Consider the following 55983-nt stretch of genomic DNA (forward strand, 5'->3'; position numbering starts at 1 on the left):
GGGAGCCGTGTCCAGAGTACGGGCGGAAACATAACGGACAGCAAGTGTCATCGCGGACTCAGGGTCCCTTCAGCGCGAACACCAATGGTCAGCAGCAGGTTGGCGTAGGTACGGGTGTCGGCGGTGACGATCGCCAGCGCCAGGTCGGGCGAGCGGGCGGCGTCGTAGAACTCGAAGCGGCCGAGCGTGTCGACCGGGACGGGTGCCAGCTTCGAGCGGTACTCGGCGATGGCCGGCGGCTCCGGTTCACCCTCGGGCGGCACCATCACGTGGGCTGCCTCGACGGGCAGGGCGCGCAGCAGGACGTCGAGCACGGTGGTGACGTCGAGCAGGCCGGGGGCCAGGTTGAGGTGCACGGTCCTGGCGCGCTCGCCGGTGGCGGTGCTCGCGGGGTAGTGGCCGTCGGCGAGCAGGACGCGGGCGCCGTGGCCGGCGCCGGCCAGGGCTTCGAGGATCCCGGGGTGCAGTAGTTCCGTCAGGAGCACAGTGTCCCCTCCTCCGTCGGGGCAGGGGTCAGGTGGTAGAAGGCGGTCGCGGTGCCGGCGAGGACCGCGTGGATCTCGGGGCCGGAGCAGTCGTCCAGGAGTTCCTCGACGGTGGCGGCCCAGCGGTTCCAGCCGCCCGCGAGGTTCGCGACCGGCCAGTCGGAGCCGAACATCAGCCGGTCGGGGCCGAAAGCGGAGAGCAGCACGTCCCAGGCCGGGCGGATGTCGTCGACAGTCCACCTCTCGTGGTCGGCCTCCGTGACCAGGCCCGACACCTTGCAGCGGACCTGGGCATGCCTGGCCAGGGCCCGCACCTGCCGTGCCCAGTCGGTCAGTTCTCGCCGTGCGAGGGGCGGCTTGCCCGCATGGTCCAGGACGAGCGGCAGCTCCGGGAGACGCTCCGCGAGACGAATCGCCTGCGGGAGCTGGTGGCTGCGGATCAGCACGTCGTATCCGAGCCCGCGCCCTCCGACCGCTCGCAACCCGCGCTCGACGTCCGGTCGTTGGAGCCAGTGCGGGTCCGACTCGCCCTGCACGATGTGGCGTACGGCCCTCAGGTACCGGCCGGCGGCCCCTGTCCGCAGATCGTCGAGGACGTCGCCGATCGCGGGGGATGTCAGGTCCGCCCAGCCGACGACCGCGCCGATCAGCGGGTCGCTGTCGGCCAGGGCGAGGAGTTCGCGGGTCTCGGGCACGGACGTGACGCACTGGACGACCACCGTGCTCGTCAGCCGCCGTCCGGCGATCGGCCGGGTCGCGGCCGAGCGCAGGGCGAGCGAGCTGAAGCTGCGGCGGATCGGCTCATGGCCGGGTTCGTCCAGCCAGGGCTGCGGCCGCAGGTCCAGGTCCCAGACGTGGTGGTGGGCGTCGACGAGGGCCTGGCCGTCAGACACGGGCGGTCCAGACGGGGCCGTCGGGGTACGTGTACTCCTTGAGGGATTCGGGGCGCATCTGCGCGCTCAGCCCCGGCAGCGTCGGCGCCAGGTAGTGGCCGTCGACGATGCGCACCGGGTCGACGAAGTGCTCGTGCAGGTGGTCGACGTACTCGATGACGCGGTCCTCGGTTGTACCGGAGACGGCGACGTAGTCGAACATCGACAGGTGCTGGACCATCTCGCACAGGCCGACGCCGCCGGCGTGCGGGCAGACGGGGACACCGAACTTGGCGGCGAGCAGCAGGATCGCGATGTTCTCATTGACGCCGCCGACCCGTGCGGAGTCGATCTGCACGATGTCCACCGCACCGGCCTGGAGGAGCTGCTTGAAGACGACCCGGTTGGCGATGTGCTCGCCGGTGGCGACCTTGATGGGCTCGACGGCCTTGCGCACGGTGGCGTGGCCGAGGATGTCGTCGGGTGAGGTGGGCTCCTCGATCCAGTACGGCTGGTAGGGGGCCAGGGCGCGCATCCAGTCGATGGCGGGCTGCACGTCCCATCTCTGGTTGGCGTCGACGGCGATGCGGATGTCGTCGCCGACCGTCTCGCGGGCGGTGCGCATGCGGCGTACGTCGTCCTCCAGGTCTGCGCCGACCTTCAGCTTGATCTGCGTGAAGCCGTCGGCGACCGCCTCGCGGGCCAGGCGGGACAGCTTCTCGTCGGAGTAGCCGAGCCAGCCGGGGGTGGTCGTGTAGGCGGGGTAGCCCTGGTCGAGCAGCTGGCCGATGCGGTGCTCGCGGCCGGGCGCGGCGCGGCGCAGGATGTCCAGCGCATCCTCGGGGGTGAGGGCATCGCTGAGCCAGCGGAAGTCGACCTGGGCGACCAGCTCCTCCGGCGACATCTCGCCGAGGAACCGCCACACCGGCTTGCCCGCGCGCTTGGCGGCCAGGTCCCAGGCGGCGTTGACGACCGCGCCGGTCGCCATGTGGATGGCGCCCTTCTCCGGCCCCAGCCAGCGCAGTTGGGGGTCGTGGACCAAGGAGCGGGAGAAGGCGCCGAGGTCGGAGCAGACCTCCTCGACGGACAGGCCGACCACGTACGGGGCGAGGGCCGCGATGGCGGCGGCCTGGACGTCGTTGCCGCGTCCGGTGGTGAAGGCGAGGGCGTGGCCCTCCAGTCCGTCGCCGGCGTCGGTGCGCAGGACGACATAGGCGGCGGAGTAGTCGGGTTCGGGGTTCATCGCGTCCGACCCGTCCAGGTGCTCGGACGTCGGGAAACGTACGTCGAGGACGTCCAGGGCGGCGATGCGGGCGGATGCGGGCACGGCGGAGGACATTGCGGCAACTCCTGAGGAGCCGGCGGGGCACAGGGCCCCGCTGCGACGGAAGGGTGAGGCGGCTGTGGGAGGTCCGGCGGCGACGGCCGCGCGGGTCACTCCTGGACCTTGCCGCCCGTGATGCGCGAGATGGCGAGGGCGACCAGGATGATCAGGCCGTTGAGGGCGCCGATCCACTGGGCGGGGACGCCACCCAGGGTGAGCACGTTCTGGATCATGAAGAGCAGCAGGATGCCGCAGAACGCCCCGAACATGGTGCCCTTGCCGCCGTTGAGGCTGATCCCGCCGATGACAGCGGCGGCGAACACGGTGAAGATGTAGCCGTTGCCCTGCGCGGAGGCGACGGAGGCCAGGCGTCCGGAGAGCAGCAGTCCGGCGAGGGCGGCGAGCACGCTGCCGGTGACGATGACGATCCACAGCACCCGGTCGGTGCGGATGCCGGCCGCCTTCGCGGCGTCGACGTTGCCGCCGATGGCGTACAGCGAGCGGCCGAAGCTGGTCCAGCCGAGCACCACGATCGCGACAGCGAAAAGCACCAGGCAGATCCAGATGGACGCGGGCATCCCGAACCATTCGGCGGTGCCCAGGTAGAGCATCGACTCGGGCAGCTGGAAGAAGGTCTGGCCACCGGAGATGCCCGTGAGGACACCGCGCAGCACGATCAGCATGCCGAGGGTGACGATGAAGCCGTTGAGGCCGAAGCGGATGATCAGCAGGGAGTTGATCACGCCGACCAGCGCGCCCACGGCGAGCGTGACGGGAATCGACCAGGCGCCGGGCAGCAGCCCCAGGCCGTGTCCCGCGCCGGTCGGCACCACCAGCCAGGCGGCGACACCGGGCGCGAGGCCCATGGTGGACTCAAGGGACAGGTCCATCTTCTTGACGATCAGAATCATCGCCTGGGCGAGGACCAGCAGAGCCATCTCGGACATGGTCTGCAGGACGTTGATGAGGTTGTCGGTCTGCAGGAAGACCGGGTTGACGATCTGGCCGACGATCGCGATGACCACGATCGCCGGGACGAGCGCGAGGTCGCGCAGCCGGGCCAGGGGTATCCGGCCGCCGAGCAACGCGATCCGCTTCAGCGCCGGTTCCGTTTCCGTGGGGGCGGCGGTGTCCGCGAGGACGGTTTCAGGCATTGAGGGCCACTCCTTCCATCGCGGCCACGAGGTCGTGGTCGTGCCAGCCGCGGGCGATCTCTGAGGTCACACGGCCCTGGAACATCACCAGGACCCGGTCGCACATGCGCAGATCGTCGAGTTCGTCGGAGGCGATGAGCACTCCGGTGCCGGTCTGCGCGGTCTCCTCGACCTTGCCGAGGAGGAACTCCTTGGAGCGCACGTCCACGCCCGCGGTCGGGTTGATCAGGACCAGCAGTCGGGGGTCGTCGGCCAGGGCGCGGGCCATGACGACCTTCTGCTGGTTGCCTCCGGACAGGGCGGAGACGGGCAGGTCGGGCCCGGGAGTCTTGATCGCCAGGTTCTCGATCATGCGCTCGGCGAGCCGGTCCCGGCGGCTGCGGCTCAGGAACCCGTTCGAGCCAAGGCGCTTCGGCACGGACAGTGTGGTGTTGTCCGCGATCGACATGTCGGGAACGAAGCCCTGGTGGTGCCGGTCCTGTGGGACGAACCCGGCGCCGGCCGCGAGCGCTGCGGGCACGCTGCCCGGCCGGGGCCGGTTCCCGGCGATCTCCACCTCGCCCGCCGCTGCCGCGCGCAGCCCTACGACGGTCTCGGCGACCTCGGTGCGCCCGCTGCCGGCGGCGCCCGCGAGGCCGACGATCTCGCCGGCCCCGACCTGGAAGCTGACGTCGTCGTACGCGTTGCCTCGCAGAGCACGGACGCTCAGTGCGGCCGTGGCGTCAGGAGTGAGGGTGCTCGCCCGTTCCCCTTGCCGATCGGCCGCCGCCTCACCGGTCATGGCGGCGACCAGGTCGGCGCGAGGAAGTTCCGCCACTGGCGCCGTGATGATGTGCCGGGCGTCGCGGAAGACCGTCACCATGTCGCAGATCTCGTAGACCTCCTGGAGATGGTGACTGATGAACAGGAACGTCACGCCCTGGCGTTGCAGGTCACGGATGCGGTCGAAGAGGCGGTTGATGGCGGCCCCGTCGAGCTGGGCCGTCGGCTCGTCGAGGATGATGAACCGGGCGCCGAAGGACAGCGCACGGGCGATCTCGACGAACTGCCGCTGCTCGACGCTCAGTTCGCTGGCCGGGGCCTGCGGGTCGACGTCCACCGACCAGGTCGACAGCAGGTCCTGTGCGCGGCGACGGGTGGCCTGCCAGCTGATGAGCCGACTGCGTCCGTGGTCGTGCCGGTGCAGGAAGAGGTTCTCGGCGACGGTCAGCGTGGGGATGATCGTGGACTTCTGGTAGACGCAGGCCACGCGTTGCCGCCAGGCGTCCCGGTCGGCGGGGCGGGGGGCAGGCTCGCCACCGAAGGTGACCGTTCCCTCGTCGGGGGCCTGAAGGCCGGTGAGGACCGACACCAGGGTCGACTTGCCGGCTCCGTTGCGGCCGACGAGCGCGTGGGTCTCGCCGGGCCTGATGGTGATCCGGGCACCGTTCAGGGCAACCGTCGGACCGAATCGTTTGACTATGCCCGTCGCCTCGACGACGGGCGGGTCGGAGGAGACCCGTCCGTCGTCCGCCGGGGCGGGCGCGGGGGTGACTGCTCGCTCCCCGTCGCTCATCTCAACCGCCTTGTTCTCGTGAGCCGTCGCGTTCCGGAGGAGGGATCAGCCGAGGTTGTTGCCCCACAGCGCCTTGTCGTCGCTCTTGACGCTGGTGACGCCGCCGTAGGTGCCGCCGTCGGCGGTGACGAGCGGGGCGGAGAGCTGGTCCTCGAGGACACCGTCGCGGACCTGGATGATGGTGCTGTCGTGGTCGGTCTTGCCGGGCTTGAACGTCTTCCCGTCGATCGCGGCCTTGAGGTAGTACAGGGCGTACTTGGCATAGAGGTCGGCCGGCTGGGAGACCGTGGCGTCGATCTTCCCGGCGGCGATGGACTTCAGTTCTTCGGGGATGCCGTCGTTGGAGACGACGAAGACGTGCTTCTTGTCCTTCGGATCGACCAACAGGCCCTTCTGCTTGAGGACTTGAAGTGTGCCGGCCAGGGCGAAGCTGGACTCCATGTAGATGCCCTTGATGTCCGGGTTGGCGGTCAGGTCCGTCTGCAGCTTCTGCGCGGCGACCGCCCCGTCCCAGTTGGTGGCCTCGCCGAACACCTTGATGCCGGGGTAGTTCTTCTTCATGCAGTCGTTGAACGCTTCCGTGCGGTCACGGCCGTTGATGGAGTCGAGACCGCCCTCCAGCATCACGACCTTGCCCTTGCCGCCGAGCTTGGTGCCGAGGTACTGGCAGGCCTTCTCGCCGTAGGCGCGGTTGTCGGCGCGCACGACCATGAACACCTTGCCGGTGTCGGGGCGGGTGTCCACGGTGACGACCGGGATCTTCTTCGCATCCAACTGCGCCAGGGTGGGCGCGATGGCGGCGGTGTCCTGCGGGGCCATCGCGATGCCCTTGACGCCCTGGCTGATGAACGTCTGTGCGTTGGCGGTGAGTTTGGCGACGTCGTTCTGCGAGTTGGTGGTCTTGAGCGAGAGGCCGAGCTCCTTGCCGTACTCCGGCGTGTACTTGATGTAGGAGTTCCAGAAGTCGGTGTCGGAGCGCGGGTAGTCGACGCCGACCAGCGGCGTGTCACCCGACGACGCCGACGTGGAGCCGCTGTCGCACGCACTGAGCAGCGCCAGTGCGGACAGGGCGGAGACGCCGGAACAGAGGGCGGTTCTGAGTCTCATCGATGCTTCCTCGCGCCGGTCCCGTAGCGGGAGATGTTTCGCCTCGACGGCATCCGTGTGTCGCCGCGCAGTAGAGATGGGATGTTTATAGAGCGGCTTCCGGCGAGCTGTCCAGCCCTCTGTACAAAATCGCAGCGAAAGAGACCGGTTCACAGGTGTCCACACGGAGAGGTGACAGCTCCCCAGGGAACATCCATCCCATCAATCGGCGTCCACAGGTGATCGCTCGCGTCGCCATGAAAGCACTGCAAGACATGCCATGTTTACGGGATCGAGCTCGATCAACGGACGCCACTTCCTGGCCGGCGCCACCTGCGTGGCCACGGCGGCCGTTGCCGGAGGTGTGTGCAGTGCCGGCATCGCCGAGGCGGCGCCCAGCACCGGGCCGCGCCCGGCGGTGCCGTACTGAGCAAACCGGCCGCCCGCAGTCGCCAGATCGAGTTCGTCGGCGACTCCCTCACGGTGGGCTACGGCAACCTCTCGACCTTCCACGACCGTGCCCTGGCTGAACGTGTCCGGCGACGTCCGGCAGAACCCGGGCACCTGGTGCCGGCTGCACCACCAGCAGGCAAAGAATCTGCTGGCAGTGGAATCGCTCGCCGCCTCCACCTGCATGTTCAGCCAATGCGACCGCCACACCTCAACCATGGGAAGCCCGGGGGGAGGGATCCCGCAGCTTCCGGACCTCCAGCCGCCAGCGCTCTTGTTCCCGCAGGTCAGCGCATCCTTCCCCGCGGCTTCAGCGGCATCGGCGGAAGCTCGGGGGCAGGCAGCGCATCCCCGTCGTACCCCTTCACCTCCCCGAACCGGGTCCCTGTCATCCAGTCCTGACGCGCCTGCACGATCTCCTCCTGGGACCGCCCGATCCAGTTCCAGAACATGATCAGCTCCTCCTCGAAGGGTTCGCCGCCCAGGAGCATCAGCGTCGCGTCCGACTCGGCGCGCAGCGGCAGTTCGTCGCGGCCGCAGCCGAGGTAGAGCATCGAGCCGGGCAGCACCGGTACGCCGTCCACGCGGGCCTCGCCGGACATGGACAGCACCGCGTACTCGAAGTCCGGCTCCAGCGGCAGGCGTACGTCCGTGTCGGCTACGAGGGTCAGATCGGCGCCGACGATCGGGGTGTAGGTCGTTCCGGGCGACGTCGCGCCGTCGAGGCTGCCGAGGATCATCGTGGCCTTCAGGCCCCGAGCCGTGACGACCGGCAGCTCGGCATGGTGTTCGAAGTGCGGGTCGGTGTGGCGGTGACTGTCGGGCAGGGCGACCCACAACTGCGCCCCGTGCAGGAAGCGGGCGTGCGACCTGGGGCTCTCCTCGGAGTGGCTGATGGCGCGGCCGGAGGTCATCAGGCCCAGTTCGCGGGGGCGGATCGTCTGGAGGCTTCCGGTGGAGTCGCGGTGCAGCACCTCGCCCTCGTGCAGCCAACTCACCGTCTGCAGGCCCATGTGCGGGTGCGGGGGTACCTGCATGCCGGGCTCGTCGGCGATGTCGTCGGGGCCGTAGTGGTCGACGAAGCACCACGCGCCGACCATGCGTCGCCCCAGGTTGGGCAGGAGCCGACGGACCTCGGTGGACTCGCCGAGCTTGACGCGGCGAGGGCTGAGGAGTTCGCGTACCGGCTCCGCCACGACGAAACCACGGCCACCGCAGACGGCGGGAACCGGCTCGCGATCAAGATTGCTCATGACGCCCAACCTAGCCCCGCCGGGCCCACTCCGTCAGTCCGTCAATTGGGCTGTTGTTCCACCGGCCCCCGAATGCACCGCGGCCGGGCCTGACCGGGCACGGTCGAGCGGGGTAGGGAGCGGCCCGGTCTTTTCGTGCGCGGCCGCACCTGACCAGGTAGTGGAATATTGAACGACCCCGTTCCGTTGTCGGCGTCGAAGGAGGTCAGGAGTGGACACGACGTACTACGACCACGGAACGACGGCGGAGCGCTGGGAGCGCGCGCTGATGTTCTTCGAGGCCAAGGACTATGCGGCCGCGGCGCGCGTCCTGGGCGGGCTGGTCGAGGAGGTGCCGGAGCAGACCGCACCGCGGCTGCTGCTGGCGCGCGCCTACTACCACTCGGCCCAACTGCGCCGCGCGGAGGCCGAGTTGCGCGTCATCGTGGAGCGCGACCCGGTGGAGCACTACGCCCGGCTGATGCTGGGACGCACCCTGGAGCGCCAGGGCCGGCACGAGGAGGCGTCCTCGCACCTGCGGATCGCCTCGGCGCTGGCGGGCGACTTCGAGCAGGCCTGAGGGCAGACGTCACCTATCCGGGCTCGCGGTGGTCTGCCGCTCCCGCCGATGCGCGATCTCGCCGAGAACGACGTCGACGACGACGAAACAGACCAGCGGAATGCCGAGCAGCGGCACGAAGTAGCCGAGGACGGCGATCGCCGCGAGCCCCGGGACGAGGACGTAGGGCGGCACCTGCTGCCAGGCGCCGCGCGGGATCGGCCGGCCGAAGGCGGAACCGCGGCCGCGCTGCCACCACATGCGGTAGCCCCAGACGATCAGCAGGATGAGGCAGAGCGCGAGCAGCATCAGCGCGATCTGGTTGACCAGGCCGAACAGGACACCGGTGTGCAGGTCGATGCCCCAGCGGGTCAGCTTGGCGAGCACCGGATGGTCCGCGAACCGCAGGACGTCCGTGACCTCGCCGGTGGCCGGGTCGATGGCGACCGAGTCCTGCTTCTCGGGCCAGCTGCGCTGCACCTGCTTCACGACGTACGCGGAGGACGCGTCCGCGGGCGGGACGATCTCCACCGGGTCGCTCAGCCCCTCGGCACGCGCGGCCGCCAGGACCTTGTCGAGGCCGACGCCGTGTTCCGCGTCCCCGCCGGCGGCGGAGGCCGAGTCGTGGCCGGCGTGCTCGCCGGCGTCGGCCGCCGCCGAGACGGACGGGGTGGCCTGACCGAGGGAGGTGCGCAGCTCGTCGATGTTCGCGCCGGCGTACGTCGACCAGGTCAGACCGGTCGCCGACAGGAAGAGGAACCCCGCCGCGGCCCACACCCCCACGCTGCCGTGCAGGCCCAGCGTGCGGCGCCGCCCGCCGGTGCCGCGCACCTTGCGCAGCGCGCGGCGGCGTGAGAACCACAGCACCAGGCCGCCGAGCGCGATGACCCACAGCCAGCTCGCGGCGAGTTCGCTGTAGAGGCGGCCGCTCTCGCCCAGGTGCAGGTCACGGTGGAGTTCGTCGATCCAGATGCGCAGCGGGAGCGCCCCGGACGCGCCGTACTGCTCGAGGGCGCCGCGCACCTTGCCGGTGTACGGGTCGACGAACACGGCGACGGTGTGGTCGGCGTCGACGCCCTCGACGCCGGAGAGCAGCACCCTGGTGGTCGCGTCCGGCTGCGGGGAGGGCCGTACGGCCGCGACGGTGCCCTCGGGGTGGGCCTTGCGGGCGGCGGTGACCTGCTCGGAGATCGGCAGCTTGCTGTCGCCGACGGGCACGGTCATCTCGTGGGCGTAGACGAGCTTCTCGGCCTGGAAGGAGCCGGCGTACAGGAAGCCGGTGACCGCGGCGACGAGCAGGAAGGGCGCGACGAGCACGCCGGCGTAGAAGTGCAGCCGCAGGACGAGGGGGCGCAGGGAGGCCCACCGGCGGGGGGACGGCGCGGGTGCGGCGGGTTTCGGGGCCTCGTCCGTGGTGGTCGAGGGAGCGGTGGACATCGGCGGCTTCTCCGGCGGTCGGGGACGTGGGATGCCACGGCGGTGATCGTGGCGGTCCAGTAGTCGGAGTGGGGAGCGGCCGAGTTCCCGGGGCGTCGAGTGGCGTGCGTCACACGAGGGTGCCGGGGATCGCGGGGCGCCGTGGCATGCTGGCGTGATGGCATCTCCGAGCGATCGCACGCCCCTTGCCGAGCTGGTCGAGGAACTCCTCGCCACCGAGGGCCCGTTGCCCATCGTCGCGGCCGGCGACCCGGTGCTGCGGCGCGGCACCGAGCGCTACGACGGACAGCTGGACCCCACGCTGCTGGCCCGTTTCATCGAGGCGCTGCGCGTCACGATGCGCGCGGCGCCGGGCGTCGGCCTCGCGGCACCGCAGGTGGGCGTGGGGCTGCGGATCGCGGTCATCGAAGACCCGGCGCCGGTGCCCGAGGAGGTGCGGCTGGCCCGCGGTCGGGTGCCGCAGCCGTTCCGGGTGCTGGTCAATCCGTCGTACGAGCCCGTCGGTGCCGCCCGTGCCGCGTTCTTCGAGGGCTGTCTGAGCGTGCCCGGCTGGCAGGCGGTGGTGGCGCGGGCCGCCGAGGTGCGGCTGACCGGCGAGGACGAGCACGGCCGGGCGCTGGACGAGGTGTTCACCGGGTGGCCCGCGCGGATCGTGCAGCACGAGACGGACCACCTGGACGGGCTGCTCTATCTCGACCGGGCGGAGCTGCGCTCGCTGTCCTCGAACCAGGCGATGCTGGAGCGTTGGGCGGCGGCGGCGCCCGAGGAGGCGGCGAAGGCCCTGGGGTTCGAGCTGCCGGACTGAGAAACCGGAGGCGCCCGGCCACCTGGCCGGGCGCCCGGCCAGGTGGCCCACGGGCCACCGGGGGCCGGAGCCGCCCCGCACCTGCCGGGCGGTGAAATCGGCTCCGTGCCGGCCTCGTTCCCGTCCGCCGGGGACGGGAGCGACCCCGCAGTGCCCCTGGAGTGGGATCAGCCCCGGTACGCCTCCAGCAGCCGCAGCCACACCTCGCTGATCGTCGGATACGACGGAACCGCGTGCCAGAGCCTGCCGATCGGCACCTCGCCGGCGACGGCGACGGTGGCCGAATGGATGAGCTCGCCCACGCCCGGCCCGACGAGGGTGACGCCGAGGAGGATCTCGCGGTCCAGGTCGACGACCATGCGGGCGCGGCCGCGGTAGCCGTCGGCGTACAGACCCGCGCCGGCGACGGAGGACATCTCCACGTCGACGCCGCGCACGCGGTGGCCGGCCTGTTCGGCTTCCGCCAGGGACAGACCGACCGCCGCCGCCTCCGGGTCGGTGAAGACGACCTGGGGGACGGCGGCGTGGTCGGCCGTCGCGGAGTGGGCGCCCCAGGGGTCCGTCTCGAGGACGGGGACTCCGGCGGCGCGGGCTGCGATCGCGGCGCCCGCGATGCGGGCCTGGTACTTGCCCTGGTGGGTGAGCAGGGCACGGTGGTTGACGTCGCCGACGGCGTACAGCCAGTCGCTGCCGGTCACGCGCAGGCTGTCGTCGACCGGCAGCCAGGAGCCGGGCTCCAGGCCGATCGTGTCGAGGCCGAGGTCGTCGGTGCGCGGGGCGCGGCCGGTGGCGAAGAGGATCTCGTCGGCCTCGATCCGGTCGCCCTTGTCGGTGACGACCACGACCGTGCCGTTCTCACGGGTCACCGACTCGACGGACGTGCCGGTACGGACGTCGGCGCCCGCCTCCGTGAGCCCCTCGGCGACCAGTTCGCCGGCGAACGGCTCCATGCGGGACAGCAGGCCCTTGCCGCGGACGAGGACGGTGACCTGCGAGCCGAGGGCCTGCCAGGCGGTGGCCATCTCGGTGGCGACCACGCCGCCGCCCACCACCACGAGACGGCCGGGGACCGTCTTCGCGCTGGTGGCCTCCCGGCTGGTCCAGGGCCCGACGTCGGCGAGGCCCGGCAGGCCAGGCAGCAGGGCGCGGGTGCCGGTGCACACGGCGACGGCGTGCCGGGCGGTGAGGACGTGGTGCTCGCCCTGGGGGCCGGTCACCGTCACCGTGCGGGATCCGGCGAGCCGGCCGTGGCCGCGGTAGAGGACGGCGCCGATGCCGTCCAGCCACCGGATCTGTCCGTCGTCGTGCCAGTGGGAGGTGTAGTCGTCGCGGCGGGCGAGGACAGCGGCCGCGTCCAGGGGCCCCTGCACCGCCTGGCGCAGGCCCGGCAGGCGGCGGGCGTCGGCGCGGGCGATGACCGGGCGCAGCAGGGCCTTGCTGGGCATACAGGCCCAGTAGGAACACTCTCCGCCGACCAGTTCGCTCTCCACGACCGCGGTGGACAGGCCGGCCGCGCGGGTGCGGTCGGCGACGTTCTCCCCCACTGGGCCGGCCCCGAGCACCACGACGTCGTACGCGATGGATTCCGTTTCCGTCATGGGGACAGTCTGGTGGGTGGTGTGCGGGGTGGCCACATGGGTACGTGCTCCGGACCCGCATGGATCACCCACCGGAATACCTTCCCGTCCGGCCGTGTTGTGCCGACGGCTTCGCCCCCGGATCAGAAAGAGGGATACACGCATGAGCAGCACCGTGGAGCTCACCAAGGAGAACTTCGACCAGACCGTCACGGAGAACGAGTTCGTTCTCATCGACTTCTGGGCTGCCTGGTGCGGGCCGTGCCGTCAGTTCGCACCGGTCTACGAGAAGGCCGCCGCGGAGAACCCCGACCTGGTCTTCGGCAAGATCGACACCGAGGCGCAGCCGGAGCTGGCCGCGGCCTTCGGTATCCAGTCCATTCCGACGCTGATGATCGTCCGCGACCAGGTCGCCGTGTTCGCCCAGCCCGGCGCGCTGCCCGAGCCCGCCCTCGCGGACATCATCGGGCAGGCCCGGAAGCTGGACATGGACGAGGTGCGCAAGAGCATCGCCGAGCAGCAGGAGCAGGCCCAGGGCGAGTAGTCCCTGGAGGCGAGTGGTCCCTAGAAGGGATAGGGCGCCACGTCCCCGCGCACCGTCGTCCAGCGCACGTCGGTGAAGGCCTCCAGGTTGGCCTCGCCGCCGAAACGGGCGCCGGTGCCGGACGCGGCGACACCGCCGAAGGGTGCCACGGCCTCGTCGTTCACCGTCTGGTCGTTGATGTGGACGATGCCGGTCGGGATGCGCTCGGCGAGGTCCAGGCCGCGGGCGGTGTCGCGGGTGACGATGCCCAGGGAGAGGCCGTAAGGGCTGTGGGCGGCCAGCGCCACCGCTTCGTCGGGGGTGGCGAAGGGCCGTACGGGCGCGACCGGGCCGAAGACCTCCTCCGCGTAGGCGGGGGTGTGGTCGTCGACGCCCGCCAGCACGGTCGGCCGGTAGAAGAGTTCCTCGTGTGTGCCGCCCGCGGCGAGCTTGGCGCCCTGGGCGGTGCTCGCCTCGACCAGGCCGTGCACCTTGGCGAGCTGGCTGTCGTCGATGAGCGGGCCGAGGTGCACCTGCGCGCGGTGCGGGTCGCCGACGGCCAGGGAGTCGGCCTTGGCGGCGAGCCGCTCGACGTACTCCTCGTACAGGGAGCGGTGCACCAGGTGGCGGCCGGTCGTCATGCAGATCTGGCCCTGGTGGAAGAACGAGCCCCAGGCCGCCGTGGAGATCACCGCGTCCAGGTCGGCGTCCTCCAGCACGATCAGGGCGGAGTTGCCGCCCAGTTCCAGATGCGCCCGCTTCAGGTACCGTCCGGCCGCCTCGCCGACGGCGCGCCCCGCCCCGGTGGAGCCGGTGAAGGAGATGACGGGGACGTGCGGGTCGGCGACCAGCGCCTGGCCCGCCTCGGGACCGCCGGGCAGGACGTGCAGCAGGCCCTCGGGCAGGCCCGCCGCCGCGAAGACCGCGGCCAGGGCCAGTCCGCCGCAGACCGCCGTGCGCGGGTCGGGCTTCAGTAGGACCGCGTTGCCGAGGGCGAGGGCCGGGGCGACGGAGCGGATGGAGAGGATCAGCGGGGCGTTGAACGGGGAGATCACGCCCACCACGCCGACCGGGACGCGCCGCGTGTACGACAGCCGGGGCGCCTCGCTGGGCAGCACCTGGCCGGCCGGGCGGGATGCCAGCGCGGCGGCCTCGTAGCACTCCTGGGCGGCGACATGCAGCTCGAAGTCCGCCTTGCCCGCGATGGACCCTGACTCGCGGACGATCCACTCCCGCAGCTCGTCGGCGTGCGCCGCGAACAGGTCGCCGGCCTTGCGCAGCACCCCGGCGCGGACGAAGTGCGGCAGGCGCGCCCACTCCGCCTGGGCGGTGCGGGCGTCGGCGGCGGCCGTGCGGACGTCCTCGGCGCCGGCCAGGGTGACCGTGCCGAGCATTTCGCCGGTGGCGGGCTCGGTGACGGCGTACTCCGGTCCCGTCAGTGTCCGGGACTGCCAGGTCTTGGGGTCGAGCAACAGCATGGCGGCTCTCCGTTCGTCACCGGGGGACTCGCTGCGGGAGTCCCGTGTGGTTCGCGGCCGGTTCGGCGGCCGCGGGGCGGGACGCGCTGATCCGGCAAGCCGCGCGAGCCGCATCCGGTGGTCGAACGCATCCCCATCTGGTTGAGCGCGCAACATCCTAGTCATGCCGTTCGAAAAGCGCGTCGCCCGCTGCTCGCGCGTCGGACACAACACGGAACAGGAGTCCAGCAGTTGGCCGGACCCCGTGCGGCCGTCGTGCGCATGCCGCGTCCCCGCCCGCGTCAGCTGGAGTCGCGGTGCACCACCGAGGCTCCCAGGACCTTGTGCGTCTCGGGCGCGGCGCCGGGGTCGCGCACCGCGCGGTCGACCAGTTCGGCGAGGTCAAGGCCGGACGGCAGCTCGATATGGACCGTGCTCAGCCGGGGCCGCAGCAGCCGGCCGAGCATGAGGTCGTCGGCGCCGATGACGGCCGTTTCCCCGGGAATCCGGATGCCCTCGTCCTGCAGGGCGCGCATCAGCAGCATCGCGTACTCGTCGTTGTAGGCGAACACGGCGTCGAGGTCGAGGTCCCGCCAGCTCGCGGCGAGGCGGGCGGCGGACTCCTCCTCGTAGGCGAGCGGCAGTTCGGCGACCGTGGCGCCGGTACCGGCCAGGGCGCCGCGCACCCCGGCGAGGCGGGGCCGGGAGAAGAACTCCAGGCCGGGCTCCTCGGGGACGACGACGCCGATACGGCGGCGGCCGCGAGCGTACAGGTGGGTTCCGGCCGCGTGGCCGACGCCCTCGTGGTCCATGAGCAGGGCGTGGGCACCCTCGACGGCCTCGGGGCCGAACGTGACCACGGCCCGGGCGCCGGAGCGCTTGAGCACCGCCACGCCTCGCGGACCGAGCCCGGCTCCGGGAACCAGGACGGCGACCGGCCGGAGTTCGGCCCAGGCGCGGGCGGCCTCCTCGCCGGGCAGGCCGACGGTGCCGTACTGCACGACCGTGTAGTCGAGGCGGCCGAGCGCCCACTGGAGTTCGCTGAGGAACTGACTGTAGAGCGGGCCGGCCGGGATGGCCGGCGCGGGCATGAGCACCATCCGGCTGTGCCCGGCGCGCAGACTGCGGGCCGCCGCGTGCGGGACGTACCCCAGTTCCTTCGCGGCCTGGTGGACGCGGCGGCGCGTGGGTTCGCTGATCCGTACGGCGCTGGTGTTGTTGAGGACGTAGGAGACGGTCGCACGCGAGACGCCGGCCAGTCGGGCCACGTCGGCACTCGTGGGTACGGAGCGCGGTGCGGGCGACGAGGGTGTGGGCGATTTCGGTATCTGCACCATGACGTACCGCATCTTGGCAGAAGCGCGGGCGAGGGTCCCGGGCGGGGGAAGGCCGTTCACGATGCAACCAACGTGAGCGAGCGCGACGGGGGCACGAAGGTCCGTGCCGGACGTGTTCGTCAGCGGTTCGCCGCCCACGGCCGAGACCGGCTCAGCGGGGCGGCTCGCTACAGGTGACGCGTGCGACCAGGTCCGCCCAGTTCGCCTCGAGACGCTGCAGGGGCATGCCGCACTGCTTGGTCAGATGGTGGATGAGCGCGGGGTTGAGCTGGGCCATCAGCGTGTGGGCGAGCAGCTCGCAGTCCGCGTCCGGGACGGCCGTCCGCAGCAGCAGTACGACATGGCCGTGCAGCACGCGGAGGGGCGGCGCGGAGAACCGGCGGTCCGGACTCGGCTCGGCGGCCAGTTGCAGGTCCAGTTCGTCGACCGCGCGGCGCAGCATCGCGCACCCGAACGCCCGCAGCCGCTCCACCGGCGGCGCCCCGGGCCCCAGCGGCGGCGGCCCGGCGAGAAACGCGGCCTGGAACTTCCTCTCGGAGTGGTCGAGCAGCGCCATGAGCAGCCCGGTGCGGTCGCCGAAGCGGCGGAAGACCGTCCCCTTGCCCACCGCGGCCTCCGCGGCCACGGCCTCCATGGTGACGCCCGCAGCGCCGTGCTCCGCGATCAGACGAGCGGCCGCGTCGAGCAGACGGGCCCGGTTGCGCGCGGCGTCGGCGCGCAGGCACGGCTCGTCCTCTGCGGAGCCGAGTTGCAGCAACTCGGGCTCTTCGACCGGCTGTTCCGGCTTCGGGAAGGGCGGCAGGACTGCGGACATGAACACAGCGTAAAGCATCGGGAATCAAACTGGACCGCGGTCCGTTTAGGGTGATAGAAACTTAAACGGACCTTGGTCCGGATCCTGACAGCCATGTTTCAGCACCCTGGGAGTTCCCATGTCCGTTCGTATCCTCGCGCTCGTCGGTAGCCTCCGCGCCGGTTCGCACAACCGCCAGCTCGCCGAGGCGGCCGTCAAGCTCGCTCCCGCGGGCGCCGAGGTCGAGCTGTTCGAGGGCCTGGCCGACGTCCCCTTCTACAACGAGGACATCGACGTCGAGGGCAGCGTCCCGGCCGCCGCCGCCAAGCTGCGCGCCGCCGCCCAGGCGTCCGACGCCTTCCTGCTCTTCTCGCCGGAGTACAACGGCACCATCCCGGCCGTCCTGAAGAACGCCATCGACTGGCTGTCCCGCCCGTACGGCGCCGGCGCCTTCACCGGCAAGCCCGTCGCCGTGGTCGGCACCGCCTTCGGCCAGTACGGCGGCGTGTGGGCGCAGGACGACACCCGCAAGGCCGTGGGCATCGCCGGCGGCAAGGTGCTCGAGGACGTCAAGCTGTCCATCCCGGGTTCCGTCGTCCGCTTCGCCGAGACCCACCCGGTCGACGACGCCGAGGTCGCCGCCCAGCTGGCCGAGGTCGTCGCCCGTCTGCACGGCCACGCCGACGACGCCGCTGCCGCCTGACGTTCGCCGCAGCTCCCACGGGGGCCGCAGCCTTCGGGCTGCGGCCCCCGTGTGCGTCAGTCGAGCTCGGCCAGGCGCCGCACGGCCGGCGCCACGAAACTCTCGATCCAGGCGGCGGGCTCGCCCAGGGCCGGGGCGAGGATCACGGTGTCGATGCCGAGCTCTGTGTAGCCGCCGATGTCCCGCAGGAAGGCGTCGAGGTCGCCCGTGGTGGCCGGTTCGCCGGTGTAGGCGATCGTCTTGCGGATCGTCTCGTAGTCGCGCCCCTCGGTGTCGCAGTGCCCGCGCAGCACGTCGAGCTTGTGCCGGGTCTCCTCGGGCGAGGCCGCCATCAGGTTGCAGGCGTCCGCGTACCGCGCGACCAGCCGCAGCGTCTTCTTCTCCCCACCACCGCCGATCATGATCTCCGGGTGCGGCGCGCTGACCGGCGCCGGAACACACAGCGTCTCGGCGAGCCGGTAGTACGTGCCCTCGAACGGGCCGTCGTCCTTCGGGTCCCACATCCGCAGACAGATCCGCAGTGTCTCCTCCAGCCGCTCGAAACGCTCCGCGAGCGGCGGGAACGGCACCCCGAGCCCCTCGTGCTCACGGTCGTACCAGGCCGCACCGATACCCAGCGTGGCCCGGCCGCCGGACAGGACGTCCAGCGTGGTGGCGATCTTGGCGAGCAGCCCCGGATGCCGGTAGGTCACGCCCGTCACCAGTGCGCCGAGCCGCACGGTGGAGGTATGCCCGGCGAGGTACGCGAGCGTCGTGTACGCCTCCAGCATGGGGGCTTCGGCACCGCCGTTGAACTCCATCTGGAAGTAGTGGTCCATGACCGACAGCCAGCTGACGCCTGCCGCCTCGGCCGCGGCGCCCGCAGCGGCGAGTTCGGCACCGAGCGCGGGGGCGCCCCCGGAGTGGTCGAACCGGTTGATGTGCACACCCACACGCATGTCCGTCTCCGCTCTCACAGACCTTCTCCGTCCCCGGTGACGCTAGAACTTCGAGCACTCTCGAAGTCAAGCGAGGCAGGGCGAGCCGGGCCCGGGCCGAAGAACGTCATTCACTGGGACGACAAATATGATTCATAGGGGCGACGGTCGGCCGCCTCGTCTGCAAGGGTGAAGCGATGCAGACCGCTTACCGAAGACTGCTCAAGCTGATGCCCCGACTGGGCCTGCAGGTGACCGATCTCGGCCCCGGTACCGCTGTGGTCTCGCGGCGCGGCCGACGGGTCCGGATCCCGTTGGGACCGGGTGCCGACGTGCTGGCCAGGGACAACGGCCGGTACACAGTGGCCGGCGCCGGCGACGACACCTGGGTCGTCCGCCGCCGCAAGACCCGTGCGCAGCGGGAGGAGGGCGGCAGAGAGTCGACCACCGTCCGCCTCGGCGACAGCGGGGCACGGCTGCTCCTCGATCCGGCGGCCGGGGACGACGAGCGCAAGCTGCAACTCGCGGCGGCCGAGTACCTCTGTACCCAGCACGTGGCCGGGATGCTTGAGCTCTACGGCGTGAACTGCGTGTTCGACGTCGGAGCCAACAAGGGGCAGTACGCCCGGCGGCTGCGCCGGTTCGGCTACACCGGCCGCATCGTGTCCTTCGAGCCCACCTCCGAGCACTTCGCCAAGCTGGAGAAGGCCGCCGCGGACGACCCGGACTGGTGGGTGTACCAGTACGGCCTCGGCCGCGAGGACACCACCAGCGCCATCCACACGGGCTGGAACACCATGAACTCCCTGCTCCCGCCCAGCGAATACGGCAAGGACCGCTACCTCCGGTTCGCGAAGAGCGACACCGAGGAGATCCAGATCCGGCGACTGGACTCGATGATGGAGAAGGCGCTCGACGGCATCGACGAGCCCCGCCCGTTCCTCAAGATGGACACCCAGGGCTACGACCTGGAGGTGTTCGCCGGTGGCGGCGACCGCGTCGCGGAATTCGTGGGCCTGCAGTCGGAGGTCGCCGTGCTGCGGCTGTACGAGGGCAGCCCGCCGATGACCGAGGCGATCGGCGTGTACGAGGCCGGCGGCTTCGGGATCACGGGCATGTACCCGGTGACCCGCGAGGCGAACACCGGACGGGTGATCGAGTTCGACTGCGTGATGATGCGCGCGGACGCGGCCCCCGAGAAGGGCTGACCCGGCTGCACCGCCTCGCTCTCCGCCGCCTTGCGGGCAGCAGGCTGAGGAACGTCGTGACCGCCAGGACGAGCACGACGAAGCCGAGCGAGAAGGGGATGCCGGTCTCCGGGACGTGGTCCCCGGACTCGTGCAGCAGCGGTTCGACGCTGATGAAGCCTGCCTGAGGCCCATCAGGGCGAAGGTGTCGGTCGTGAAGGCGATGCACGGGGTCCGGGGCAGCCCGTAGCAGGCGGGGGACGGAGCCGAGGGCGTCCTCCCCGGGCGACCCGGGAGTGTCACGGCGGGACCACCCGCCGGATGGCGGGCAGGTTCCGCCGGACGGCGGCGCCGGTCTGCCGGGCGGTGCGCACATCATGTCCGCACAAGCCACACGAACCGCACGCCGTCCCGCACACCAGGAGAAGCCATGGCCTCGGTCCCGCCGCCGTTCGACCCCGAACTCGCCGCAGCCCTGGAGCTGATCAAGGACACGATCTCGCCGGGATTCACCCTGGACGAGATCGACCGCGTACGCCAAGGGCCGGGAATCCAGCTGCTGGCCGATCTGGACCTCACCCTGGACGGTTTCTTCGACGTGGAGGACCGCACGGTGCCGGGCCCCGAGGACGCCCCCGACATCTCCCTGCTGATCTGCCGCCCCTCCGCCGCCCCGGCAGACGCGGCCCCGGTCGCGCGCCCGCTCATCTACCACATCCACGGCGGCGGCATGGTCGTCGGCAACAACAGGGTCGGCGTGGACGGCCCGCTGGCCTGGGCGAAGGAGTTGGACGCCGTGGTGGTGTCCGTCGAGTACCGTCTGGCCCCCGAGCATCCGCACCCGGCGCCGGTCGAGGACGTGTACACCGGTCTGCTGTGGACGGCGGAGCACGCGGAGCAGCTCGGCGCCGACCCGGAACGGATCGTCGTCGCCGGTGCCAGCGCGGGTGGCGGCCTGACCGCGGCCCTCGCCCTCCTCCTGCGCGACCGCAAGGGCCCGCGTCCCCTCGGCCAGATGCTGATGTGCCCGATGCTCGACGACCGCAACGACACCCCCTCCGCCCACCAGATGGCGGGCCTCGGCGTCTGGGACCGTACCGCCAACGAGAGCGGCTGGACCGCCCTCCTGGGCGACCGCCGCGGCGGCCCCGACGTCTCCCCCTACGCCGCCCCCGCCCGCGCCGAGGACCTCTCCGGCCTCCCCCCGGCCTTCCTCGACGTCGGTTCCGCGGAGACCTTCCGGGACGAGGTCGTCACCTACGCCTCCCGCCTCTGGCAGGCCGGCGGCGCCGCCGAACTCCACGTATGGCCCGGCGGCTTCCACGGCTTCGACGGCTTCGCCCCACAGGCGGCACTGTCCCAGGCGGCTCGGAACGCTCAGCTGGAGTGGGTGCGGAGGGTGATCGGGGGCTGAGGCCGCGTGTGAAGTGTGCATGGGGGTCGCGGTCGCCGGGAACCTCTCCGCCCGGGCACCGGGCGCCACCGGACCATGGCAGAGCTCGACGGGTCGATCAGTGCGCGGCTCGCCGAGCGCCAGGGCCCGGAGCAGCGCGAGCTTCTCCCGGAACGGCGCCCCGTGCGAGCTCCTCACCAGCGCGCGTGTGCCGCATCATGACCGTATGAAAGAGCTGGCCGGGCGACTGACCGCGCTTGATCCGGATGCCGGGGTCGCCGTGCAGGTCATCGCCTACTTCGACCGGCTGGCCGAGTCGCGGGCCGGTGTGGAGGCACTGGTGCGTGGGGCGGCCGTGCTGGCGGGGGTGCCCGCGCGGCTGGTCGACGCCGACCGGCGGGTGCGGGTCCGGGTCGACACCGACGGCACGCGCCGGGACACGGACCTGCCACCGGACCCGGCCTGGCCCTGCGCGCCACTGGTGCCCGGCGGCGCTCCGGCCCTGTGGCTGGAGCGCACGGAGGCGGCGGCGCCCAGCGTCGTCGACGCGGTGATCCTGGAGCGGGCCGCCGGCGCCGTACGGCTCGTCCTCGACCGGACGCGGGGCCGGGCGCCCCTCGACGACCCCGCGCTGGTCGAGACCGTTCTCGACGCGACCGCTCCGGAGGCCGCCCGGCTGCACGCGGCTCGCGGGCTCGGCCTGGACCTCGGCGGCCGGGCGCGAGCCGTAGCCGCGCTCGACGGCCGGCCCCTGATCGTCACCGACGCGCACCCCGTTACGGGCCGTCGCACCACCGACCGGCTCGGCGTCGGCCCAGCCGTCCCCGTGCTCGACCTGCCCCGTTCCTGGGCCGCCGCCCGCACGGCCCTGCGCTTCACCGCGAACGGCACCGAGCAGGACCCTGGGCAGCCGGTCGTGTACGCCGATGAGCTCGGCGGCATCGCACTGCTCGCCGGGCTCGTCCAGCCGGGTGACGAACCGCCGCCCGACGTCCACGCCGTGGAGGCGGCCGCCGCTGCGGCGCCCTGGATGCTCGCCACGCTGCACGCCGTCGCTGTGACGGCGAGCCTGCGGGCGGCCGCCGCCGAGGTCAACGTGCACCACTCCACACTCCAGGACCGGCTGACCCACGCGGAGCACCTGCTGGGCTGGCCGGTACGCACCCCACAGGGCCGGTTCAGACTGCAACTCGCCCTGACGATGCGGCACTTGGCACGACCGTAGCTCCCGGTTCCGGAACAGGCGCGGCATGTTCCGGCGCTCGCCGCGGAATGCGCACAGCGCCCTGACACCGCTCGGGGGTCAGCCGCGGGCCGGCGCACCGGCCACGGCGGCGCGCCGTTCGAGCAGCTTGACGGCCCGCTCGCCCCACTGGACGCTGCTCCGCTCAAAAGCCAGGCCGGCCTGGAGGGTGAGGTAGGGGCCGACGCGCTCGACGGTGGCGCAGTACTCCTCCTCGGTACGTCCGGCCAGCAGACGTTCCTGAGCGCGCTCGTACCGGGCCAGTTTGGCGGCGGACCGCTCCATGCGCTGAACGATCTCGGCACGCACGATGTCGATGTCACCGAGGTCGACGCACTGGACCTTGACCAGTAGCTCGTCGCGGATGGCCAGCGGCTTCGCGGGGCCTTCGGCGAGGAAGGCGCGTACGGCGTCGAGACCCGCCTCGGTGAGCGAGAAGAGCCGCTTGTCGGGCCGGCGCTCCTGCTGCACGACGCGCGCGGCTACGAGCCCCTCGCCCGCCATGCGTTCCAGTTCCCGGTAGATCTGCTGCGGGGTGGCCATCCAGAAGTTGGCGACCGAGGCCTCGAATCCCTTCGCGAGGTCGTATCCGGACGCCTCACCCTCCAGAAGGGCGGCCATCACCGCATTGCGCAGAGCCATGCACCCAACGTAACACTCATTGATCAATCAACGGCTTGACCGATTCTCCCCTCCACCGTCGGAACCTCGTCACGGCGTGACGACGCACGGCCTGTTCCTCAGGGACGGTCCGTCAAGACCCTGTGGAACAGGCCGCAGACAGCTCCCGCGGTCTCCTCAGACGACCGGCTGGCCGATGCCCAGCAGGTTCCCCTCGCTGTCACGGAACCAGGCGCCGCGCTCACCCCGGGCGCCCTTGCTCGGGTAGTTGCCTTCGATCTCGGCGATCCCGTCCCGCGTTCGGAACCCGGGTGCGTCGACCTCTTCGAACGCCACGCCACGCCGCCTGAGTTCCGCCACGACCGGTTCGAGGTCGTCGACCGTCCACGCCATCTGCGTGAACGTGCCGGGAGAGGCACCCGTCGAACGGAAGAGTACGAACTCCGTGTCGCCGCACCGGTACAACAGCCCGCCGGGCCGCTCGTCGACGGGTTCCAGACCGAGCCGCTCGGAGTAGAAACGCCTGGCCCGGTCCAGATCCTGGGCCGGCAGCCTCGTCGCCACGTGTGCTGCCCCGGCCAGGCCGTTCCTGTCATCTGCGTGCATGTCCACCACTGTGCCGTGAGCGCCGACCGGGAGTGGGGAGGTGGAGACGACCGCGCGTCGGTCACGCCGCGAGGCGCTCCACGACCTCCTTGGCCTTGACGGTCGCGTCCTGGTGGGCGCGCTCGCGGGAGGCCTCGAAGAGCGGGACCAGCTCGGACATCGCCGGGTTGTGCGGGGCCATGGTGAGCTCGGGGACGATGAAGTCGACATCCAGGCCCAGCATGTCGCGCAGGATGGCCTCCAGGAAGTTCTGCACGTACTCGTAGCCCTCACGCGGGGTGCCGGGGGCGTAGGAGCCGCCACGGCTGGCGACCACGGTGACCGGGGTGCCCTTGATCTTCGACTCCTCGGTCATGGCGGTGCGGCCCACGAGGGTCACGTTGTCCAGCCACGCCTTGAGGGTCGACGGGATCGTGAAGTTGTACATCGGGGCGCCGATCACCACCGCGTCCGCCTGCTCCAGCTCCGCTATGAGCTGCACGCGCTCGGCGAAGGCGGCGGCCTGCTCGGGCGTGTGCGTGGCGGGGTCGGCGAAGCCGGCGGTGTGGGCGTCGGCGGTGATGTGCGGGACGGGGTTCGCGGCGAGGTCGCGGTAGATCACCGTGCCCTCGGGGTGCTGCTCCTCCCAGGTCTTGCGGAAGGCGTCCGTGACGGAACGGGACGCGGACTCCCCCAGGGGGAACACGGACGAGTCGATCAGCAGCAGCGTGGCCATGAGTATCTCCAGAAGAGGGGGTGCCCGGCCGGAAAGGCGGGCTGAGGTTTCGTACCTAGCTATGGATAACACAGGTACTTACTATTTTTCATCCCCGCACATGAAGGCAGTACCCTGGGGGCATGGCGATCGACGGGGTCGAGAACGAAGTGGCCCACAGCACCGCGGCCTGCTCGCGCGTGGACGAGGGCATCACGCGCGTCTTCGGACTGCTGGGGAAGAGGTGGACCGGACCGATCGTGTCCGTCCTGCTCGGAGGGCCCGGCTACTTCACCGACCTGCGCCGGGCCATCCCCGGCATCAGCGAGCGCATGCTGTCGGACCGGCTGACGGAGCTCGGCGCATCCGGGCTCGTCGTGCGCGAGGTCGACGAGGGGCCTCCGCTGCGGGTCTCCTATCGGCTCACCGCGACGGGGGCTGCTCTGGCACCGGCCCTTGAGGAACTGCGGCAGTGGGCGGATGCGCACCTGCCGGGCGACGAGCCATGCGGGGGCACGCCGACGAACTGCTGACGGAGGTCACGACCCCGATCCGCAGGGTGGACGCTCCATCGGCGTGCCCGGTGAGCCGAACCGTGTCCGGCGCCTTGGGCAACTGTGGACCCCCGCCCGGCCGGGGCGGTCCGCGCCCGATGTGGGGCCCGGCCCACGCCGGCCGGGCTCGCGGTGGTCAGCGAGGGTGCGACTCAGGCCCAGGAGGTCACCGGCACGAAGGAACTGTCCTGCCGGAACAGGTCTGTCGCGTTCGCCGGCTCGACCCGTAGTTGGTAGTTGTAGTGGCGCAGGTAGTAGCCGGGGTAGTTGTACGACTCGAAGCGGACCGCGCCGCTCGTCGTGCCGGTTCTGGCGATGAACGTCGCGTCCCTGGCGAATGTCGCCGTGCCGTCGTTCGCGTCGAAGCGGCCCCGGAAGGCGTAGTGGCGCAGGTAGTTGCCGGAGGAGTCGCGGAAGGAGTAACCGTTGGCGTCGGCGAGGCCCGGGACGACGGTGAAGGCGGAGGCCTGCTTCTCGGCGGTGGTGCTGGAGCTGGCCACGACGGGGAGGTTGAGGAGTGCGGACTGCTCCTGCCAGTACCGTGTCGTGTAGTTGGCCGACCGGAGGGAACGGGAGACGTTCTTCGCGAGGCTCACGCCGCCGGAGACCGTCTCCTTGATCACGGTGAAGTGGCGTGCGGTGCCCGAGATGCCCGCCAGTGCCTGCGGGGCGCTCCAGGTGGCGAAGGTGTCGTAGCTGTCGCTGTAGTAGTAGTTCCCGTCGCCGTAGCCGTCGAAGAAGATGCGCCAGCCGCCGTTGTCGAGCTGCACGAGGGCCGGCCCCTCGCGGTAGCTGCCCCAGCCCGCCCAGTCGCCGGTTCTGGAGATGGTGTAGGGGCCGGCGAGGCTCGAGGCCGTGGCGTACTCGATGTACTTGGTCGTCTCGTTCTTGGTGAACGCGTGGTACGTGGAGCCGACCTTCACGATGAACGTGTCGATGTGGTTGCTGCCGATGCCGGACAGGGCGAGCGGTGAACCCCAGGACGTGAGGCCCGAGTTGGTGGCCTTCAGCAGGTACGGGGTGAAGATCCACTCGTCGTCGGTGGTCGAGCAGGACACGATGACGTTCACACTGCCGTCGCTGTCGACGTACCACTCGGGCGCCCAGGCACGGGAGAGGTTGGTGATCGGAACCGTGTAGTCGTACAGGAAAGTCCAGTTGACCCGGTCGGAGCTGCGGGCGAAGCCGATGGTGGTACTGACGTCCTGCCAGGTGTGAGTGGTGTAGGTGATGTAGTAGTAGCCGTTGGTGTGCTTGAAGACGCTGGCGTCGCGGATGCGGTTGCTCGGCGGGGTGTAGGCGGAGGCCTGCACGAGCCGGAAGTCGGTGGCGTCGTCGGACTGGTAGACGTTGACCGTGCCGTCGTTGCTGTTGAGGAACGGAACGATGGTGTAACGGGTGGCGGAGCCGGAGGCCGGTGCGGCCGCGGCGGCCGTTCCGGTCAGTTCCGGCAGGCCGCCCAGGAGGACGGCCGAGGCGGGCAGTGCGGCCATCGCGCGCAGCAGGACGCGGCGGGACGGGGTGGGGGGACGTGTGGTCACGTACGACTCTCCCTCGGCTCGCATGTTCGAGATTCCGGACATGGTTCGGAAATGCGATCAGAAAGTAGGGGTGGGACCCAGGCGCGTCAATGCTTTGCACACGACCTGGTGAGCCTTGTGGGAATCCTGTGGCGGGCAGCTCTGTCCAGCCGACTTCCCTCTCCCGCGTGGGACGTTCCATCGCTGTGCCGCCAGACGTTACCGTTCGGTAGACATCGGAGTCCCGGAGCAGTCCCGCAGCCGCCCTGGAGGAGTCCCGTATGACGCTCGACCGTTCCGCCGGCCTGGCGGAGACCGCCCGTGCGCTGGCCGCCGGGGAGGTGTCGTCCCGTGCGCTCGTCGAGGACGCCCTGGCCCGGATCGGGGCCACGCAGAACACCCTCAACGCCTTCCGGATCGTACGGACCGAGGCCGCGCTCGCCGAGGCCGCGGCGGCGGACACGGAGCTGGCCGCCGGGGTGCGCCGCCCGCTGCTCGGAGTGCCCGTGGCCGTGAAGGACGACATGGACGTGGCGGGTGAGCCGACCGCGTTCGGCTGTCCGGGTGAGTTCCCGCCGGTCGCCGAGGACGGGGAAGCGGTACGGCGGCTGCGCGCGGCCGGGGCCGTCGTCGTCGGCAAGACCAACACGTGCGAGCTCGGGCAGTGGCCCTTCACCGAGGGGCCCGCCTTCGGCGCGACCCGCAACCCCTGGAACACGGAGCACACGCCGGGCGGGTCGTCCGGTGGTTCCGCCGCCGCGGTCGCCGCCGGTCTCGTACCGGCCGCGCTCGGCTCGGACGGCGCCGGCTCGGTGCGGATCCCGGCCTCCTGGACCCATCTCGTCGGCATCAAGCCGCAGCGCGGGCGTATCTCGACCTGGCCGCTCGGCGAGTCCTTCCAGGGCATCACGGTCAACGGCACCCTGGCCCGTACGGTCGCGGACGCCGCCCTGCTGCTGGACGCGGCGAGTGGCAACCACGCCCTCGACCCGCACCAACCGCCCACGCTCGACATCTCGGCGGCGGTGGGCCGCGATCCCGGGCGGCTGCGCATCGCGCTCGCCCTGAAGCCGCCGTTCACCGCGGCGCCTGCGCGGCTGCTGCCTGAGGTGCGCGCCCGCGTCGTCGAACTCGCCGAGCAGCTCGCCGCGTCGGGACACACGGTCGAGGAGGCCGATCCGCCGTACGGGCAGATCGGGCTGACGTTCGTACCGCGTGCCACGGCCGGGATCGCCGAGCGGGTCGCGCAGGTGCCCTTCCCCGCGCTGCTCGACCCGCGCACCCACGGCGCCGCGCGGCTCGGCCGGCTGCTCGGCGGGGCACCGCTGCGGGCGGCCCGGCGTGCCGAAGCGGTCCTGCACCGCCGTATCGGCGGATTCTTCGAGTCGTACGACGTGGTCCTGGCGCCGACGACCGCCGCTCCGCCGCCCCGCATCGGCGCCATGCTCGGCCTGGGCGGCCTGGCCACCGACCGCGCCATGATCGCCGCCTGCCCCTATGCCTGGCCGTGGAACGTCCTGGGCTGGCCCGGCGTCAACGTCCCCGCCGGCTTCGTCGACGGGGGCCTGCCGGTGGGAGCGCAACTGCTCGGCCCGGCGAACAGCGAACCCCTGCTCGTCTCGCTCGCCGCCCAACTGGAGGCGGACCTGCGCTGGCACGAGCGGTGGCCGGAGCTCGCCGCGCTGGATTCCCCGGCGACGTAAGGACATTCCGCACGTAGGCTGTGACCATGGACGACGCGTCGATGGTGGGTCTGATGGGGCGGGTCACCGGAACGGTCGGGCCCGGCCTGGTCGGCGAGGTGATCGTCCGGGTGCGCGGCGGGGCCGAGCACTTCCTGGCGTACCCCGCCACCGGGACGGACCGGATCGAGCGGGGCACGGTGGTGATGGTGGTGGAACACCTGCCGCCGCGCACGGTCTACGTCACTGCCGCGTACGACAGTTGAGCCTGCCCCTCCGCAGGTGAGAGCCGTCTGCGTCAAGGTTGCGACAAGGATCCGTCAGCGTCTTCTCCCCGGGCTCGCACAGGAGCACACTCCCTTCGTTCGGTGCCGAAAGGGCACCATGCAAAGGGGGCGTATGCCGATGGTCGTCGGCGTCGTTGCGGGGGTGGCGGTAGGGGCCGTCCTCGTTCTGATCGGTGTGTTCAAGATGATGTGGCGGGTCGCGGAACCCAACGAGGCGCTCATCATCTCCGGGTCCAAGCACCGGACCGAGGGGCTCGAGGAGGGCATGGGATTCCGCATCGTCACCGGGCGCGGCACGCTGGTGCTGCCCGGTGTGCAGGCGGTGCGCAAGCTCTCGCTCGACCTGAACGAGACCGAGTTGCACGTGGACTGCGTGACCCACCAGGGCATTCCGCTCAAGGTGCGGGGCGTGGTCATCTTCAAGGTGGGCGACGACTTCGTGTCGATCGCCAACGCGGGCCGCCGCTTCCTGGACCAGCAGAAACTGATGTCGGAGCGGGTGCACAACGTCTTCGCCGGTCATCTGCGGTCCATCGTGGGCGGGTTGACGGTCGAGGACATGATCCGCGACCGGGAGAAGCTCACCGGGCAGACCCGGGCCGCCTGCGGCACGGAGATGGAGAAGCTGGGCCTGATCGTCGACTCGCTGCAGATCCACGAGATCGAGGATCCGACCGGGTACATCCAGAACCTGGCGATGCCGCACGCCGCGGCCGTCCAGCGGGACGCGCGCATCGCACAGGCGGAGGCGAATCGTCTCGCCACCGAGGCCGAGCAGCAGTCGTTCGCGCGGATGGCGGAGGCCACCCGGGACAGTGAGATTCTCCAGGCCGGCTACCAGGCGGAACGCGACCATGCGGCGGCCAAGGCACGGCAGTCCGGCCCGCTCGCCGACGCCGCCGCCCGGCAGGAGGTCGTCGTCCAGGAGACCCGGGTCGCCGAGCTGGAGGCCAACCGCCGGGAACAGCAGCTCCAGGCGGACGTCCGCAAGCCGGCGGACGCCAAGGCCTACGAGAAGCGCACGCTGGCCGAGGCCGAGCGCGACGCGCGCATCTCGGCGGCGCAGGCCAAGGCGAAGGAGACGGAGCTCGCGGCGGCGGCGGAGGCGACCCGCGTCAAGACGGCCGCGAGTGCCGAGGCCGAGGCCACGAAGGCACGGGGTGCCGCGGCCGCCACGGCGACCCGGGCCACCGGTGAGGCCGAGGCAGCAGCGGCCCAGGCCAAGGGTCTGGCGGAGGCCGAGGCGACCAAGGCCCAGGGTCTCGCCGAGGCGGAGGCCATCAAGGCCCGCGCCGCCGCCCTCGCCGAGAACCAGGAGGCGGTCGTCGCCCAGCAACTCGCCGAGAACTGGCCGGAGATCGTCAGGGCCGGCGCGTCCGCCTTCGGCAATGTCGACAACATGGTGCTGCTCAACGGCGCGGACGGCATGGCGGAGTTGTTCGCCAAGGCGCTCACGATGGGTGGGACCGGGCTGGGTCTGGCCCGCCAGCTGCTGGCGTCCATGAACAAGGACGGGCAGAGCACGAAGGGGACTTCGTCCCTGAACGGGATCGCGAACCCTCCGTCGCAGAAGGTGCCGGTGGAAGGCGGCTGACGCCTTGGGCGTACGGCGGTCGGCCGCCGTACGCCCAAGTCCCGTACGGTACGCCTCGTGACTGTGTTTACCGATGAGAACGTCCCCGGCCGCCACGGCCCCACCGCGACCACCGAGGCCGACCCCCGCGAGGTCGGCAAGGTGCACACCGAGTACGCGCCCGCGCACGACGGCGACCCCGATCCCGGGGAGATCGTGTGGACGTGGGTGCCCTTCGAGGAGAACGACGGCCGGGGCAAGGACCGCCCGGTGCTCGTCGTCGCCCGCGAGGCCGCCGGGACACTGCTCGCCGTCCAGCTCTCCAGCAAGCGGCACGACGGCGCAGCAGGGGGCGCGGCAAAGCCGCTCCAGTGGAGCCGGGGCTTGCCCCGGTGGGTGGCGATCGGCAGCGGCCCGTGGGACCGGTCGGGGCGCGACTCGTGGGTGGACGTGGACCGGGTGCTGCGGCTGCACGAGGAGGGCATGCGCCGGGAGGCGTGCGCGCTGGACCGGATGCGCTTCAACCTGGTCCGGCAACGGCTGCGGGAGCGCTACGGCTGGAGCTGACGGGTCGGGAACGCCTGGGCGAAGGCCGCCCGGATCGTCGCTCCCGGCGTGCGGTCCAGCACGCCGAACACCACGTGCCCGAAGGTTCCGGCGAACCGGCCGCCGGGGCCGAGCAGCGCCCGGAAGGCGGCCGCCACCTGCGCCGGGTCGTTGCGGAACACCCCGCATCCCCAGGCGCCGAGCACGAGCCTGTGGTAGCGGTGCGCCGCGGCCGTCTCCAGAACCCGCTCGGCCCGTACGGACAGGGCGTGCGGCAGCTCGGAGGCGTGCTCGGGGGCCGTGCGCCGTACGACTCCGGCGTTCGGCGCGGCCGCGGTCAGGAATCCGGCGGTGAACGGCTCGTCCAGGAGCCGTCCCCGGTCGTCGCGGAAGACGGGAACGGCCGGGGCGTGGATGACCCGGTCCGTGTAGAACGGGTCCCGGTGGGTGCGGTGGTGGTCGTAGAACTCCCGGGCCTGGAGCAGGCACGTGTACAGCGCGGAGGCGCGGCACAGGGCCTCCTCCTGGGCCTGGGCGCCGTTGAGGTAGCCGCCGCCGGGATTGCGGGCGGAGGAGAAGTTCAGGACGGCGACCGGCCCGGCCAGACGACGCGCGGCCTCCAGGCTGCTCTCGCCGGTGACCTCGAAGAACGTGTCCGCGAGCGGAGTCGGTGACACCCGCACCGGTTCCGGCCCGTACATCCGCGTACCGCTGCGCGCGGCCTCGACCGCCGCGGCGACGGACACCTCGTGCCCGCCGGGCGCTCGGTACGCCCCCGCGGCCACGATCTGTTCCGTCTCACGGGCGATGCCGCGCAGACGCGCGCTCACGGCGCGACCCCCGTACGCGCCGTGAACGCGACCTGCGCGATCTCCCTCGCGATCTCCCCCGTCGTGCTCATGAACGCATCGTGAGCGATGCTGGTCTAGCTGTGCAACAGAGTTTCCCGGCCTCGGAAACACTCCGGGACAGGAGGTTATGTGTCCTGAAACTGATGATGTGCACCCTTGTGCGATTCGACGCGACGGTCTTGGGTGGGACGAGCGCCGACGCCGCCCCGTCGACCCGGGGGCCGGCGGACCGGTGGAATCTCAGGAGGATCCTGACATGTCCGATTCGATGAGTGACTGTACGGAAGGCGACTGTACGGAGCCCCGCACCGCCGTCACCGAAGCCGAGGTGGAAGCCCTGGTCCGGGGCATCTGCTTCAAGACCGGCCCGCCCCGCACCCTCGGGGTGGAAGTGGAATGGCTCATCCATGAGCTGCATCTGCCGCAGCTCCCCGTCTCACCCGAACGACTCGACGCGGCCTACGCCGCACTGCGGACCGTGCCCCTGAGGTCGGCGCTCACCGTTGAGCCCGGCGGCCAGCTGGAGCTGAGCTCGCCGCCCGCCGCCTCCCTGACGGAGTGCATCGGTACCGTCTCCGCCGACCTCGACGCCGTCCGCGCGGCGCTCCGCGAGGACGACCTCGGTCTCCTCGGCATCGGCACGGATCCCTGGCACACACCCCGCCGGTTCCTGCACGAGCCGCGCTACGACGCCATGGAGACCTGCCTGGACCGCACGGGTCCGGCCGGCCGCGCCATGATGTGCGCCTCGGCCTCCGTCCAGGTGTGCCTGGACGCCGGGTACGAGGAGCCGGGCACCCTCGGGCACGGGCGGCGCTGGTGGCTGGCGCACACACTGGGCCCGGTCCTGGTGGCCGCCTTCGCCAACTCGCCCGTGTTCGCCGGCCGGCCCACCGGCTGGATGTCCACCCGGCAGCTGATCTGGATGGAGATCGGCGCGGGCCGGGCGGGCGCGCCCCCGCTGGAGGCCGAGCCGCGCGGCGCCTGGGCCCGGCACGTCCTGGACGCTCCGGTGATGTGCGTACGGCGGGACGGCGGCCCGTGGGACGTGCCCGACGGGCTGACCTTCCGGGAGTGGATCAGGTCCGGGACGCCACGGCCGCCGACCCGCGCGGACCTCGACTACCACGTCACGACCCTGTTCCCGCCGGTCAGACCGCGCGGCCACCTGGAGCTGCGCATGATCGACGCACAGCCCGGCGACGACGGGTGGATCGTGCCCCTCGCGGTGACCACGGCCCTGTTCGACGACCCGGAGGCCGCCGAGACCGCCTACCGGACCGTGAAACCGCTGGCCGAACGGACCGACGGGCTGCCCGCGCCGCACAACCCGCTGTGGTCCGACGCGGCCCGGTACGGGCTGGGCGATCCCGAACTGCGCGAGGCTGCCGTCGCCTGTTTCGCCGCCGCCCTGGAGGCCCTGCCCCGGCTCGGCGCCGGCACCCGGGTCACGGACGCCGTGACGGCGTTCCTGAACCGCTATGTGCTGCGGGGCCGCTGCCCCGCCGACGACCTGCTCGACCGGCTGCGCGGCACGGACCGTCGCGCGCAGTGGAAGGACATCCGCACATGACCGAGCCCGCCCTCGACGCCGAGACCCTCCGCGAGCGCGCGCTGACGTCGCTGATCACCGCCCGCGAGCGCACGACACTGCTCACCGACTGCGTCGACGAGCCCGATCTGACCGCCCAGCACTCCCCGCTGATGTCGCCCCTGGTGTGGGACCTCGCGCACATCGGCAACCAGGAGGAGTTGTGGCTGCTGCGCACGGTCGCCGGCCGGGACGCGATGCGACCCGAGATCGACAGCCTGTACGACGCCTTCGAGCATCCGCGCTCCGAACGGCCCAAACTGCCACTGCTGCCGCCCGCCGAGGCGCGCACGTACGCGGCGGAGGTGCGCGGCCGGGCCCTGGACGTGCTGGAGAGCACCGCGTTCCACGGGACGCGGCTGACGGAGGCCGGCTTCGCCTTCGGGATGATCGCGCAGCACGAACAGCAGCACGACGAGACGATGCTGATCACCCACCAGCTCCGTACGGGCCCGCAGGCGCTCACCGCGCCGGACCCGAAGCCCGCACCGCTGTTCACGGGACCGGCCGAAGTCCTCGTCCCCGGCGGCCCGTTCATCATGGGCACCTCCACCGAGCCCTGGGCACTGGACAACGAACGCCCGGCGCACCGGCGCGACGTGCCACCGTTCCACATCGACACGACCCCGGTGACGAACGCCGCGTACCAGGTGTTCATCGAGGACGGCGGCTACGACACCGAGCGCTGGTGGGCGCCCGAGGGATGGACACACATCCGCAAGCACTCCATCACCGCCCCGCTGTTCTGGCACAGCGACGGCAAGCAGTGGCTGCGTCGCCACTTCGGCGTCACCGAGGTGGTGCCTCCCGACGAGCCGGTGCTGCATGTGAGCTGGTACGAGGCCGACGCCTACGCCCGCTGGGCCGGGCGGCGGCTGCCCACCGAGGCCGAGTGGGAGAAGGCGGCCCGGCACGACCCGGCGGGCGACCGCTCGACGCGCTACCCGTGGGGCGACGCGGACCCGACGCCGGAACACGCCAACCTGGGCCAGCGGCACCTGCGGCCGGCCCCCGTCGGCAGCTACCCGGCGGGCGAGTCGCCGCTCGGCGTACGGCAGTTGATCGGTGACGTGTGGGAGTGGACGGCGAGCGACTTGCAGCCGTACCCCGGGTTCCGGGCGTTCCCGTACAAGGAGTACTCGGAGGTGTTCTTCGGCCCCGAATACAAGGTGCTGCGCGGCGGCTCGTTCGCCGTGGACCCGGTGGCCTGCCGGGGCACGTTCCGCAACTGGGACTACCCGATCCGGCGGCAGATCTTCGCCGGCTTCCGCACCGCCCGCTCGGGGGCCGTCTGATGTGCCGCCACCTGGCGTACCTGGGCCCCGCCGAGCCGCTCGGCCGGTTTCTCGTGGAGCCCCCGCACGGCCTGTACCGCCAGTCGTGGGCGCCACGACGGCAGCGGTACGGGACGGTCAACGCCGATGGCTTCGGGGTGGGTTGGTACGCGGAGGGTGATCCGGTGCCGGCCCGGTACCGCCGCGCCGGGCCCATCTGGGCCGACCTGTCCTTCGCCGACCTGTCCCGGGTCGTACGGACCACCGCGCTGCTCGCCGCGGTCCGGGACGCGACCCTGGCGGGCGCCGACGCGGAGGCCGCCGCGGCACCGTTCGCGACGGGCCCCTGGCTGTTCAGTCACAACGGAGCCGTCGCCGGCTGGCCGCACTCGCTGGCCGCCGCCTCCCGGACCCTGCCGCCCGAGGACCTGCTGTCGCTGGAGGCACGCAACGACTCGGCGCTCGTCTGGGCGCTGGTCCTGCACCGGCTGCACGGCGGCGACGAAGAAGGCCGGGCACTGGCGGACACGGTCCTCGACGTCGCCGCCGCGGCCCCGGGATCCCGCCTCAACCTGCTGCTGACCAACGGCGAGACCATCGCCGCGACCGCCTGGGGAGACAGCCTCTGGTACCTGGCGGAGCCCGGCCGACGCACCGTCGTGGCCTCCGAACCCTACGACGACGATCCGCACTGGCTTCAGGTCCCCGACCGCACGCTGCTCGTGGCGAACCGCACGGACGTGCTGCTCACCGCGCTCAAGGAGCCGAGCACCGAGGCGGCACCCGCATCCCTGAAGGAGCCCTGTTCGTGAGCCCGTTCCAGATCACCCGCACCCTTCCCGAGGACGCCACGGACGCCGCCCTGCGCGCGGACGTCCTGCTCGGCCTCACCTCCGACCCCAAGACGCTGCCGCCGAAGTGGTTCTACGACGCGCGCGGCAGCGAGCTGTTCGAGCAGATCACCGAGCTGGACGAGTACTACCCCACGCGCGCCGAGCGCGAGATCCTGGCCACCCGCGCCGGCGAGATCGCGGCGGCGACCCGGGCCCGTACCCTCGTCGAACTCGGCTCCGGGTCCTCCGAGAAGACCCGGTACCTGATCGACGCCCTCACCGACCTGCGCACCTACGTCCCGGTGGACGTCAGCGAGAGCGCCCTCACCCAGGCCGGACAGGCACTGGTCGCCGAGCGGCCCGGGCTCCAAGTGCACGCGCTGATCGCCGACTTCACCACGGCGCTGACACTCCCCGACACGCCGGGCCCCCGGCTGGTGGCGTTCCTCGGCGGCACGATCGGCAATCTGCTGCCGGCCGAGCGCGCCGCGTTCCTGGCGTCCGTACGGGCGCTGCTCTCGCCCGGTGACGCCCTGCTGCTGGGCACGGACCTGGTCAAGGACGAACAGGTCCTGGTCCGGGCGTACGACGACGCGGCCGGCGTGACGGCCGAGTTCAACAAGAACGTCCTGGCCGTCGTGGACCGCGAGCTGGGGGCCGACTTCGACCTCGGCACCTTCGAGCACGTCGCCCTGTGGGATCCGGAGAACGAGTGGATCGAGATGCGGCTGCGCTCGCGTGCCGAGCAGACCGTGAAGATCCCCGCGCTCGACCTCGCCGTCGACTTCAAGGACGGTGAGGAGCTGCGCACCGAGGTGTCGGCGAAGTTCCGGGAAGAGGGCGTGCGCGGCGAGCTTGCCACGGCCGGACTGGAGTTGACCCGCTGGTGGACGGACGCGGAGGGCCGCTTCGCGCTGTCGCTCAGCACCGCGCGCTGAGCGCGGCCGTCGACCGAGGGGGTCCGCCGGTGCCTGTCGCACGGCGGGCCCCCGTATGGGGGGGGCGAGGAGCCCGACGCCTCGCGCTCCGGCGCGGCTTGGGGCACGGTGGAGTGAGACGTGACATACCCGTCACGACGGATGTGACGCTCCCTGCACGTTCCGGACGTCACAGCGGAGAGGAGCACCCGCATGACGAACCACACCTACCGGGTCACGGAGATCGTCGGCACCTCGCCCGAGGGCGTCGACCAGGCCATCCGCAACGGCATCTCCCGCGCTTCGCAGACCCTGCGCAACCTGGACTGGTTCGAGGTGACCCAGGTCCGCGGCCAGATCGAGAACGGCGTGATCGAGCACTGGCAGGTCGGCCTGAAGGTCGGTTTCCGGCTCGACGACACGACCGAGTGAACGCACGGCACGCGGCCGTCGCGGACCTCAGGTCCGCCCGCCCCTCCTGCTCCTGGACGGTCTGCGGCACGGCCGACGGAACGCTCCAGCGAGCCCGCACGACGGTGAACCCCGCCGTTCGGCGTCGTCGTCCTCGGTCCTGAGCGCCCACCCGGCCCCTCTCACAGCCGCCCGCGCCGCCGACGGCTTCCTGCCCCCGGCCCCGTCGTTCCTCGTCCCGCGCAACGGGGCGAACGTCGGCGCCCGGTTCTGAAGCCCACCCTCCGCCGGATGGCACAGACCCGATGGATCATGCTTCTCCCATGCCTTCTGTGCCTCCCGCCTCCCGTACGTCCCTCATCGGCGCCGCCGGCCGGCGCCCCTGCACCCTGGTCGTGTGCCGGGGCTGCTGCTGCGGCGACGCGCGCAAGCACCCCGGAACCGACCACGCCTGGCAGCTGGACCGGTTGCGCGCGGCGGCGGCCGAGCACGGCTTTCAGGTACGTAGGACCGACTGCCTGGGCCCCTGCGACCAGGCCAACGTCATCGTCGTCCAGCCCTCGGCCGTGGGGCGCCGGGCCGGCGGGCGGGCCACCTGGATCGGGTTCGCCATGGACGACGACTGCACGGAGGAGGTCCTGGCGTGGGCGGCCGCGGGCGGGCCGGGAGTCGCCGAGCCGCCGGTCACGCTGGAGTTGCAGTTCATCCAGCCACCGCGAGAGGCGCGGGTGCGTACCCGTCGCCGATAGGGCCCGCGTGAACGATGTCCTGTGTCCGTCCGCTGACGTCGGGCGACGACGGGAATCCCGCGGTCTCTCCGGTGTTGAACCTGCTATGAGCTCCGTGATCGCCTCGGCCCGCTTCTCCGTCCTCGACCGCTCCCGCATCCGGGAGGGCCGCCCGGCCGCCGAGGCGCTGCGCGACACCGTGCGGCTGGCGCAGGAGCTGGAGCGGCTCGGCTACCACCGGTTCTGGGTGTCGGAGCACCACGGCGTGCCCGGTGTGGCCGGCTCCGCGCCGACCGTGCTGGCCGCCGCCGTGGCCGGCGCGACCCGCACCATCCGGGTCGGCACGGGCGGGGTGATGCTGCCCAACCACCCGCCGCTGGTCGTGGCCGAGCAGTTCGGGGTGCTGGAGTCACTATTCCCCGGGCGCATCGACATGGGTCTGGGCCGGTCGGTGGGGTTCACCGACGGAGTGCGCAGGGCACTGGGGCACGACAAGGGCGACGCCGAGGACTTCGCGGGCCAACTCGACGAACTGCTCGGCTGGTTCCGCGGCACCTCCCCGACGGGGGTGCACGCGCGCCCCGCTGAGGGCCTGGCCGTGCCGCCGTTCGTGCTGGCCATGGGCGAGGGCGCGGACATCGCGGCCCGCGCGGGCCTGCCGATGGTCATCGGCGACCTCCGCAACCGCGAGAAGATGCGACGCGGCATCGACCGCTACCGCGCCCACTTCCGCCCCTCCCCCTGGGCCCCGGAACCGTACGTCGTGGTCTCCGGCTCGATCGCGGTGGCCGCGACGCCGGAGGCGGCGCGACGTCTGCTGGTTCCGGAGGCCTGGTCCATGGCGAACTCGCGCACGCACGGCACCTTCCCGCCGCTGCCCCCGGCCGAGGCCGTCGAGGCCCGCACGATGACCGCGAAGGAACGCGGCTTCTACGACTCAGGACTGACCGGCCACCTCGCCGGCACCGAGGAGCAGGTCGCCCACGAACTGGAGACGGTCCTGAAGGAGACGGGCGCGCAGGAGGTGCTCGTCACCACGAGCACCTACGATCGTGCGGCCCTGTCGGACTCCTACCGGCGGCTCGCCGCAATCGTGAACCGGTCGACGAACCCCGCCCCTTGAGCGGGGTCAGACCGCGGTGGGCCTGTCCGCACGGATGACGATCCCGCCGTCCTCGGCGTCCACCCGCGCCCCGTCCCCCGGCTTCAGCTCGCCCGACAGCAGCAGGTCGGCGAGCCGGTCGTCGATCTCGCGCTGGATGGTGCGGCGCAGTGGGCGGGCGCCGAAGTCGGGCTGGTAGCCGATGTCGGCGAGCAGGTCGGCGGCCGCGTCCGTGACCTCCAGGGTGACGTCCTGGGCGTGCAGGCGGCGCCGGGTGTGCTCCAACAGGAGGTCGACGATCTCGCGCAGCTGGGCGCGGTCCAGGCCGCGGAAGACGATGATCTCGTCGATGCGGTTGAGGAACTCCGGCCGGAAGTGCTGGTGGAGGGCCGGCATGACCGACTCGCGCACCATGGCGTAGTCCTCCACGCCGGCGGCGAGGATACGGTCGGCGCCGATGTTGGACGTCATGATGACCACGGTGTTCTTGAAGTCGACCGTGCGCCCCTGGGAGTCGGTCAGCCGCCCGTCGTCGAGCAGTTGCAGCAGGGTGTTGAAGACGTCGGGGTGCGCCTTCTCCACCTCGTCCAGCAGCAGCACCGCGTACGGCTGCCTGCGAACCGCCTCGGTGAGCTGGCCGGCGTCCTCGTGACCGACGTATCCGGGCGGGGCGCCCACCAGGCGGGAGACGGTGTGCCGCTCCTGGAACTCGCTCATGTCCAGGCGGATCATGCGGCTCTCGTCGCCGAAGAGGGCCGCGGCGAGCGCCCGGGCCAGCTCGGTCTTGCCGACGCCGGTGGGGCCGAGGAAGAGGAAGCTGCCGACGGGGCGGTTGGGGTCGCTCATGCCGGCCCGGGCGCGGCGGACGGCGCGGGCGACAGCCGTGATGGCCTCGTCCTGGCCGACGACCCGCTCGTGGAGGTGCTCCTCCAGCTTCATCAGCCGCTCGCGCTCCTCCTCGGTGAGCTGGGCGACGGGGATGCCGGTGGTGCGGGAGACGACCTCGGCGATGTCGTCGGCGGTGACCCTGGGCGTCTCCTCGTCCGCCCGGCCCGCCTCGCCCAGCCCGGCCTCCGCCTCCTTGATCCGGTCGCGGAGCTCCTTGGCGCGCTCGTACTCCTCGTCGGCGACGGCCTGGTCCTTCTCCCGGTTCAGGGCGGCGATGCGGTCCTCGATCTCGCGGGTGTCGGCGAGCGGGGTCCTGGCGCGCAGCCGTACCCGGGCGGCGGCCTGGTCCATCAGGTCGATGGCCTTGTCGGGCAGGAAGCGGGAGGTGATGTAGCGGTCGGACAGCTCGGCCGCGGCGACCACCGCCTCGTCCGTGATGCGGACCTGGTGGTGGGCCTCGTAACGGTCGCGCAGACCGCGCAGGATCTCGATGGTGTCGTCGACGGTCGGCTCGCCGACCAGGATGGGGGCGAAGCGGCGCTCCAGCGCGGCGTCCTTCTCGATGTGCTTGCGGTACTCGTCGACGGTGGTGGCGCCGATCAGGTGCAGCTCGCCGCGGGCCAGGGCGGGCTTGAGCATGTTGCCCGCGTCCATGGCGCCCTCGCCGCCTCCGCCCGCGCCGACGACGGTGTGCATCTCGTCGAGGAACAGCACGAGCTCGTCGCCGTGCTCGCGGACCTCCTCGAGCAGCTTCTTCACTCGTTCCTCGAACTCGCCGCGGTACTTGGTGCCCGCCACCATCCCGGCGAGGTCGAGCAGGACGAGCCGCTTGTCCGCGAGGGTCCTGGGCACCTCGCCGGCCGCGATGCGCTGGGCGATGCCCTCGACGATGGCGGTCTTGCCGACGCCGGGGTCGCCGATCAGGACAGGGTTGTTCTTGCTGCGCCGGGAGAGCACCTCGATGGTCTGTTCGACCTCGTCATCGCGTCCGATCACCGGGTCGAGGCGTCCGGCCCGGGCGTCCTCGGTGAGGTCGCGGCCGAACTCGTCGACGGTCGGTGTGCTGCTGGGCGCCTTGGCGCGCTCGGCCGCGCTCTCGGTCGGCAGCCGGGTGAGCTCCCAGCCACTGTCGGCGAGGACCTGTCCCGCCGCCGACTCCGGATTGGCGGCGAGGGCGCGCAGCAGGTGCTCGGGGCCGATGTAGGAGGAGTCCTCGGCGCGGGAGATCTGGTAGGCGTCGAGCAGCGCCCGCTTGGCCGCCGGGGTGAGGGTGGCGGGCTGGGTCTTCTCATCGTCGTCCGTGCCCGTGCCGAGCCGCTCCCTGATCCGGTCGGGATCCGCGCCCGCCTCCTCGATCAGCCGCCGGGTCGAGTCCTGCTCGGTGGCCGCCGCCAGCAGCTGCCGCGCGTCGAGCTCCTCACTGCCCTGGACGGAGGCGATGTGCCTGGCCTCGGCGACCAGCTCGCGGGCCCGCTCCGACAGCAGGCTGCCGATGTCGACCCGCTGCACCCGCCGCGCGGGCGCGGCCTGTCCCTCGCCGCCGAAGTACCTGGACATCAGCTCGTCGAACTCCTCGAAGGGGCTGCGTCCGAAACCGAAACCGGGAGAAGTCATCCTCACGGGCCTTCCATGCGCCGACGACAGGCATCCGAGACTTCCAAGCTGGCACAGGCCGGGCGCCCCCGCATCCCCGCCATCCCGCCGGTCACCGAGCGTCACCCACCCCGCTCGCATAGAATCGCGGGGTTTGTCCCGCCGCAGTCGAAGACCTGTACGGAGCTCCCCGCCATGCACAACCCACACGATCCGTACGTCCGGGTCCGCGGCGCCCGTGAGCACAACCTCAAGGGCGTGGACGTCGCCATCCCGCGGGACGTCGTGGCCGTGTTCACCGGGGTGTCCGGCTCCGGGAAGTCGTCGCTGGCGTTCGGCACGATCTACGCCGAGGCCCAGCGCCGCTACTTCGAGTCGGTCGCGCCGTACGCGCGCAGACTGATCCACCAGGTCGGGGCGCCCGAGGTCGGTGAGATCACCGGTCTGCCGCCCGCGGTCTCCCTCGAACAGCGCCGCTCCGCCCCCACCTCCCGCTCCTCCGTCGGCACGGTCACGAACCTCTCCAACTCCCTGCGGATGCTGTTCTCCCGCGCCGGGGACCACCCGCCGGGCGCCGAACGCCTCGACTCGGACGCCTTCTCCCCCAACACGGCCGCCGGCGCCTGCCCGGAGTGCCACGGGCTCGGCCGGGTCCACCGTACGACCGAGGAGGCGCTGGTCCCCGACCCGTCGCTGTCGATCCGCGAGGGCGCGATCGCCGCGTGGCCGGGCGCCTGGCAGGGCAAGAACCTGCGCGACATCCTCGACGCGCTCGGCCACGACGTGGACCGGCCGTGGCACGAGCTGCCCGCCGAGCAGCGGGAGTGGATCCTGTTCACGGACGAGCAGCCGGTGGTGACGGTCCACCCGGTGCGGGACGCCGACCGCATCCAACGGCCGTACCAGGGCACCTACATGAGCGCCCGGCGGTATGTGATGAAGACGTTCTCGGACTCCAAGAGCCCGACCCTGCGGGCGAAGGCGGAACGCTTCCTGACCAGTGCGCCCTGTCCGGCGTGCGGCGGCAGCCGGCTGCGTCCGGAGGCGCTGGCGGTGACCTTCGCGGGCCGGACCATCGCCGAGCTGGCCGCGCTCCCGCTGGCGGAGCTGGCCGGGACGCTCGACGGCACCTCGGAGACCGCCCGCGTCCTCACCGCGGACCTCAAGTCGCGTATCGCACCGGTCGTCGAGCTCGGCCTCGGCTATCTGAGCCTGGACCGCGCGACGCCGACCCTCTCGGCGGGCGAGCTGCAGCGACTGCGGCTCGCCACCCAGCTGCGCTCCGGGCTGTTCGGCGTGGTCTACGTCCTCGACGAGCCGTCCGCCGGACTGCACCCCGCCGACACCGAGGCGCTGCTCACGGTGCTGGAGCGGCTGAAGACGGCCGGGAACTCGGTGTTCGTCGTGGAACACCACCTCGACGTGGTACGCGCCGCCGACTGGCTGGTGGACGTCGGGCCACGGGCCGGTGAGCACGGCGGGCGCGTGCTGCACAGCGGTCCGGTGGCGGAGCTGGCCGCGGTCGAGGAGTCGGCGACGGCCCGTTTCCTCTTCGACCGCTCCCCCGCCGCCGTGCGCGAAGTCCGCACCCCGCGCAGCAAGTTGACGGTGGGTCCGGTGACCCGGCACAACCTGCGCGGGGTGACCGCCGAGTTCCCGTTGGGTGTGTTCACGGCGGTCACCGGTGTGTCCGGCTCCGGCAAGTCCACGCTCATCGGCGAGATCACGGAGGAACTGGCGGGGGTGGGCCGCCTGGTAGCAGTCGACCAGAAGCCGATCGGCCGCACCCCTCGTTCCAATCTCGCCACCTACACCGGCCTGTTCGACGTCGTCCGCAAGGAGTTCGCGGCGACCGACGTGGCCCGCGAGCGCGGCTACGGCGTCGGCCGGTTCTCCTTCAACGTGCCGGGCGGGCGCTGCGAGACCTGCCAGGGCGAGGGGTTCGTCAGCGTGGAGCTGCTGTTCCTGCCGAGCACCTACGCACCGTGCCCGGACTGCGGCGGGGCGCGCTACAACCCCGAGACGCTCGATGTGACGTACCGGGAACGGAACATCGCGTCGGTGCTGGACCTCACCGTCGAGGCGGCGGCGGACTTCTTCGCGGACACCCCGACGGTCGCCCGCAGCCTGAGCACCCTGCTCGACGTGGGCCTCGGCTATCTGCGCCTGGGCCAGCCGGCGACGGAGCTCTCCGGCGGCGAGGCCCAGCGCATCAAGCTGGCGAGCGAACTCCAGCGCGGCCGCCGCGGCCACACCCTCTACCTCCTGGACGAGCCGACGACCGGCCTCCACCCCGCCGACGTCGAGGTACTGATGCGCCAGCTGCACGGGCTGGTCGACGCCGGGCACACCGTGGTCGTGGTCGAGCACGACATGTCGGTCGTCGCGGGCACGGACTGGGTGATCGACCTGGGGCCGGGCGGCGGGGAGGCGGGCGGACGGATCGTGGCGGCGGGGGTGCCGGCGGAGGTGGCACGCGCGGAGGGGAGCGCCACGGCACCGTATCTCGCGCGGGAGTGGTCCGGCGGCGCCTGATCCGTCCGCCCCGCCGGACGCCAGGGATGGAGGACCTCGGGGACGGAACACGCCCCCGGACGGAGGACGCCCGGTGACGGCGGAGACCCGGTGACGGAGAACGCCCGGTAACGGAGGACACCCGGTAACGGAGGACGTCAGGGATGGGCGGCGGCCCGCAGGCCCAGGCTGTGCTGCGCCGCCCGGGCGAGGGCCCGCCGGTCGACGGCACCGCCACCGGGGAGTACGGGTCGTACCTCCACCTCGGCGACCAGTCCACGCGCCGACACCACCCGCCACACCGAGGCGAGCAGCGAGTCGTCGCCGACGAAGGCGGGAGCCGTGCTGGCCGCTCCCCCGGCGAGCCGGTAGCGGATACACACCGGCTGGACGGCCGCCCCCGCGTCGAGCGCGGCCTGGAAGGCCGCACGGCGGAAGTCGCCCTGGGCGCGCCCGCACCAGGTGCTGCCCTCGGGGAAGACGGCGACCGCCCGGCCCGCCCGCAGGGTGTCCGCCATGCGGGCGACCGTGCCGGGGAGGGCGCGCAGGCGGTCGCGGTCGATGAACAGGGCGGCACGCGCGGCCAGCGGGCCCGCCACCGGCCACCGCCGGATCTCGGCTTTCGCCAGCATCCGGGCCGGGCGTACGGCGGCCAGCAGCGGGATGTCGAGCCAGGAGATGTGGTTGGCGACGAGAAGGAGTCCTCCGGTGGGCGCGGCGGTGCCGGTGATACGGACCCGGACCCCCGCGGCCCGTACGGTCGCCCGGCTCCACCGCCGTATCAGCTCCGCCGGGATCCACCGGCCGAACGGCGACAGCGTGATCCCGGCGAGGAGCAGCACGACCATCGCCGTCAGCCGCAGCACGGCCCGCGGTACGGCGGCGGAACCCGCCGGCTCCACGCACGCCCCCGGCGTGCAGGGCGCGCTGGGCAGCCAGACGCTCATCAGGCCGGGACGAGGGAGAGGAAGTGCCGCAGATAGCGCGGGTTGACCCGGCGCATCGACAGCAGCACGTACAGGTCGGCGACCCCGAAGTCGGGGTCATGGGCGGGCTCGGCGCACACCCAGGCGCCGAGGCGGAGGTAGCCGCGCAGAAGCGCGGGAAGCTCGGTCCGGGTCGGGGCGGTCGTGTCGTCCGGGATCCAGGGGCGCAGTGGCCGTACCCGGAACTCCTCGGGCGCCAGGTGCTTCTCCCGCACCCGGTCCCAGGTCGCCGCCGCCAGGGCGCCGCCGTCGGCCAGCGGGACGGAGCAGCAGCCGGCCAGCCATTCGTGGCCGCGGTCCACCATGTAGCGGGCTATCCCGGCCCAGATCAGGCCGATGACCGCGCCGTCACGGTGGTCGGGGTGCACGCAGGAGCGGCCGACCTCGACCAGGCCGGGCCGGATCGCGTCGAGCGGGGCGAGGTCGAACTCGCCCTCCGAGTACAGGCGTCCGGCGATCGCGGCCCGCTCGGGCGGCAGCAGGCGGTAGGTGCCGACGACCTCGCCGGTGGCGTTGTCCCGTATGAGAAGGTGATCGCAGTAGGCGTCGAAGGCGTCCATGTCGAGGCCCGGTTCGGGGCCGTCGAGGCGGGCGCCCAGCTCGCCCGCGAACACCTGGTGGCGCAGGCGCTGCGCGGCCCGGACGTCGTCCTGGTCGCGGGCGAGCGAGACGAGATAGCCGGATCCTCCGGGCGGGGCGGCCAGGGCGGGGGGCGAGGCGGGCATGGCGGTCATGACGGTCTCCTGTGCCGAGCGGAAGCATGAGGAAATCTGCACCTCACTTCTTCCGCGGCCGGCTGGCCTCGACGTGTCCTGCGCGGGGACCGTGGATGTGCGGCTGCTGAATGCCGGGTTCGCCGTGTCCGGCGCCCGCCGCCGCTACTTCGTACGCACCAGCAGAGCCACCGTCAGACCGCCGGGACGCTCCGCCCCGGACGCCGTGTAGTGGGCGCGCAGGGCCGCCGCCTGGTTCGGGGGCAGCCCGTTGAACGGGTCCGTCTCGTTCCCCATCACCACCAGCCAGATCCGCTTCTCGCCCTTCAGGCAGCGGGCCGGCTGCGGGCAGTCGGTCGACAGCAGGTCGTTGCGCCGGGCGGCCGGCTCGGCGAGGAAGACGTCGCGCAGCTCCAGGCCGCGGGGCAGGTAGTAGCGGACGCCGAGGGGGAACATGCCCGCCTCCTCGTCCCTGTCGTAGACGATCGCGTCGCCGGGGACGTAGTACTTCTGGATGGTCCGTGCGGCCGCCGCGTAGTCGGGGCCGCCGACCCAGTAGTGCGCGAGCCGCTCCCCCAGAGACCTCTGATCGTGCAGGGTGAGCAGGGCGAGAACCGCGAGGGCGGAGGCGACCGCAGGCCGGGACCGGGCCGCGGCCGCGAGTCCGGCGCCCGCCGGCACCGCGAACAGCGGCAGCGTGAACAGCATGTACCGAAAGTAGAAGTACGACATCCCGCCCTGGGACACCGCCCAGATCACCACCGGGGGCGCCACGGCCGACACCGCGCAGAAGACGACGGCGTCACGGCGTTCCCCGCACGCCAGCGCGACGAGCAGCATCATCGCCCCCGTGCACAGGCCGGAGTAGAACAGCTGCGGCCAGATGTCGACCAGGCCCCATCCCTCCGGCACGGCGATCCACGAGCTCTGCCGGACGGTCTGCGCACGGCCCAGTACCACCAGCGGGGACAGCACGGCTGCTCCGGCCAGGACCGCGAGGCAGAAGCCCCACCACAGGCGACGCTCGTGCCGGGCCCGCAGAGCCACCAGGACCAGATGCCCCATGAGACAGGTCAGGGCGATCAGGTGGAACAGCCCGACGGCCACCACGCCCAGCGTGTACGCCGCCCAGCGTGCCGGACTGCCGGGGCGGTCCAGGGCGCGCAGCAACAGCAGCGAGGCCAGGGCCACGGCCAGCATCACCAGGGCGTACGGGCGGGCCTCGTGGGCGAACCGGCTCACCCCCGGGATCAGCGCGAACAGCAGGCCCCCGACCAGTCCGGCGCGGCGGCCGAACAGGCGCCGCCCGATCAGCGCCACGCAGGCCGCCGTGGCGGCCATGGCCAGTGCGGAGGGCAGGCGCAGGGCCAGGGGCGAGTCCCCGAAGAGGCGCGTCCACGCGTGCAGCAGCAGGTAGTACGTGCCCACCACCGCGTCCACCCGCCGCACCGTGGCCAGCACCTGGGCGATGCTGCGCCCGGACACGTCCCAGCTGGTCAGCTCGTCGCGCCCGAGCAGCGGGTCACCGATCCGGTACAGCGCGCCGACGAGCGTGGCCAGCGTCGGCCACAGCCACAGACCTACCCGGGCGGCCGACCGGTCGTGCCGCCCTTCGGAAGCCTCAGCGTCGCCCGTGGGCGGGGCGGGCGGGGAGAGAAGTGCCATGCCGACAGCCATAGCGGCGCGGCACCGCGGGCACCGGCCGCGACCCGCCGACCCGGCCCGCTTTCCCCTGTTCGGCCTCGGGCCCGGCTGTCAGGGGCGTGGTGCGCCGAGCGAGTGCCTGGCGGGACCGGAGAGCACCACTCCCGGTCCCGCCCGTCCGCACTTCGCCGGCGAACGTTCCTGGCCGCGCGCTAAGCGGCCTCGGTGAAGTCGCCGCGGTTCCGCAGCGCCCCAAAGGGGCGCGGGGCTGTGTCGATATGTGGCTCCGCCGCGTGGGCGCGACCAGCCACGACGATGCCGCAGGCGATCGGCGGCGCATCGCCGCACATCCCGCGGAGCGCTCAGCGCTTCGCCACCTTGCGGGTCGCGCGCAGCCACTCCTTGTTCATGCTGGTGATGGACACCAGCGGGATGCCCTTGGGGCAGGCGGTGGCGCACTCTCCGGTGAGGGTGCAGCCGCCGAAGCCCTCCTCGTCCATCTGGGCCACCATGTCCAGGACGCGGGTCTCGCGTTCCGGCGCGCCCTGCGGCAGCACGTTCAGGTGGTTGACCTTGGCCGAGGTGAACAGCATCGCCGCACCGTTCGGGCAGGCGGCCACGCAGGCGCCGCAGCCGATGCACTCGGCGTGCTCGAAGGCGAGGTCGGCGTCCGGCTTCGGTACGGGCGTGGCGTGGGCCTCGGGCGCCGCGCCGGTCGGGGCGGTGATGTAGCCGCCGGCCTGGATGATCCGGTCGAAGGACGAGCGGTCCACGACCAGGTCCTTGACGACCGGGAACGCCGAGGCCCGCCAGGGCTCGATGTCGATCGTGTCGCCGTCCTGGAAGGACCGCATGTGCAGTTGGCAGGTGGTGGTGCGCTCGGGGCCGTGCGCGTCGCCGTTGATCACCAGGCTGCACGCGCCGCAGATGCCCTCGCGGCAGTCGTGGTCGAAGGCGACGGGGTCCTCGCCCTTGAGGATGAGTTCCTCGTTGAGCGTGTCGAGCATCTCCAGGAAGGACATGTCGGAGGAGATGCCGTCCACCTCGTACGTGGACATGGCGCCTTCGGCGTCGGCATTGCGCTGCCGCCAGACGCGCAGGGTGAGCTTCATGCGTAGCTCCGCTGAGTGGGGTGGACGTACTCGAAGACCAGGTCTTCCTTGTGGAGGGTCGGGGCCTCGCCCGTTCCCGTGAACTCCCAGGCGGCCGCGTACGAGAACTCGTCGTCCTTGCGGGCCGCCTCACCGTCGGCGGTCTGGGACTCCTCACGGAAGTGACCGCCGCACGACTCGGAGCGGTGCAGCGCGTCGAGGCACATGAGCTCGGCGAGCTCGATGTAGTCGACGACGCGGTTGGCCTTCTCCAGGGACTGGTTGAACTCCTCGCCCGTGCCGGGCACCTTGATGCGCCGCCAGAACTCCTCGCGGATCTGCGGGATGCGTTCGAGGGCCTTGCGCAGGCCGGCGTCCGTGCGGGCCATGCCGCAGAACTCCCACATGAGCTCGCCGACTTCACGGTGGAAGGAGTCGGGGGTGCGGTCCCCGTCGACGGCGAGGAGCCGGCTGAGCCGGTCCTGGGTCTCGGCCAACACTTCCTGGACCGCGGGGTGTTCGGTGGTCACCGACTCCTGGTGCGGGTTGCGGGCCAGGTAGTCGTTGATGGTGGACGGCAGCACGAAGTAGCCGTCGGCCAGGCCCTGCATCAGCGCGGAGGCGCCGAGGCGGTTCGCGCCGTGGTCGGAGAAGTTGGCCTCGCCGATCGCGAACAGGCCGGGGACGGTGGTCTGGAGGTCGTAGTCGACCCAGAGACCGCCCATCGTGTAGTGCACGGCGGGGTAGATCCGCATGGGGACCGTGTAGGGGTCCTCGGCGGTGATCCGCGCGTACATGTCGAAGAGATTGCCGTACTTCTCCTCGACCGCCTTCCTGCCCATGCGCTTGATGGCGTCGGCGAAGTCGAGGTAGACGCCCTGTCCGCCCGGGCCCACTCCCCTGCCCTCGTCGCACACGTTCTTGGCGGCGCGGGAGGCGATGTCACGCGGGACCAGGTTGCCGAAGGACGGGTAGATGCGCTCCAGGTAGTAGTCGCGCTCGTCCTCGGGGATCTTGTTCGGCGGCCGGTCGTCGCCCTTGGCCTTGGGCACCCAGATCCGGCCGTCGTTGCGCAGTGACTCGCTCATCAGCGTGAGCTTGGACTGGTGGTCGCCGGTGCGCGGAATGCAGGTGGGGTGGATCTGCGTGAAGCAGGGGTTGGCGAAGAGGGCGCCGCGCCGGTGGGCCCGCCAGATGGCGGTGGCGTTGGAGTTCATGGCGTTCGTCGACAGGTAGAAGACGTTGCCGTAACCGCCGCTCGCCAGTACGACGGCGTCCGCGAAGTACGTGTCGATCTTGCCGGTGATCAGATCCCGGGCCACGATGCCGCGCGCCCGCCCGTCGATGACGATCAGGTCGAGCATCTCGGTGCGCGGGTGCATCTCCACGTTCCCGGCCGCGATCTGCCGGGACAGCGCCTGGTAGGCGCCCAGGAGGAGCTGCTGGCCCGTCTGACCGCGGGCGTAGAACGTACGGGACACCTGTACGCCGCCGAAGGAGCGGGTGTCGAGGAGGCCGCCGTACTCGCGGGCGAAGGGCACGCCCTGCGCCACGCACTGGTCGATGATCTCGACCGAGATCTGGGCGAGGCGGTGGACGTTGGACTCGCGCGCCCGGAAGTCGCCGCCCTTGACGGTGTCGTAGAACAGCCGGTGGATCGAGTCGCCGTCGTTGCGGTAGTTCTTGGCGGCGTTGATGCCGCCCTGGGCCGCGATGGAGTGGGCCCGGCGCGGGGAGTCCTGGTAGCAGAACTGGACGACGTGGTAGCCCTGTTCGGCGAGGGTGGCGCCGGCCGAGCCGCCCGCGAGACCGGTGCCCACGACGATGATCGTGTGCTTGCGGCGGTTCGCGGGGTTGACCAGCTTGGCCTCGAAACGGCGCTTGTCCCAGCGCTCGCCGACAGGGCCGGACGGGGCCTTGCCGTCCACGACCGGCTCACCCGTCTTGTAATCGGCATAGTTCTGCATGTCAGCTCACCACTCCGGTCATGACGCCCACCGGGACGGCGATGAAGCCGGCCGTGAGCAGCAGCGCGAGGACGTCGGCGACGATCTTCAGGGCGCGGTCGCGGGTGCGGCTGCCGACGCCGAGGGTCTGGGCGGCGCTCCAGAAGCCGTGCCGGACGTGCAGGCCCATGGCGAGCATCGCGACGATGTAGATGACGTTGCCGTACCAGGTGGAGAAGGTGTCCACGACGTTCTGGTACGGGTGGCCCTCCTGGAAGCCGCCGGAGTGCACGGTGCCGGTGGTGAGGTCCAGGATGTGCCAGACGATGAACAGGGCGAGGATGATTCCGCCCCAGCGCATGGTGCGCGTCGCGTAGCTCGCCCGCGGTTTCTTGTGCACGTACTTGCTGGGGCGCGCCTTGATGTCGCGTCGGCTGAGCTGGTACGCGGAGACGGCGTGCGCGACCACGGCGACGACGAGAACGATGCGGACCAGCCACAGCGTCCACTCGTAGTGCATGAAGGGCTCGCCGACCGTGCGCAGCCAGTGGGCGTAGTGGTTGAACTCGCCCGCTCCGAAGAAGATCTTCAGGTTGCCGATCACGTGCGCGACCAGATACAGCAACATGATCAGGCCGCTGACGGCCATCACTGTCTTCTTGCCGACGGAGGAGTCCCACACGGTGCGTGCCAAGGACGGCCGTCGGTCCGTCCGCGTTGCCAGAGCCATGGTCCTAGACGCTAGGGCCGGGAGACCCGATCGGTCCAAGACATGGTCCGGCTCGATTCAATAGGCTGTCGCTATTGTCGTGGGTATCGTGGGTTCATGCAGTTCCAGCAGCTCCAGTACTTCGTGGCGGTCGCCGAGACCCGGCACTTCACCCGGGCCGCCGAGCTGGTCCATGTCGCGCAGCCGTCGCTGTCGCAGCAGATCAGGGCGCTGGAGCGGGAGCTCGGGGCGGATCTGTTCCTGCGCGCCCGGGGGAACATCACGCTCACCGACGCGGGCGAGGCGCTGCTGCCGCTGGCCCGGCGCATCCTGGCCGACGCGGACACGGCACGGCACGAGGTGCTGGAGCTGGTGCAGCTGCGCAGCGGCCGGGTGCGGCTGGGCGCGACGCCGAGCCTGTGCACCGGTCTGCTGCCGGACGTGCTGCGCGCCTTCCACGACCGCTACCCCGGCATCCGGCTGCTGATCGAGGAGGGCGGCTCGCACGATCTCGTACGGGAGCTGGCGCGCGGGGCCCTCGACCTGGCCCTGGTGGTCCTGCCGCTGCCCACCCCGTCGCCCGCGCTGACCACGGTGGAGCTGCTGCGCGAGGACCTGGTCGTGGTGTCGTCGCCGGAGGCTCCCCGGCCCGGCGGCGGGCGGCGGACGGTACGCATCGCCGACCTGGAGGGCGAGCGTCTTGTGATGTTCCGGCACGGCTACGACCTCAGGGAGCTGACCGTCGCCGCGTGCCGCGCCGAGGGGTTCGAGCCGGACTTCGCGGTGGAGGGCGGCGAGATGGACGCGGTGCTGGGGTTCGTACGGGCGGGGCTGGGCGTCGCCGTCGTCCCGCGCATGGTGGCGGCGCGCTCCGGGCACGGGCTACGGGTGACCCCGCTGGCACGCCCCGGCCTGTACCGGACCATCGCCCTGGCCCACCGCAGCGATGTGGCACCGCCGCGGGCGGCCCGGGAGCTGCAGCGCATGCTGCTGGAGCGGTGAACGGCCCTGCCGCCTCGGTGAAGTCCGCCGCGGTTCCGCAGCGCCCCAATGAGGGGCGCGGGGAACTGCGCGACCAGCCACGACGATGCCGCAGACGAGGGACGGCGCATCGCCGCACATCCCGCGGAGCGCTCAGTCGATTTCGGGCGGCACCGGCGTGCCCTGGTGGTAGTACATGCGCCACCCCGTCTCCTCGTCGCGCTTGCGCCACAGGGAGCTGCGGCGGGCGCGGCGGCCGTCAAAAACGGTCTCGAAGGTGAGGTGCACCAGACCGGGGGCCACCAGGACGCCCGTGATCGCCGACGGCTCGTAGCGCGGGCCGTCCGCCGAGCTCCCCGGCTTGTCGGGCAGCCCGGCGATCGTCTCCTCGTAGGTGTAGCGCCGGCCCGAGGCGCCGACCTCGACGAACTCCGGGTCGAACAGGCGGGCGGCCTCGGCACCGGAGCGGACGGCGGGGTCCATGAGGCGCAGTTCGCCCGCGATCGCCTCGTTCACGTCATCTGATTCCTGGGTCACCCGCATATCGTCGCCCGCGGCCCCGGCACCCCCGCAACCGGGTTACGGCCGTCACCCCGTCGCGTCCACCAGCGCCAGTTCGTGCAGCCGCTCCGGCGGGCCCGGGCGGGCGTAGTACCAGCCCTGGGCCGTGTCGCAGCCCAGTATCCGCAACTGCGCGGCCTGGGCGCCGGTTTCGACGCCCTCGACGGTCACCGCGAGGTCCAGGCTGTGGGCAAGCGAAACGATACCTTCGACGATCTTGAGGTCGACGGGGTCGGCCGGGAACCGCTGCATGCTCTGCGTGAAGGAACGGTCCAGCTTGAGGATGCTCACCGGCAGCCGGCGCAGGTTGGCGAGGTTGGAGTAGCCGGTGCCGAAGTCGTCCAGAGCGATGTCGACGCCCATCTCGGCCAGCCGGCGCAGCGGCTTGAGCAGGTCGTCGTCGGCCCCGATCAGCGCCGACTCGGTCACCTCCAGGCAGAGCGCGTCGGGGGCGACGCCGGTGCGCTCCAGGATGTCGACGGTGTCCTGCACCAGACCGGGGTGAGTGAGCTGGCAGGGCGAGAGGTTGACGTTGATGCGCAACGGGCCGGCGTCGGTGTGGCGGTCCCGCCACTCGCGGGCCTGGCGGACCGACTGCTCCAGGACCCAGCGGCCCAGCGGAACGATCAGGCCCGTGTGTTCGGCGAGCGGGATGAAACGGTCGGGGCCGAGGACGCCGTGCTGCGGGTGCAGCCAGCGCACCAGGGCCTCGGCGCCGCGGACGCTGCCGTCGCCGAGGTGGACCAACGGCTGGTACTCGATGAAGAACTCGCCCCGCTCCAGGGCGGTCGGCAGGGCCGTGGTGAGTCCGTGCCGGGTGATGGCGCGGGCGTCGGCCTCCGGGTCGGCGAGCTCGAAGCGGTTGCCGCCCGCGGACTTGGCCCGGTACATCGTGATGTCGGCGCTGCGCAGCACCTCCGCCGCGCTCCGCTCCTGCGCCGCGCCCTCGACGATACCGATGCTGCCGCGCACGGTCAGCTCCCGGCCGTCGACGCTGACCGGGGCGATCAGCGCGCTCATGATGCGCGCGGCGAGCTCGTCGACCTCCCGCTGGGTGTCCGGCCCGGTGGTCAGCGCCACGAACTCGTCGCCGCCGAGCCGCGCGACCATCTCGCCCGGCGCGGTCGCGCAGGACTGGAGCCGGTCGGCGACCTCGACGAGCAGCCGGTCGCCGGCCGCGTGACCGAGGCTGTCGTTGATGGTCTTGAAGCCGTCCAGGTCGAGGTAGCACAGTCCGAACCGCTGTCCCGGGCCGGCGCTCAGCGCCTTTTCCAGGCGCTCGAAGAACAGCGTGCGGTTGGGCAGGCCGGTGAGCGCGTCGTGCGTGGCCTCGTAGCGCAGCCGGAGGTTGAGCAGGCGGCGCTCGGTGGTGTCCTCCATCAGCGCCAGCTGGTACTGCGGGTCGCCGTCGGCGTCGCGCAGCAGGGACACCGTCAGGTTGGTCCACAGGACCGTTCCGTCAGGGCGGTAGAACGCCTTCTCCACGTGGTAGTGCTCGCGGTCGCCACGCACCAGTTCCTCGTACAGCCGCCAGATCTGCGGTGCGTCCTCGGCGTGCGTCCACTCCCGGACGTTGCGGCCGCGCACGGACTGTTCGGAGCCGCCGAACATGCGCAGCATCGCCCCGTTGACCTCCAGGACGTTGCCGTCCAGGTCGGCGATGCCGATTCCTATGGCCGCGTCCTCGAACACCGCGCGGAACCGCGCCTCGCTCGCGTGCAGCGCCTGCGCGACCAGGCCCTGGGCCTGGAGCGCGGCCTGCGCGATCGCCTCCTGCTCGGCGAGCGTCCGCTCGCGCAGTGCCTGCGCGAACCCGGCGGCCATGGCGTGCTGCAGCCGGGAGGAGCGGCTTCGCAGAGCCTCCTGTGGGCCGTCCTCGCCGCAGTAGAGCACGAGGTAGGCCTCGACGCACTCCAGCGCACGGCTGAGCGCCTCGGGGTCCGTGCAGTGCGCCTCGACGAGGGCGGCGCCGACCGACCTGCCCGCGTCCGCGTCGAAGGCCCGGGCCCGCAGCGCCTCGCTCAACCTCCTGGCCAGCGGGAGCAGTTGCTCCTCGAACTCCGGCCGGGTCAGTGATGTCGAGGTCACCGAAAACACCGCCCGGCTCCAGATCGTGGCGAACCGGCGCAGTCTGTCCTCCGGGCCGTCCGGATCCGCCGTCACGCCGTACGCCCCACGCCCGCGAAACCGGAGTAGGCGTAGGGATCCTCGTCCTCCGGCGCCGTCTCCGGCCGCCAGAGCGGCATCGGCACCAGTCCCGGTTCCACCATGTCGTACCCTTCGAAAAACCGCTCGATCTCGTTCCGCGAGCGCATGATGAGCGGATTGCGAATGTCCTTGTATACGTCCACCGCGCCGTCGGCCCGCTCCGGTGACAACGGGATTCCCTCGTACGAGGCATGCGTCAGGATCAGCAGGCTGCCGGGCGCGAGCGCCTCGCGCAGCTCGGCCACCACTCCGTACGGGTCGTCCACGTCTTCCACGAAATGCAGTATGGCAACGAGAAGCAGCGCCACTGGCCGATTCAGGTCGATCAGGTGCTGAACCTGAGGACTCGACAGGATCTCCCGGGGCTTGCGGAGATCGGCTGCGACGACATCCGCGCCGTCGTTGCCCGCGAGCACCGCCTGGCTGTGCGCGACGGCCACCGGGTCGTGGTCGACGTACATGACGTGGGCGCCCGGGGCGGCGGCCTGGGCCACCTCGTGGACGTTTCCGAAGGTGGGGATGCCGGAGCCGATGTCGAGGAACTGGGTGATGCCCTCGGCGGCCGCGAAGCGCACGGCGCGGCGCATGAACGCCCGGTTCGCCTGCGTGATCTTGGGGAGTCCCGGCATGAACTCCATGGCCTTGCGGGCCGCTTCCCGGTCGACCTCGAAGTTGTGCGAACCGCCCAGGTAGTAGTCGTAGATTCGCGAAACGCTCGGCACCGAGATGTCGATGCTGCGTGCGGCCCAAGCGGGACGCTCCATCCAACACTCCAAGACGTAGGCGATCCGGTGTTCGAGCAGAGGCTACTGATCGCCCGCCAAAGGGGCGAGCGGAAACGGAAATTGACCGTCCGTTCCCGGTCACTGCCTGCGGCACGTGCCGAATTGAGGTGCGGCGAACGACTCTACGAAAAGTATCCGGGGTGTTCCGGAGAGTTCCGGAGAGGTGTGAAGAGCGATGAACCGCCAGGAAAATTCTGGGTGAAGGGCATACAGCGGTCCGCCCCCTCCGTGCGGTGCGGAGGGGGCGGACCGGGGGTCGCGCGCGCTGCGGGGAAGGACGATCAGCCCTGGGGAGGCGATCTCTACTCCTTCGGCGCGCCGACCGGCTTTCCGTCGGGAGCCACGGCGTACCACGTGCCGCCCACGCCCTGACCATTGGTGTCTCCGGGCGCCTTGTCACCGGAGAAGGTGTAAATCGGCCAGCAGTTGACCGTCTGCTGCTTGACGCCGTCGGGCCGGGTGAAACTCATCAGCCCCTTCTTCACGACGCCCTCGGTGTCGTTCGTGGCGACGGGCCCGACAGCGGGCCACTTCTCCAGGCAGGCGCCGGTGCACGCCGACACCGGCTTCGGCCATGCCTTGTCCTTCAGGAAGCGGTAGACCGTCATGCCGTTCTTGTCGACGACGACCTCACCCAGGTCGGGATCCTTGCGGGTGGACAGCCCGGGCAGGCTGGTGAGCTTCGCCTTCTTGCCGTCGGGGGCCAGCGCGTACCACTTGCCGCCCACACCCTGGCCGGTGGTGTCACCGGACTTGGTGTCCTTCGCGTAGCGGTACGCGGGCCAGCCGGCGACGGTCAGCTGCTTGGTGCCGTCGGAGCGGGTGACCTCGCCGAGGAGCGCCTTGTCGATGCCCGCGCCGGCCGTGGCGTCGTCCGCGGGAACGGGCGGCCAGGCCGTGGCGCAGTCGCCGTCGCAGTTCGACTTGGGCGGCTCGGCGGTGTCGTCGTCGAAGCGGTACAGGGTGAGACCGGTGCTGTCGGTGAGCACCTTCCCGAGTTCCGCGTTGTCGGAAACGGCCAGCTCACCGGCGGTGGAGGTCTGAGCCGCGGGGGCCTGCGTGCTGGTTCCGGCGCCGGCGGTGGTGCCGAGGCCCGTGCTGCCGGCGCTGCCGTAGTTGCCGGCCGCGGCCGTGGCACCCACGTTCTGGCTCGCGGCCTGAGTGCCGCCTTCCTGACCGCACGCCGTCGTCAGCGCCAGCACGGACACAGCGCTCGCCACGAGAGAGGCGCTCCGCCAGGAGGTCTTCATCGTCAACTCCCCGATCATCACCAGGTGTTGCAGCCCCCTCTGGGCCGCCGCACGACACTGGGTACGCACGGGGACAGGGGTTGTGTTCAGCCGCGTCACAAATTTCTTTCCGGAAACCTGTGACGCGCACCGCCCCGTCTCGTACGCACGTGCGTGCCGCCGCCGTCCCGGCGGTGAACCGCTCAAACCGCTGTACGTCGCTTTTCCCCCCTTCGGGGCAATCCTCCGGCGCTCC

At 71.6% G+C, this 55983-nt stretch carries 50 protein-coding genes and 1 pseudogene; 22 read left to right on the top strand and 29 right to left on the bottom strand.

What is annotated here, in order from left to right; translation table 11 throughout:
• Nucleotides 1–47: 47 nt before the first annotated feature.
• From ACFY16_RS31020 to ACFY16_RS31045, 6 genes are all read right to left on the bottom strand, one after another.
• Nucleotides 48–485: an RbsD/FucU domain-containing protein gene (locus ACFY16_RS31020; protein ID WP_390650511.1), complete on the bottom strand. Its 438-nt coding sequence runs from the start codon at nt 483–485 to the stop codon at nt 48–50.
• Nucleotides 476–1378, bottom strand: coding sequence for an amidohydrolase family protein (locus ACFY16_RS31025; protein WP_390650512.1), 903 nt, complete (start codon nt 1376–1378; stop codon nt 476–478). Before ACFY16_RS31025 ends, ACFY16_RS31020 begins: the two co-directional genes overlap by 10 nt.
• Entirely contained in the window at nt 1371–2696 is a 1326-nt protein-coding gene (locus tag ACFY16_RS31030) for an L-fuconate dehydratase (RefSeq protein ID WP_390650513.1), read from the bottom strand. The genes ACFY16_RS31025 and ACFY16_RS31030 overlap by 8 nt, the downstream gene beginning before the upstream one ends.
• A gap of 95 nt (nt 2697–2791) precedes the next feature.
• Nucleotides 2792–3835: an ABC transporter permease gene (locus tag ACFY16_RS31035; protein ID WP_390650514.1), complete on the bottom strand. Its 1044-nt coding sequence runs from the start codon at nt 3833–3835 to the stop codon at nt 2792–2794.
• Nucleotides 3828–5390: a sugar ABC transporter ATP-binding protein gene (locus tag ACFY16_RS31040; protein WP_390650515.1), complete on the bottom strand. Its 1563-nt coding sequence runs from the start codon at nt 5388–5390 to the stop codon at nt 3828–3830. Before ACFY16_RS31040 ends, ACFY16_RS31035 begins: the two co-directional genes overlap by 8 nt.
• A 45-nt stretch (nt 5391–5435) precedes the next feature.
• Nucleotides 5436–6497, bottom strand: coding sequence for a sugar ABC transporter substrate-binding protein (locus ACFY16_RS31045; RefSeq protein WP_390650516.1), 1062 nt, complete (start codon nt 6495–6497; stop codon nt 5436–5438).
• A 384-nt stretch (nt 6498–6881) separates the two neighbouring features.
• Between ACFY16_RS31045 and ACFY16_RS31050 the strand changes: the two are divergent.
• Nucleotides 6882–6992 (top strand): annotated as a pseudogene (locus ACFY16_RS31050) (acetylxylan esterase); the annotation flags it as partial.
• 221 nt (nt 6993–7213) lie between these two features.
• Here the strand turns inward: ACFY16_RS31050 and ACFY16_RS31055 are convergent.
• The gene (locus ACFY16_RS31055; protein WP_390650517.1) at nt 7214–8179 is read right to left on the bottom strand and encodes a pirin family protein; all 966 of its coding nucleotides are present in this window, start codon (nt 8177–8179) and stop codon (nt 7214–7216) included.
• 211 nt (nt 8180–8390) lie between these two features.
• On the opposite strand from ACFY16_RS31055, the gene ACFY16_RS31060 reads away from it, so the two are divergent.
• On the top strand, nt 8391–8738 hold the full coding sequence (locus ACFY16_RS31060; protein WP_390650518.1) for a tetratricopeptide repeat protein: 348 nt from the start codon (nt 8391–8393) through the stop codon (nt 8736–8738).
• A 9-nt stretch (nt 8739–8747) separates the two neighbouring features.
• On the opposite strand, the gene ACFY16_RS31065 is transcribed toward ACFY16_RS31060, so the two are convergent.
• Nucleotides 8748–10154, bottom strand: a complete 1407-nt coding sequence (locus tag ACFY16_RS31065; RefSeq protein ID WP_390650519.1) for a PepSY-associated TM helix domain-containing protein — start codon at nt 10152–10154, stop codon at nt 8748–8750.
• Between the two features lie 157 nt (nt 10155–10311).
• On the opposite strand from ACFY16_RS31065, the gene ACFY16_RS31070 reads away from it, so the two are divergent.
• On the top strand, nt 10312–10959 hold the full coding sequence (locus tag ACFY16_RS31070; protein WP_390650520.1) for a peptide deformylase: 648 nt from the start codon (nt 10312–10314) through the stop codon (nt 10957–10959).
• A gap of 167 nt (nt 10960–11126) precedes the next feature.
• Here ACFY16_RS31070 and ACFY16_RS31075 read toward each other — a convergent pair whose 3' ends face one another.
• Nucleotides 11127–12557, bottom strand: coding sequence for a dihydrolipoyl dehydrogenase family protein (locus tag ACFY16_RS31075; protein WP_390650521.1), 1431 nt, complete (start codon nt 12555–12557; stop codon nt 11127–11129).
• 142 nt (nt 12558–12699) lie between these two features.
• On the opposite strand from ACFY16_RS31075, the gene trxA reads away from it, so the two are divergent.
• On the top strand, nt 12700–13080 hold the full coding sequence (trxA, locus tag ACFY16_RS31080) for a thioredoxin (protein ID WP_390650522.1): 381 nt from the start codon (nt 12700–12702) through the stop codon (nt 13078–13080).
• Nucleotides 13081–13100: 20 nt separating this feature from the next.
• Here trxA and ACFY16_RS31085 read toward each other — a convergent pair whose 3' ends face one another.
• The 3 genes from ACFY16_RS31085 to ACFY16_RS31095 form a co-directional block, all read right to left on the bottom strand.
• A complete protein-coding gene (locus tag ACFY16_RS31085; RefSeq protein WP_390650523.1) occupies nt 13101–14537 on the bottom strand; it encodes an aldehyde dehydrogenase family protein in 1437 nt (478 codons plus the stop codon).
• Between the two features lie 281 nt (nt 14538–14818).
• Nucleotides 14819–15853: a LacI family DNA-binding transcriptional regulator gene (locus ACFY16_RS31090; protein WP_390650524.1), complete on the bottom strand. Its 1035-nt coding sequence runs from the start codon at nt 15851–15853 to the stop codon at nt 14819–14821.
• A 151-nt stretch (nt 15854–16004) separates the two neighbouring features.
• Nucleotides 16005–16685 (bottom strand): TetR/AcrR family transcriptional regulator, encoded by a 681-nt coding sequence (locus tag ACFY16_RS31095; protein WP_390650525.1) that lies wholly within the window; start codon nt 16683–16685, stop codon nt 16005–16007.
• Nucleotides 16686–16785: 100 nt separating this feature from the next.
• Between ACFY16_RS31095 and ACFY16_RS31100 the strand changes: the two genes are divergently transcribed.
• Nucleotides 16786–17349 (top strand): NAD(P)H-dependent oxidoreductase, encoded by a 564-nt coding sequence (locus ACFY16_RS31100; protein WP_390650526.1) that lies wholly within the window; start codon nt 16786–16788, stop codon nt 17347–17349.
• A 56-nt stretch (nt 17350–17405) separates the two neighbouring features.
• Here ACFY16_RS31100 and ACFY16_RS31105 read toward each other — a convergent pair whose 3' ends face one another.
• The gene (locus ACFY16_RS31105; RefSeq protein ID WP_390650663.1) at nt 17406–18287 is read right to left on the bottom strand and encodes an LLM class F420-dependent oxidoreductase; all 882 of its coding nucleotides are present in this window, start codon (nt 18285–18287) and stop codon (nt 17406–17408) included.
• 176 nt (nt 18288–18463) lie between these two features.
• Between ACFY16_RS31105 and ACFY16_RS31110 the strand changes: the two genes are divergently transcribed.
• The 3 genes from ACFY16_RS31110 (at nt 18464) to ACFY16_RS31120 (ending at nt 22071) form a co-directional block, all read left to right on the top strand.
• Nucleotides 18464–19474 carry an FkbM family methyltransferase gene (locus ACFY16_RS31110; protein ID WP_390650527.1) on the top strand — a complete coding sequence of 337 codons (1011 nt, stop codon included), beginning with the start codon at nt 18464–18466 and terminating at the stop codon, nt 19472–19474.
• A gap of 409 nt (nt 19475–19883) precedes the next feature.
• Nucleotides 19884–20867: an alpha/beta hydrolase gene (locus ACFY16_RS31115; RefSeq protein WP_390650528.1), complete on the top strand. Its 984-nt coding sequence runs from the start codon at nt 19884–19886 to the stop codon at nt 20865–20867.
• Between the two features lie 205 nt (nt 20868–21072).
• Nucleotides 21073–22071, top strand: a complete 999-nt coding sequence (locus ACFY16_RS31120) for a helix-turn-helix domain-containing protein (protein WP_390650529.1) — start codon at nt 21073–21075, stop codon at nt 22069–22071.
• A 78-nt stretch (nt 22072–22149) separates the two neighbouring features.
• Here the strand turns inward: ACFY16_RS31120 and ACFY16_RS31125 are convergent, their stop codons facing one another.
• From ACFY16_RS31125 to ACFY16_RS31135, 3 genes are all read right to left on the bottom strand, one after another.
• Nucleotides 22150–22731, bottom strand: coding sequence for a PadR family transcriptional regulator (locus ACFY16_RS31125; protein WP_390650530.1), 582 nt, complete (start codon nt 22729–22731; stop codon nt 22150–22152).
• Nucleotides 22732–22887: 156 nt separating this feature from the next.
• A complete protein-coding gene (locus ACFY16_RS31130) occupies nt 22888–23316 on the bottom strand; it encodes a VOC family protein (protein ID WP_390650531.1) in 429 nt (142 codons plus the stop codon).
• 61 nt (nt 23317–23377) lie between these two features.
• Nucleotides 23378–24031: an FMN-dependent NADH-azoreductase gene (locus tag ACFY16_RS31135; RefSeq protein ID WP_390650532.1), complete on the bottom strand. Its 654-nt coding sequence runs from the start codon at nt 24029–24031 to the stop codon at nt 23378–23380.
• A gap of 122 nt (nt 24032–24153) precedes the next feature.
• Between ACFY16_RS31135 and ACFY16_RS31140 the strand changes: the two genes are divergently transcribed.
• Nucleotides 24154–24543: a winged helix-turn-helix transcriptional regulator gene (locus ACFY16_RS31140; RefSeq protein ID WP_390650533.1), complete on the top strand. Its 390-nt coding sequence runs from the start codon at nt 24154–24156 to the stop codon at nt 24541–24543.
• 173 nt (nt 24544–24716) lie between these two features.
• Here the strand turns inward: ACFY16_RS31140 and ACFY16_RS31145 are convergent, their stop codons facing one another.
• The gene (locus ACFY16_RS31145; protein WP_390650534.1) at nt 24717–26105 is read right to left on the bottom strand and encodes a glycoside hydrolase family 43 protein; all 1389 of its coding nucleotides are present in this window, start codon (nt 26103–26105) and stop codon (nt 24717–24719) included.
• A 260-nt stretch (nt 26106–26365) separates the two neighbouring features.
• On the opposite strand from ACFY16_RS31145, the gene ACFY16_RS31150 reads away from it, so the two are divergent.
• The 4 genes from ACFY16_RS31150 to ACFY16_RS31165 all read left to right on the top strand — a co-directional run bounded on the left by ACFY16_RS31150 (nt 26366) and on the right by ACFY16_RS31165 (nt 30193).
• Nucleotides 26366–27787, top strand: a complete 1422-nt coding sequence (locus tag ACFY16_RS31150; RefSeq protein WP_390650535.1) for an amidase — start codon at nt 26366–26368, stop codon at nt 27785–27787.
• Between the two features lie 26 nt (nt 27788–27813).
• Complete coding sequence (locus ACFY16_RS31155; protein WP_390650536.1) at nt 27814–28032, top strand: hypothetical protein; 219 nt, start codon at nt 27814–27816, stop codon at nt 28030–28032.
• Nucleotides 28033–28165: 133 nt separating this feature from the next.
• Entirely contained in the window at nt 28166–29647 is a 1482-nt protein-coding gene (locus tag ACFY16_RS31160) for an SPFH domain-containing protein (protein WP_390650537.1), read from the top strand.
• Nucleotides 29648–29704: 57 nt separating this feature from the next.
• Complete coding sequence (locus tag ACFY16_RS31165) at nt 29705–30193, top strand: type II toxin-antitoxin system PemK/MazF family toxin (RefSeq protein ID WP_390650538.1); 489 nt, start codon at nt 29705–29707, stop codon at nt 30191–30193.
• On the opposite strand, the gene ACFY16_RS31170 is transcribed toward ACFY16_RS31165, so the two are convergent.
• On the bottom strand, nt 30178–31002 hold the full coding sequence (locus tag ACFY16_RS31170) for a TIGR02452 family protein (protein ID WP_390650539.1): 825 nt from the start codon (nt 31000–31002) through the stop codon (nt 30178–30180). The two genes, ACFY16_RS31165 and ACFY16_RS31170, sit on opposite strands and share 16 nt — an antisense overlap.
• 277 nt (nt 31003–31279) lie before the next feature.
• Between ACFY16_RS31170 and egtA the strand changes: the two genes are divergently transcribed.
• The 7 genes from egtA to ACFY16_RS31205 all read left to right on the top strand — a co-directional run bounded on the left by egtA (nt 31280) and on the right by ACFY16_RS31205 (nt 37900).
• On the top strand, nt 31280–32596 hold the full coding sequence (gene egtA / locus ACFY16_RS31175; RefSeq protein WP_390650540.1) for an ergothioneine biosynthesis glutamate--cysteine ligase EgtA: 1317 nt from the start codon (nt 31280–31282) through the stop codon (nt 32594–32596).
• A complete protein-coding gene (gene egtB / locus ACFY16_RS31180; protein WP_390650541.1) occupies nt 32593–33909 on the top strand; it encodes an ergothioneine biosynthesis protein EgtB in 1317 nt (438 codons plus the stop codon). The genes egtA and egtB overlap by 4 nt, the downstream gene beginning before the upstream one ends.
• Nucleotides 33909–34700: an ergothioneine biosynthesis protein EgtC gene (gene egtC, locus ACFY16_RS31185; protein ID WP_390650542.1), complete on the top strand. Its 792-nt coding sequence runs from the start codon at nt 33909–33911 to the stop codon at nt 34698–34700. Before egtB ends, egtC begins: the two co-directional genes overlap by 1 nt.
• Nucleotides 34697–35659 carry an L-histidine N(alpha)-methyltransferase gene (gene egtD / locus ACFY16_RS31190; RefSeq protein WP_390650543.1) on the top strand — a complete coding sequence of 321 codons (963 nt, stop codon included), beginning with the start codon at nt 34697–34699 and terminating at the stop codon, nt 35657–35659. The genes egtC and egtD overlap by 4 nt, the downstream gene beginning before the upstream one ends.
• Before the next feature lie 192 nt (nt 35660–35851).
• Nucleotides 35852–36070, top strand: a complete 219-nt coding sequence (locus ACFY16_RS31195) for a dodecin (protein ID WP_390650544.1) — start codon at nt 35852–35854, stop codon at nt 36068–36070.
• A gap of 302 nt (nt 36071–36372) precedes the next feature.
• Nucleotides 36373–36798 carry a (2Fe-2S) ferredoxin domain-containing protein gene (locus ACFY16_RS31200; protein WP_390650545.1) on the top strand — a complete coding sequence of 142 codons (426 nt, stop codon included), beginning with the start codon at nt 36373–36375 and terminating at the stop codon, nt 36796–36798.
• An 85-nt stretch (nt 36799–36883) separates the two neighbouring features.
• Nucleotides 36884–37900, top strand: coding sequence for an LLM class flavin-dependent oxidoreductase (locus tag ACFY16_RS31205; protein WP_390650546.1), 1017 nt, complete (start codon nt 36884–36886; stop codon nt 37898–37900).
• Nucleotides 37901–37906: 6 nt separating this feature from the next.
• On the opposite strand, the gene ACFY16_RS31210 is transcribed toward ACFY16_RS31205, so the two are convergent.
• Nucleotides 37907–40381, bottom strand: a complete 2475-nt coding sequence (locus ACFY16_RS31210; protein ID WP_390650547.1) for an ATP-dependent Clp protease ATP-binding subunit — start codon at nt 40379–40381, stop codon at nt 37907–37909.
• 174 nt (nt 40382–40555) lie between these two features.
• Between ACFY16_RS31210 and ACFY16_RS31215 the strand changes: the two genes are divergently transcribed.
• Complete coding sequence (locus tag ACFY16_RS31215; protein WP_390650548.1) at nt 40556–42895, top strand: ATP-binding cassette domain-containing protein; 2340 nt, start codon at nt 40556–40558, stop codon at nt 42893–42895.
• Between the two features lie 137 nt (nt 42896–43032).
• On the opposite strand, the gene ACFY16_RS31220 is transcribed toward ACFY16_RS31215, so the two are convergent.
• The 6 genes from ACFY16_RS31220 to ACFY16_RS31245 form a co-directional block, all read right to left on the bottom strand.
• Nucleotides 43033–43821 (bottom strand): lysophospholipid acyltransferase family protein, encoded by a 789-nt coding sequence (locus tag ACFY16_RS31220; RefSeq protein ID WP_390650549.1) that lies wholly within the window; start codon nt 43819–43821, stop codon nt 43033–43035.
• On the bottom strand, nt 43821–44594 hold the full coding sequence (locus ACFY16_RS31225; RefSeq protein WP_390650550.1) for a GNAT family N-acetyltransferase: 774 nt from the start codon (nt 44592–44594) through the stop codon (nt 43821–43823). The genes ACFY16_RS31220 and ACFY16_RS31225 overlap by 1 nt, the downstream gene beginning before the upstream one ends.
• Before the next feature lie 144 nt (nt 44595–44738).
• On the bottom strand, nt 44739–46238 hold the full coding sequence (locus tag ACFY16_RS31230; protein WP_390650551.1) for a glycosyltransferase family 39 protein: 1500 nt from the start codon (nt 46236–46238) through the stop codon (nt 44739–44741).
• A 341-nt stretch (nt 46239–46579) separates the two neighbouring features.
• Nucleotides 46580–47329, bottom strand: coding sequence for a succinate dehydrogenase/fumarate reductase iron-sulfur subunit (locus ACFY16_RS31235; protein ID WP_390650552.1), 750 nt, complete (start codon nt 47327–47329; stop codon nt 46580–46582).
• On the bottom strand, nt 47326–49275 hold the full coding sequence (locus tag ACFY16_RS31240; protein WP_390650553.1) for a fumarate reductase/succinate dehydrogenase flavoprotein subunit: 1950 nt from the start codon (nt 49273–49275) through the stop codon (nt 47326–47328). Before ACFY16_RS31240 ends, ACFY16_RS31235 begins: the two co-directional genes overlap by 4 nt.
• A 1-nt stretch (nt 49276) precedes the next feature.
• Nucleotides 49277–49948 carry a succinate dehydrogenase gene (locus ACFY16_RS31245; protein WP_390650664.1) on the bottom strand — a complete coding sequence of 224 codons (672 nt, stop codon included), beginning with the start codon at nt 49946–49948 and terminating at the stop codon, nt 49277–49279.
• 132 nt (nt 49949–50080) lie between these two features.
• On the opposite strand from ACFY16_RS31245, the gene ACFY16_RS31250 reads away from it, so the two are divergent.
• Nucleotides 50081–50965, top strand: coding sequence for a LysR family transcriptional regulator (locus ACFY16_RS31250; RefSeq protein ID WP_390650554.1), 885 nt, complete (start codon nt 50081–50083; stop codon nt 50963–50965).
• Nucleotides 50966–51097: 132 nt separating this feature from the next.
• Here ACFY16_RS31250 and ACFY16_RS31255 read toward each other — a convergent pair whose 3' ends face one another.
• The 4 genes from ACFY16_RS31255 to ACFY16_RS31270 all read right to left on the bottom strand — a co-directional run bounded on the left by ACFY16_RS31255 (nt 51098) and on the right by ACFY16_RS31270 (nt 55748).
• Nucleotides 51098–51487, bottom strand: a complete 390-nt coding sequence (locus ACFY16_RS31255; protein WP_390650555.1) for a DUF4440 domain-containing protein — start codon at nt 51485–51487, stop codon at nt 51098–51100.
• 45 nt (nt 51488–51532) lie between these two features.
• Nucleotides 51533–53668 (bottom strand): putative bifunctional diguanylate cyclase/phosphodiesterase, encoded by a 2136-nt coding sequence (locus ACFY16_RS31260; protein ID WP_390650556.1) that lies wholly within the window; start codon nt 53666–53668, stop codon nt 51533–51535.
• Complete coding sequence (locus ACFY16_RS31265) at nt 53665–54477, bottom strand: SAM-dependent methyltransferase (protein ID WP_390650557.1); 813 nt, start codon at nt 54475–54477, stop codon at nt 53665–53667. Before ACFY16_RS31265 ends, ACFY16_RS31260 begins: the two co-directional genes overlap by 4 nt.
• Before the next feature lie 323 nt (nt 54478–54800).
• Nucleotides 54801–55748, bottom strand: coding sequence for an SCO0930 family lipoprotein (locus tag ACFY16_RS31270; protein WP_390650558.1), 948 nt, complete (start codon nt 55746–55748; stop codon nt 54801–54803).
• Nucleotides 55749–55983: the final 235 nt, after the last annotated feature.

Source organism: Streptomyces sp. NPDC001315, from assembly GCF_042896175.1.
In the GTDB taxonomy this organism is placed as follows: Bacteria; Actinomycetota; Actinomycetes; order Streptomycetales; family Streptomycetaceae; genus Streptomyces.

Coding starts and splice junctions, on each gene's coding strand:
- ACFY16_RS31195 (WP_390650544.1), top strand. CDS start 35,852: ATGACGAACCACACCTACCGGGTCACGGAGATCGTCGGCACCTCGCCC.
- ACFY16_RS31090 (WP_390650524.1), bottom strand. CDS start 15,853: ATGGTGCAGATACCGAAATCGCCCACACCCTCGTCGCCCGCACCGCGC.
- ACFY16_RS31220 (WP_390650549.1), bottom strand. CDS start 43,821: ATGAGCGTCTGGCTGCCCAGCGCGCCCTGCACGCCGGGGGCGTGCGTG.
- ACFY16_RS31230 (WP_390650551.1), bottom strand. CDS start 46,238: ATGGCACTTCTCTCCCCGCCCGCCCCGCCCACGGGCGACGCTGAGGCT.
- ACFY16_RS31120 (WP_390650529.1), top strand. CDS start 21,073: ATGAAAGAGCTGGCCGGGCGACTGACCGCGCTTGATCCGGATGCCGGG.
- ACFY16_RS31040 (WP_390650515.1), bottom strand. CDS start 5,390: ATGAGCGACGGGGAGCGAGCAGTCACCCCCGCGCCCGCCCCGGCGGAC.
- ACFY16_RS31085 (WP_390650523.1), bottom strand. CDS start 14,537: ATGCTGTTGCTCGACCCCAAGACCTGGCAGTCCCGGACACTGACGGGA.
- ACFY16_RS31100 (WP_390650526.1), top strand. CDS start 16,786: ATGTCCGTTCGTATCCTCGCGCTCGTCGGTAGCCTCCGCGCCGGTTCG.
- ACFY16_RS31095 (WP_390650525.1), bottom strand. CDS start 16,685: ATGCTTTACGCTGTGTTCATGTCCGCAGTCCTGCCGCCCTTCCCGAAG.
- ACFY16_RS31250 (WP_390650554.1), top strand. CDS start 50,081: ATGCAGTTCCAGCAGCTCCAGTACTTCGTGGCGGTCGCCGAGACCCGG.
- ACFY16_RS31125 (WP_390650530.1), bottom strand. CDS start 22,731: ATGGCTCTGCGCAATGCGGTGATGGCCGCCCTTCTGGAGGGTGAGGCG.
- trxA (WP_390650522.1), top strand. CDS start 12,700: ATGAGCAGCACCGTGGAGCTCACCAAGGAGAACTTCGACCAGACCGTC.
- ACFY16_RS31030 (WP_390650513.1), bottom strand. CDS start 2,696: ATGTCCTCCGCCGTGCCCGCATCCGCCCGCATCGCCGCCCTGGACGTC.
- ACFY16_RS31270 (WP_390650558.1), bottom strand. CDS start 55,748: ATGAAGACCTCCTGGCGGAGCGCCTCTCTCGTGGCGAGCGCTGTGTCC.
- ACFY16_RS31070 (WP_390650520.1), top strand. CDS start 10,312: ATGGCATCTCCGAGCGATCGCACGCCCCTTGCCGAGCTGGTCGAGGAA.
- ACFY16_RS31115 (WP_390650528.1), top strand. CDS start 19,884: ATGGCCTCGGTCCCGCCGCCGTTCGACCCCGAACTCGCCGCAGCCCTG.
- ACFY16_RS31105 (WP_390650663.1), bottom strand. CDS start 18,287: ATGCGTGTGGGTGTGCACATCAACCGGTTCGACCACTCCGGGGGCGCC.
- ACFY16_RS31135 (WP_390650532.1), bottom strand. CDS start 24,031: ATGGCCACGCTGCTGCTGATCGACTCGTCCGTGTTCCCCCTGGGGGAG.
- ACFY16_RS31160 (WP_390650537.1), top strand. CDS start 28,166: ATGCCGATGGTCGTCGGCGTCGTTGCGGGGGTGGCGGTAGGGGCCGTC.
- ACFY16_RS31140 (WP_390650533.1), top strand. CDS start 24,154: ATGGCGATCGACGGGGTCGAGAACGAAGTGGCCCACAGCACCGCGGCC.
- ACFY16_RS31035 (WP_390650514.1), bottom strand. CDS start 3,835: ATGCCTGAAACCGTCCTCGCGGACACCGCCGCCCCCACGGAAACGGAA.
- ACFY16_RS31110 (WP_390650527.1), top strand. CDS start 18,464: ATGCAGACCGCTTACCGAAGACTGCTCAAGCTGATGCCCCGACTGGGC.
- ACFY16_RS31150 (WP_390650535.1), top strand. CDS start 26,366: ATGACGCTCGACCGTTCCGCCGGCCTGGCGGAGACCGCCCGTGCGCTG.
- ACFY16_RS31235 (WP_390650552.1), bottom strand. CDS start 47,329: ATGAAGCTCACCCTGCGCGTCTGGCGGCAGCGCAATGCCGACGCCGAA.
- ACFY16_RS31225 (WP_390650550.1), bottom strand. CDS start 44,594: ATGACCGCCATGCCCGCCTCGCCCCCCGCCCTGGCCGCCCCGCCCGGA.
- ACFY16_RS31075 (WP_390650521.1), bottom strand. CDS start 12,557: ATGACGGAAACGGAATCCATCGCGTACGACGTCGTGGTGCTCGGGGCC.
- ACFY16_RS31210 (WP_390650547.1), bottom strand. CDS start 40,381: ATGACTTCTCCCGGTTTCGGTTTCGGACGCAGCCCCTTCGAGGAGTTC.
- egtC (WP_390650542.1), top strand. CDS start 33,909: ATGTGCCGCCACCTGGCGTACCTGGGCCCCGCCGAGCCGCTCGGCCGG.
- ACFY16_RS31265 (WP_390650557.1), bottom strand. CDS start 54,477: ATGGAGCGTCCCGCTTGGGCCGCACGCAGCATCGACATCTCGGTGCCG.
- ACFY16_RS31205 (WP_390650546.1), top strand. CDS start 36,884: ATGAGCTCCGTGATCGCCTCGGCCCGCTTCTCCGTCCTCGACCGCTCC.
- ACFY16_RS31065 (WP_390650519.1), bottom strand. CDS start 10,154: ATGTCCACCGCTCCCTCGACCACCACGGACGAGGCCCCGAAACCCGCC.
- ACFY16_RS31045 (WP_390650516.1), bottom strand. CDS start 6,497: ATGAGACTCAGAACCGCCCTCTGTTCCGGCGTCTCCGCCCTGTCCGCA.
- ACFY16_RS31155 (WP_390650536.1), top strand. CDS start 27,814: ATGGACGACGCGTCGATGGTGGGTCTGATGGGGCGGGTCACCGGAACG.
- ACFY16_RS31130 (WP_390650531.1), bottom strand. CDS start 23,316: ATGCACGCAGATGACAGGAACGGCCTGGCCGGGGCAGCACACGTGGCG.
- egtB (WP_390650541.1), top strand. CDS start 32,593: ATGACCGAGCCCGCCCTCGACGCCGAGACCCTCCGCGAGCGCGCGCTG.
- ACFY16_RS31240 (WP_390650553.1), bottom strand. CDS start 49,275: ATGCAGAACTATGCCGATTACAAGACGGGTGAGCCGGTCGTGGACGGC.
- ACFY16_RS31255 (WP_390650555.1), bottom strand. CDS start 51,487: ATGCGGGTGACCCAGGAATCAGATGACGTGAACGAGGCGATCGCGGGC.
- ACFY16_RS31055 (WP_390650517.1), bottom strand. CDS start 8,179: ATGAGCAATCTTGATCGCGAGCCGGTTCCCGCCGTCTGCGGTGGCCGT.
- ACFY16_RS31215 (WP_390650548.1), top strand. CDS start 40,556: ATGCACAACCCACACGATCCGTACGTCCGGGTCCGCGGCGCCCGTGAG.
- ACFY16_RS31200 (WP_390650545.1), top strand. CDS start 36,373: ATGCCTTCTGTGCCTCCCGCCTCCCGTACGTCCCTCATCGGCGCCGCC.
- egtA (WP_390650540.1), top strand. CDS start 31,280: ATGTCCGATTCGATGAGTGACTGTACGGAAGGCGACTGTACGGAGCCC.